Below are 53,253 nucleotides of genomic sequence, written 5' to 3'. Positions count from 1 at the left end.
CGCGTCGGGCGCCGCCCGGTCGATCCACGCGAGGATCGCGTCGGTCGCGGCATCCGCTGCCTCGAGCGCACGATCGGCATCCTCGCCGAGGAAGGGGAACCACGCGTGCCCGTACCCCGTGAAGATCGGTGCGCGAAGCGACGCGATCGCGGGCTCGAGCGGCAGGTACGGCGCGAGCCCGAAGAGGTCGCCCTCGTTCGAGTTGTACCCGTGCAGCAGCAGCAGCAACGGCCGTCCCTCGCGGTCGGTTTCCGACGCCGACCAGAGCACCGCCTCGTCGTCGACTCGCACCTCGGCCATTGATCCTCCGCTCCGGACGGGGAGACGGATGCCACGAGCCGGCGAGTCCCGCACGCCCGTGTTCGAGCGTACCCGTCGATTCCGTGGCGCAGGCCGCGCGGTGGGGCAGAATCGAGGCATGAGCGTTCGCACCCCCGACCCGGATTGGAATCCCGACGACGAGCCCGTCGTGCGGCCGCCGGCGAACCCGGGATGGCTGAGCGATCTCGAGCTGGCCGAGATCCGCGGGCGGCTGCCGCTGCTCTACGTCGAGGCGGTGCCCGTGCGCGTCGACGGGGTCGGGCAGGTCACCGAGGTCGGCGTGCTCCTGCGCGCGAACGCCGTGGGCGAGATGACCCGCACGGTCGTCTCGGGCCGCGTCTTGTACGGCGAGACGCTTCGTGACGCGCTGTTCCGCCACCTCGAGAAGGACCTCGGGCCTATGGCGTTCCCGCTGCTGCCCGCGAGTCCGGTGCCGTTCACGGTGGCCGAATACTTCCCGCTGCCCGGCCTCTCGCCGTTCACCGACGAGCGCCAGCACGCCGTGTCGCTGGCCTACGTCGTGCCGGTGACGGGCACGTGCGAGCCGCGACAGGATGCACTCGAGGTGACCTGGATGACCCCCCTCGAGGCGGTCTCCGAGGGCGTCGCCGCCGAGATGGAGGGCGGCCGGGGCGTGCTGCTCAAGCAGGCGCTCGCCTCGGTCGGAGCGCTCCGCTAGCCGCCGAGCCATTCAGTGCCGGATGTCTCCGTTCCCGCGCAGTGTTCCCGGCGCAACGGGCACACCGGGTGGGAACGGAAACATCCGGTGACGCCGGCGCAGCTCGAGCGCCCGACGGCCGAGCCTCAGGCCAGCCCGAGGGTGTCGAGGAACAGGCGAGCGATCCGCTCGTCGTCGATCTCGAGTGCGACCTCGACGTTGGTCCACTCGCCGGGATGCGCCTGCACCATGCTCTCACCGCGCGACGGCTCGCGGAGGTCGACGAGCGTCTGGCCGCGCCCGTAGCCGGCGAGCTCGACGCGCACCGGCCGCACCTCGGTGCGCAGCGCCAGCGGATCGACGAGCGAGCACGCGGCGCCCGCATCGCCGATGAGACCTGTGTACCGGGCGCGTTCGTCCTCGGAGAGCACGACGCGGTGACCGAGGAGCGAACCGACCACCCGGCCGAGCGGGTCGTCGCCGTGCTGGAGGGCCACGGCCACCTCGCGGTCGACGGCGACCCGGTTGAAGACGTCGAGCCCGTACATGTAGGTCGGCACGTTCGAGTCGAGCACGATCGCCGCGGCCTCGGGGTCGTGCCACACGTTGAACTCGGCCACTGCCGTGGCGTTGCCCACGCTCGCAGAGCCGCCCATGAAGACGATGCGCTCGAGGTTGCCGACGACCTCGGGGTAGGTGCGCAGCAGCAGGGCGAGGTTGGTCTGCGGCGCGAGCGCCACGAGCGTCACGGGCGTGGGATGATCGAGGATGAGCCGGCGCATGAGCTCCACCGCCCCGGTCGAGGTGGTCCGGCGCCGGGTGGGCGGAAGCACCAGGTCGCCGAGGCCCGTCCGCCCGTGCACCTGTCTGGCCGCGCGCGGCGGTTCCAGTAGCGGCCTCACGGCACCGGCGGCGACAGGGAGGTCGGGTGCGTCCACCACGTCGAGGATGCGCAGCGTGTTGTCGACGACCTGCGCCAGCGGGGCGTTGCCCGAGACGCACGAGATGCCGAGCACGTCGACGCCCGGATGTCGCACCGCGAACAGGACGGCCAGGGCGTCGTCGACGCCGGTGTCGACATCGAGCACTATCGGGATGGACATCGAACCCTCACCGGACCAGGCGGACCTCGAGGATCTCCTCGCCGAGGAACTGCTGCAGCTGCTCGGCGCCGTCGGCGACGAATCGGTTGCGCTTGTAGAAGGCGTGGGCCCGGGGGTTGTCCTTCGCGACCCAGAGGTAGCCGGGGCGGTCGCCGCAGGCGGCGTCGAAGAGCTTCTGGCCGATGCCGGTGCCGTGATACGCGTCGAGCAGGTAGATGAAGTAGAGCTCCCGCTCGCGTGGCGGATTCTCGTCGCGCGCAGGTCCCGAGCCGACGAACCCGACGATCTCGCCGTCGACGAGCGCAGCGAACTGGTTGTACTCCTCGCCCCTGGCGGCCATGTGGGTCCAGAGCTCGGCCATGCGGCGAGGGGAGAGGTTCTCGAAGGCGGCTGCACTGATCAGGTGGTCGTAGGTCTCGTGCCAGCAGGTGGCGTGCACTCGGCCCAGGGCCTCCACATCCGAGTCTCGGATGGGACGGACGACGACGTCGGCAACAACTTCGGTGCTCATGTTTCGAGGCTAAGCCAGCACGCGCGCGACGCGAAATCGAGCGGCTCAGTGGCAGAACTCGCCGGGTTCGGTGTCAGCACGGTGCTTCCGCAGACCGGCCCGGCCATACGTTGATCAAGCCCGAGATCGCGAACGGGTTCGGCGAGCTGCGGCGCCACGGCGGTCGTCCTGATCGGGACGGCGGGGACGCCTCCCGGCCCCCGTCGTCATCGCGGGTGCGACGGCCTCGCGATCACCGACAACCCGTGGTCACTGGCGCGGGCACCCTCAAGGTGTGGCGCGGCGACACCACGAACGAGCTCAGCGCCAAGGTGCTGGGCTCGTCGGAGTGCCTCGACCTCGCGGCAACGTGAAGCCCCGCCGTCGACCATCGGGTCGGCGGCGGGGCCTCGTCGTGCCGGCGGATGCCGGCGGGGACTGCGGGCGGGCGTCAGCCCTGTGCGCGGCGGTTGTTGCGGGTGTTGCGCGACGGCGAGACGAGGCTGCCGACGCGGAGCGGCTGCTTCGCGGTGGAGCGAGCGGATGCCCCGCGCTGCGCGCCCGAGCTCTGGGCACCGCGGCTGTGGCCGGCGCCCTGCTTCGGGGCATGCGCCTTCGCCTCGGCCGGACGGCCCGAGCGGTCGCGACGCGGCGTCGCAGGCGCGACGTCCGCCTGACCGCCGCCGCCGCCGCGCCCGGCGCGCTTGCGCTGCGCGTTCGCGCCCTGCGACCGGCCGCCGCCCTGCTGCTGCGCCGCGGCCCTCGGCTGGGGCTTCACGTAGGGGGCGACCTCGCCGACGAGCGCCGCCACGGCGGGCGACGCGGCGGTCACCCGCTGCGGCGTCACGGTGATGGCGGCCTTGCGCAGGAGGGTCTTCAGGTCCTGCTTCTGCGCGGGCAGGCAGATCGTGACGACGTCGCCCTCGCTGCCGGCGCGGGCGGTGCGGCCCGAGCGGTGCAGGTACGCCTTATGCTCCATGGGCGGGTCGACGTGGATGACGAGCTCGACGTTGTCGACGTGCACGCCGCGGGCCGCGACATCCGTGGCCACCAGAACCTTGACCGAGCCGTCGCCGAACGCGGCGAGGTTGCGGTCGCGCTGCGGCTGCGACAGGTTGCCGTGCAGGTCGACCGCGGGGATGCCCTGCTCGGTCAGCTTCTTCGCGAGCTTCTTCGCGTGGTGCTTGGTGCGCATGAAGAGGATGCGGCGGCCGGTGCCCGAGGCGAGGGTGCGCACGAGCTCGTTCTTCTGGTCGTCGTCGTCGATCTCGAAGACGTGGTGCGTCATGGCGGCGACGGGCGAGTTCGCCTCGTCGACCGAGTGCCGCACCTCGTTCTGCAGGTAGCGCTTCACCAGCTTGTCCACGCCGTTGTCGAGCGTGGCCGAGAACAGCATGCGCTGACCGCCCTGCGGGGTCTTGTCCATGATGCGCGTGACGACCGGCAGGAAGCCGAGGTCGGCCATGTGGTCGGCCTCGTCGAGCACCGTGATCTCGATCGCGTCGAGGTGCAGGTGACCCTGCTTCATGAGGTCCTCGAGACGGCCCGGGGTGGCCACGACGATATCGACGCCGGCGCGGAGCGCAGCGACCTGACGCGTCTGGTTGATGCCGCCGAAGATCGTGGTGACCGTGAGGCCGTACGCCTTCGCGAACGGCTCGAACGTCTGCATGATCTGCGTCGCGAGCTCGCGCGTCGGGGCGAGCACGAGGCCGAGCGGGCGGCCCGGGCGACGCCTGCCGCCCGCGAGCGAGGTGCCGAGGCGGGCGACCATGGGCAGCGCGAACGCGATGGTCTTGCCCGAGCCGGTCTTGCCGCGGCCGAGCACGTCGCGTCCGGCGAGCGTGTCGGGCAGCGTGTCGACCTGGATCGGGAACGCGGTGGTCTTGCCGTCGGCGGCGAGGGCCGCGACGAGGGGTGCGGGCACGCCGAGCGCGCCGAAGGTGATGTCGGTCATGTTGCCTTTCAGGCAGGAACCCGTCGCTGGTCTGGGCAGGCGCGAGGCGCTGCCCGTCAGGCCCGGCGGTGGGAAGTGGCGAAGACGCCGGTCGGCGAATCCGTTCGCCGTATGGAGTCATCGGGCGCCCTCGTGAGAGGCCCTGCCCGGAAGCGTTCTACGACGCAGGCGGCGCGTCCATCGCGCTCGCCATCACCCACTGTAGCGGATGCCCCTGACAGAACGCCGTCAGCGCGGCATCCGCTCGCCCACCGGGATCTCGTCGCGCAGCGTGTTGCCCGCCTGCGCGAGCGGGCACGACCACGACGGGTCGTACGCGCACGAGGGGTTGTAGGCGAAGTTGAAGTCGATGACGAGCGAGTCGATGAGCACACCCGGACCGAGGTCGGCGCCCTTCACGGTGTCGAGCAGGTACCGCCCGCCGCCGTACGTGCCGCCGGGTCTGCCGGCGAGCCCGTCCTTCACCGGAAGGAACAGCCCGCCGCCGTACCCCGTGAGGCGCCACACGTCGAGCGTGCCGAGGCCCGGCACCCGGACGGTGCCGACGAGCGAGAACGGGATGGGGCCGTCGGTGGCGCTGTCGACCGTGATGCGCACCGGCTCGTCGGCACGCCGCACCTCGAGCTCGAACCGCCAGTCGGGGTCGTAGCGTGGGACGGTGAGTCCCGTGAATCTTGCCCGGTCGTCGGGGAGGAGCGGCGACTGCGGATGCCCCGCGAACAGCTCGTCGCGCCCAGATGCCCAGAGTTCGTGGCCGGCGGCCGGGTCGTGCACGCTCAGCTGGCGCACCCCCGAGTAGAGGCCGAACACCCGTCGGCGCCAGTCCGCGAGCTGGAGCGACCCGATCGAGTCGCTCACGCGGCCACCGTCCGGGTGGAGGCCGCGGCATCCGCGGTGCCCGGCGGGTCGTACGACCAGCCGGCGGCGAGCTGTCGCAGCCGCATGCCACGCCACTGCCAGAACGCCCAGGTCGGATACCACGCCACGACGTCGAGCGCGCCCGCGTGCGCAAGCAGCTGGTCGCGGTACAACGTGCGCCCGCCGGGCAACGGCGACACGGCCATGCGATGGTCCCAGCGATCGAAGAGCGTGAGCGGCCCGGTGAGCACGCCGCCCGCGTCGCGCAGCATGCGCACGCCGGTGGGCAGGCCGCCGGGGTAGCTCACGTCGACGAGCTCCTCGCCGGCCGGGAAGCGGCGGAACGCGAGGGCACGCACCCGGTGCCGTCCCTCGGGCCAGACGGTCGGCAGGCCCTCGTCCTCGAGCGAGGAGAAGTCGAGCCACGGGGCCACGACCTCGCGCAGCACGGCCGGACCCCGGAGGGCCCGCCATGCGGCATCCGGCGTGCAATCGAGCGTGAGTTTCAGGATGACCCGCATGTGCCGAGAGTAGGACGACCGGATGTCCCTGCCAAGCGCGTCCGGCGGATTCACGTGCGATGACACCCAGCCGGGTCGCACGCACACGGCCTAGACTCGCGCTCATGGCCGAAGGACTCTGGTGGCTGCCATCGTTCCTCGTGTTCGGCGCGGCCTTCGTCGCCCTCGCCGGCGGCGTCGTGGGAATCCGCCGGCTGGGAGCGCGCCGCGAACGGGCCGCAATCGAGTCGGGCCGCGAGCTCGAGGTGCGCGCGAAGGGACTCATCGTGCAGGCCGACACCGCCGTGCGCGACGCCGACGGCGAGGTGGCGTTCGCCGAGGCACAGTTCGGCGCCGCCGTGGCGCGCGACGTGCGCGACGCGCTCGAGACGGCACGGTCCCGGCTGCGCGAGGTGTTCCTGCTGCAGCAGCGTCTCGACGATGCCGGCCCCAGCACGGCCGCCGAGCGGCACCGATGGTCGGCGCGCATCGTCGACCTGTGCGAGTCGGCGCTCGCCGAGATCGGGCGGGCGGATGCCGCGCTCGGCGCGCGTCGTCGGGCGGAGCGCGCGGCGGGCGAGGGCGTGCCGGCCCTCAGGGAGGATGCCGCACGACTCGGCCGACGTCGCGACCAGGCCGCGGCGGCGCTCGAGCGGCTCGCCATGCGATTCGCGCCCGCCGCGCTCGCGGCCGCGCACGGGGCATCCGCACGCCTGGACGCGTCGCTCGCCGCGGCGTCGGCGTCGCTCGACGAGGCCGAGCGGCGGCTCGCGAACTCCGAACCCGCTGCCGAACTGCTGGCCATGGCCGCCGACGGTCTCGCGCGCGCCGAACGCGACCTCGCCGACATCGAGGGCGTCGAGCTGGTGCTCGCGACGGCGCAGGCCGACGCCGCCGCGTCGGCCGCATCGCTCGACGCCGAGCTCGAGGCGGCTCGTCGGGAGCGCGACGGGCAGGAGGATGCCGCGGCGCAGTCGGTGCTCGGCGGGGCGATCGGCGAGGCCTCGGCGGTGCTCGCCGCGCGTGCGGGGCAGGCGGGCGATCCGTTCGCCGATCGCGATCGCCTGCGTGCGGCCCGTGATCGGCTGGAGGTCGCCCGGGCCACGGCACGGAACGCGCAGGGCCGGCTCGACGGGGCGCGCGGCGCTCTCGGCGGGGCCATCGCCATCGCCGAGAGCCAGCTGAGGGTGGCGCAGGCGGCCATCGAACGCGGCGGTCGTCGGATCGGCGCGGATGCCCGCACACGCCTCGTCGAGGCCGAGCGCCATCTCGTGATCGCCCGACAGGAGCCCGACCCCGTGGCGGCGCTCGACGCCGCACGCCGGGCCGCGTCGCGCGCGAGCGACGCCGAGGCGCTCGCGATGTACGACGCCGGGGGCGGCGGTGGCCGTTAGCGACGCGATTCGTCACGAACGGATGCCTCGGCTGCCTGCCGTGTCGTGGCGGCGCTAGCCTGTCGCGGTGAGCGATTCGACGACGCCCTTCGGACAGGCGAAGTACCAGGTGAGGTTCGACCGGGGCGCCGCGGGTGCCGAGCGCGTCGTGCCCGGCGCGCACGTGGCCGTGCTCGTCGACGCGCTCTCATTCACGACGACGGTCGTGGTCGCCGCCGAGCATGGCTTCGCGACGCCCGTGGACGGCGCCGACACCGCTGCGCCGGGGGCATCCGCCGCGGTGCGGGCCGCGCTCGCGGCGGGCGACGACCCCCTCGTACTGGCGGCATCGCTTCGCAACCGCACGGCGGTCGCCGAGCGGATCCTCGCCCTCCAGGAGGAGCGGGGCGAGCGGATGCTCGTCGCGATCGTCGCCGCGGGCGGCCCCGACCGCCCCGCCATCGAGGACCAGCTCACGGCGGGCGCCGTCGTGGACGCACTCGTCGGCCTGGGCATCGATCACACCTCGCCCGAGGCGGCCGTCGCATCCGCGGCGTTCGAGGGACTGCGGCGCGCCTTCGTGCACCTGATCGGCGCCTCAGGTTCGGGCGTCGAGCTCACGGCGCGGGGTCGCAGGGACGAGCTGCGCCTCGCCACCCGGCTCGACGTCACTCGGGTCGTGCCCGAGCTGCACGACGGCGTGTTCCGCGCGTAGCGCGCGCCCGACTGCAGCACGCCCGGGCCGGCGGCTCAGGCCGCGGTCTCGACCGCCCGTCGGGCGCGGGCGCGGTGCGCGCGCACCTTGGCGCGATTGCCGCAGCGCTGCATCGAGCACCACCGCCTGGTCGCGGCGCGCGAGGTGTCGAGGTAGACGATCTCGCAGTCGCTGCCGCTGCACTCGCGGATGCGTCCGTGATTGGCGGGATCGAACAGGTCCACGGCGTCGCGCGCGATCGTGGAGAGCGCCTGCGCGACGGTCTGCACCGATCGCCCGGCCTGGCGCGAGCCGTCGGCGAGCACCGGGGGGATGTCTGGGGTCGCGGCGTAGAGGTTGACGAGGTCGATGTCGCTCGTGCGGAGGGTCTCGCCGTGGGCGGACGCCTGCGCCATGCGGCCGATGGCGTCGCGCAACGAGATCGCGTCGAACAGGTCGCGCGAGCGGGCGCTGCCGATCGCGACCGGGAAGCGATCGTGCAGCCACGACGTGAGGTCGTCGGGGGCATGCAGCCGCTCCCACGCGGGGTTGCCGCCGATGGCGCCGGTGTACGCGAAGTCGAGGGCGAACGAACCCGAGTCGAACCACCAGCGCACGCCTTCGGGGGAGGTGAACCACTGTCCGACGGGGATGGACACGGTGGAGACGGGCATGCAACCATCCTAGCCGGTTACGCGTGCCCTCCGCGCGATCCGACCGATCGCATGCGCCCAACGGCACGCCCGGTTGGGCGCGGTGGCAGCGGGTCAGCCTGCGGCCGCGCTCGCGGCCCGCTGCCGCACAGTGGCCGTGATCTCGCGATGGCGCCAGACGATGAGGTTCGCCCGGTCGAAGCCGCGCCGGCAGAGGCCGCAACTGAGGGGACGATTGGGTTCACGGTACCGGAAATGCTCGTGGCCCGCGGGGCACCGGCCGACCCAGGGCGCGAGCTCGTGCGCTACTTCGCCGTCGTGCGTGCGCTCGCCCACGTAGCCGAGGTCGGCCGCGATGTTCGCCCACCTCGGGCCGTGCCCCGCCCGGGGGCCGGCCACGGCGTGCGCGACCTCGTGCAGCAGGATCTGGTGGATCTCGTCGTCGTCGTACCGCGCCGCCAGGTAGCGCGACACCGAGATGCGCCTGGCCGTGTAGTTGCAGAGCCCGGCGCGCTTCTTGGCGTTGTCGAATCCGAAGCTCCAGACCTCGGCGTCGAGGTGCAGCACGATGAGGGCATCGGCCCACCGTCGAACCCGCTCCAGATCCGCCATGGGATGAGAATAGACCCGCCCGCCGACACGCGGGAGGCGGCCGTGGCCCCCGAATGGGGGAGCATTCGGCTAGGTCGGCGCGAGCCGCACGCGGTAGAGCCGGTCGTCGTCGCGCCCCGGCGATCCGCGCCCGTCGGTGTCATTCGAGACGAACCACAGCTCCCCGTCGGGCCCGGCGACCACGTCGCGCAGACGCCCGAGCTCGCCGGCGAACCACGCCGTCGCCGTGAGCTCGCCGCCGCCTGTCGCGGGCGCGATCGACCACAGCCGCTCCCCGCGGAGGGCGGCGAGGAACAGCGTGTCGCCCACGACGGCGAGTCCGCTCGGGCTCGCCTCGGCGGTGGACCACTGCAGCACCGGGTCGACGAACCGCGCGTCGCCGGCCTGGCCCTCCACGATCGGCCAGCCGTAGTTCGCCCCGCGCTCGATGCGGTTGAGCTCGTCCCACGTGTTCTGCCCGAACTCTGCCGCCCACATGCCGCCCCGCGCATCCCACGCGATGCCCTGGGGATTGCGGTGCCCGAACGACCACGTGAAGTTGCCGAACGGGTTGCCGGGCGCGGGCTGCCCCTCGGGCGTCATCCGCAGGATCTTGCCCGAGAGCGAGGCGACGTCCTGCGCGGCGTCCCGGTTGCCGGCGTCGCCCGCCGTCGCGTAGAGGAACCCGTCGGGCCCGAACGCGATCCGCCCGCCGTCGTGGTTGCCCGCCTTCGGGATGCCCGTGAGCACGTCCTCGGGTGCGCCGAGCGCGAGCGAGCCCGGTGCGCCCGTGAGCGGCATCCGCACGATGCGGTTGTCGGATGCCGCGGTGAAGTACGCGTACACGTACGCGGGGTGCTCGCCGTCGCCGGCGCGGAACGCGAGCCCGAGCAGCCCGCCCTCGCCCGCATGGGCGACGCCCGGCACGGTGGCCGCGACGCGGAGCGAGCCGTCGCCGCGCACCTCCACGATGTCGGCGGTGTCGCGCTCGCTCACGAGCACGCCACCAGTGGGCAGCCGCAGTATCGACCACGGCGCATCCAGCCCCGATGCGATCGTCTCGGGCTCGCCCGACGGCTGCAGCACGGGAGGCGGTGGCACGGGCGACGCGGGAGGCGGGGTGGCGGGGGTGCCCGCTGCGGGAAGCGGCAGGGGAGTCGGCGTGGGCAGGGGCGCTCCGGTGCAGGCGGCGAGGGCGAGGGCTGCGGCGATGGCCACGACGGATGCCGCCCGCCGGCCGCGCGCGCGGCGTCGCACCGTGCACGTGCCCGTCGCGTGCGGCATCCGATCCTCCCGTCCTCAGTGTGCGCCGGACGGCGGCAGAATGGGAACATGAGGCCCGCGATCGATCTGAACAGCGACCTCGGCGAGTCGTTCGGCGCGTGGCGCGTCGGCGACGACGAGGCCATGTTCCGGCTCGTGACGAGTGCGAACATCGCGTGCGGGTACCACGCCGGCGACCCCGTCACCATGGCCGCGAGCGCTCGCCTCGCGGTGATGCACGGCGTCGTGCTCGGCGCGCATCCGGGGTATCGCGACCGGGTCGGCTTCGGACGCCGGGCGCTCGAAACGAGCCCCGCCGAGATCGCCGCGGAGTTCCTCGCCCAGCTCGGCGTGCTCGACGGCATCGCGCGCGGCAGCGGCATCCGGGTGCGCTACGTGAAGGCGCACGGTGCGCTCTACCATCGGCTCGCCGCCGACGAGCAGGCCGCGCACGCCTTCGCCGAGGCGCTCGCCCGCTACGACGCGTCGCTGCCCATCCTCGGCCCGCCGTTCAGTGCGCTCGAGCGGGCGGCGGATGCCACGGGCCTCCGCTACGCGCGTGAGGCGTTCGTCGACCGCGGGTACGTCGCCGACGGCTCGCTCGTGCCGCGCGGCGAGCCCGGGGCCGTCGTCGACGACCCGACGGCCGCGTCCGACCGTGCGCTCGAGCTCGCCGAGACGGGCGGCATCACCGTCGACGACGGCAGCCGCCTCGAGCTCGCACCCGACTCGCTCTGCATGCACGGCGACACCCCCGGAGCCGTCGAACTCGCCCGCGCCGTGCGCGCCGCGCTCGAGGCGGCCGGCGTCGAGCTCCGGTCGTTCGCATGAGCCGGCGGCTGCTGCCGAGCGGCGACTCGGCGCTGCTCATCGAGTGCGACAGCCTCGAGGAGGTGCTGGCACTGCACGACGCGCTCGCCGCAGATCCGCGGCCGGGCGTCGTGGAACTCGTGCCGGCCGCGCGCACCATCCTCGTGGCGATCGATCCCGCGGTGATCCCGCTCGAGTCAGCCGCGACGTGGGTGCGCCGCATCCCCGCCGAGGCCGGCTTGCGCTCAGCGGGCGCCGCCGCGGAACCCGTGACGATCCCCGTCGCCTACGACGGCGACGACCTGGCCGCGACGGCCGCGCTCCTCGCGGTCTCGACCGAGGCGCTCGTCGCCCGCCACGTCGCCGCCGAGTGGCGCGTGGCGTTCGTGGGCTTCGCGCCCGGATTCGGCTACCTGGTGAGCGACGACTGGCCCTTCGAGGTGCCGCGCCTCAGCGCTCCGCGCACTCACGTGCCGCCCGGAGCCGTCGCGCTCGCGGGCGCGTTCGGCGGCGTGTACCCCCGGCAGAGTCCGGGCGGGTGGCGGCTCATCGGCCGAACCACTGCCGAGCTCTGGAACCCCGAATCCGATCCGCCGGCACTGCTCGCGCCCGGCCGACGGGTGCGGTTCGAGGCGGTCGGCGCCGGATGACCCGCCTCGTCGTCGAGCAGCCGGGCGCGCTCGCCCTCGTGGAGGACCTCGGGCGACCGGGGTTCGCGCGGCTCGGCGTCGCGGCATCCGGCGCCCTCGACCGGAGCGCCCTCGCGCTGGCGAACCGGCTCGTCGGCAACCCCGACGGCGCCGCGGCGCTCGAGCTGCTCGTCGGCGGGTTCCGTGCCCGGTTCGATGGCGGCGGCTGGTTCGCCGTGACGGGTGCGTGGGGGAGCGTCCGCCTCGACGGGCGAGTGATCGCGCCGTACACCGCGGCCCGCGCCCGCGAGGGCTCGGTGCTCGAGGTGGGACTCGCCGAGCGGGGCATCCGGTACCTGCTCGCCGTGCGCGGCGGGTTCGACGTGCCGCCGGTGCTCGGCTCGCGCTCCCGCGACACCCTCGCCGGCATCGGCCCCGAGCCCGTGCGGGCGGGCGACGTGCTCGAGATCGGTGCGGAGCCCGCGGCATCCGTGCCGGTCGTCGACGTGGACGTCGCCTTCCCGCCGCCCGCGAGCACCGTGACGCTCGCGCTCCGGCCGGGCCCCAGGGCCGACTGGTTCACGGATGCCGCGCGGCAGGCGCTCTTCGACGCGGAGTGGCGCATCTCGGAGCAGGCCGACCGCATCGGGGCCCGGCTCGTGGGGCCGGCTCTCGAGCGTCGGCAGCAGGGTGAGCTTCCGAGCGAGGCGACGGTGCCGGGCTCGATCCAGGTCGCGGGTGGTGGGCAGCCGACGATCCTGCTCGCCGATCGCCCCGTGACGGGCGGGTATCCCGTGATCGCGATCGTGGCGCCGGGCTCGCTCGACGCCGTCGCGCAGCTCCGCCCGGGGCAGGCGGTGCGGTTCCGGCACGCGTGAGCCTTGCCGCGGACGCCCCGCTCGCCGGGTTCGCCCCGCCCGCTGAATTCGTCGAAGCGTGCGCCCCCGGTCGCCGCGGCTCGCCGGGTCAGCGCGGCTCGCCGACCCTGATGAGCCCCGACTCGTACGCGAACACCGCGATCTGCACCCGGTCGCGGGCGCCGAGCTTCGTCAGCAGCCGGGAGACGTACGACTTCACCGTGGCCTCGCCGAGGTGGAGGCGGCCCGCGATCTCGGCATTCGAACGCCCCCGGGCGATGAGTCGCGCGACCTCGGTCTCCCGCTTGGTGAGCTCGGCGAGCAGCCGGCCGAGGGCCTCCTCCGTCGGTTGGTGGGCCACGTAGCGGTCGATCATCCGGTTGATCACCGCGGGCGCGAGCATGGCATCGCCGGCCGCCACGACGCGCACGGCGTTCACCAGTCCGGTCGGCGAGATGTCTTTCAAGAGAAACCCGGATGCCCCGGCGCGGATCGCGCCGTACACGTGCTCGTCGAGGTCGAAGGTCGTCAGCGCGATCACGCGAGGCGCCGGGTCGAGCGTCGCGATCAGGCGGCGCGTCGCCTCGATGCCGTCGAGCCGCGGCATCCGCACGTCTATCAGAACGACGTCGGGCCGGGTCGCGGTGGCACGCTCGACCGCCTCGAGCCCGTCGGCGGCCTCGCCCACGACGTCGAATCCTGCGCGCTCGAGGATGAGCCGGAACCCGGCGCGCACGAGATCCTGATCGTCGACGACGAGCACGCGGATCGCGGCATTCGGTGTCTCATCGGCGATGGGGTCGGTGGGAGTCATGCCGCCGCCCGCGGGATCACGGCGCGAACGCGGAATCCATCGACGGATGCCGCGGCCTCGAGCCGCCCGCCGTAGACCGCGGTGCGCTCCCGCATGCCGATCAGACCGTGGCCGGAATGCCCGCCGTCAGCGTGCCCGACGGCCGCGCGCGTCCTGGTGATCCCATCGGCCGCGAGTGCCGTGCCGTCATCGTCGACCTCGATCGTGAGCGTCTCCGGCACCGCACCGCACCGCCACGCGTGCGCGGCGGGCATCGGAGTGCTTGCGCACGTTCGTGAGGGCTTCCTGCACGATGCGGTAGGCAGTCAGCCCGAGCCCGGGCGGCACGTCATGCGGAGTGCCCGACACCTCGAAGTCCACCTCGAGACCGGTGGCCTCCGCGGCCGCGACCAGTTCGCCGATCGCGGTGATGCCGGGCTGCGGTGCGAGACCGTCTGCGGCATCCGACTCCCGAAGGAGCGAGACGACGCGGCGGACCTCGTCGAGCGAATTCGCGCCCGCCACCCGGATCGCGGCGAGCGCCCGGCGCACGTACTCGGGGTCGTCGTCGACGACCTGCTCGGCGGCTCCTGCCTGCACGACCATCACGCTCACCGAGTGCGCGAGGACGTCGTGCAACTCGCGTGCGATCCGCGTTCGTTCCTCCGCAACGGCCGCGCGGGCTTGCTCGCGCGACTCGGTCTCGGCAGCGTTCGCCCTCATCGCTGCTGCCACGGCGCGTGCCTCCGAGGTGCGAAGTCCCCAGCCTGCGGCGAACGCGATGACGCACACCGTCCAGTGGAAGGCGATCTCGTCAACGCTCTGGAGCACCGGCAGGAAGAAGTCGGCAAAGAGGAGAGCGACGGCTGCGGCGCCGGCGCCGATCCAGGGCAGGCGGCCGCGACCGTGCCTCGCGAGGCTGTACAGGGCGACGATGAACGGAACGAGCTGCCCCCAGAAGAGCGACTGCATCTGCCCGAGTGTGAGCACGCCCATGGCGAGCCACACGGCGAACACACCGGGCAGGAGCCACGTGTGCAACCGTCGTTGCGAGAGCAGCCCCGCGGCGAGCACGATGCCGAACGAGCTCACCACCGGCGACCCGTCGCCCATCACCGACTCGACGAACCCGAAGGCCTCGGCGATGCCGGCCGCGGCGAGCGCGAGCGCGAGCGCGGCGTCTTGCACTCCGTGCCAGAACCGTCGGCGCTCCATGGCCTCAACGAAGCGGGCGCCGGCGACGGTGCGCGTCATCCCACGGTCGACGGTGGAATCGCCCGTGGTCGATGCCATGCCGACGGAAGGCGCCGACATCGCGACCCCGGGCCGATCCGCCCACCCGGAGCGTGCTCCTAGTGTGGCGGCACGCCCGGCAGAAGGCCGGTGTCATCAACCGAAGGAGTCCTGATGTTCCGCCTCGCCTCATTCCATCGCCTCACCACGGCCATCTGCCTCGCGCTGTGGGCCGTGCTGTCGGTCGTGTTCGTCCTTACCGCGCCGCCGCTGGACGGCTCAGGTGATGCCGCCGCGGTCGCCGCGAGCGCCGCCCTTTCGGCATATGCATTCCTCGGAGCGCAGGCCGCTCTCGTCATCGGCATCATCGGAGTGGCGCACCTGCTGCGCAACCGCACGCCGGTGCTCGCGCCGATCGCGGCGGCACTGACCGTGCTCGGCGCGTTCGGCCATGCGGCATACGCCGGCATCTCGCTCGTGCTCGCCGGCGGGGCCGAGGGTGCGCCGGTCGCCGTCGAGGCCGCCGTGCAGGGACCTGCCACCGCGCTCTCGATGGTGAGCCTCGTCGGCACCGTCGTCGGCGTCATCCTCCTGGCGATCGCCCTCTTCCGTGCGAAGCTCGGCGTGGCCTGGATCGGCATCGTGCTCATCGGCTGGGTCGTCGTCGAGTTCCTCCTGAGCGGTATCGGCCTCTGGGCGATGCTCGGATCCGCGGCGCTCCTCCTCATCGGCTACGGCGCGCTCGCCGTGGTGGTGTTCCGCAGCGACCTGCGCGATTGGATGACGGCGAAGGAGGCGGATGTCGCCGCGCAGCGCGCCGACGAGCCCGCGAACGCGGACGTCTGACGTCGCCGCTGAGCTCGTCCCGGTCGCCGATTCCGCTCCGGTCGCTGAGCCTGTCGATGCGGCCGGGGCCCAGGCGTCAAGCGCCGGGCTTCGTCATGAACACCGAGCGCGACGGCGGCGGGGAGGGGACGGCCGTGGCATCGGTCACCACCGGTGCGTTCGCCGTGAACCGGCGCAGCTCATCACCGACGACGAGCTTCGCCGGTGCGGGGTCGCTCGCGAGGCGCCGCGGCATGCCGGCGAACGGCAGCTCGTGGTGGGAGGCGTACACGACGACGTTGCCGAAGCGCCGGCCCTTCAACATCGACGGGTCGGCGGCGATGGCGACATGCTCGAAGACGTGCGCGAGGGTCGCTACCTGCGACCTCGCGAACGCGAGCCCTGCGCCATCGGCGACGTTCACCGCGACGATGCCGCCGGGCGCGAGTCGGGGAGCGACAAGTCCGTAGAACTCGACCGAGGTCACATGCGCGGGCGTGCGCGCGCCCGAGAAGACGTCGACCACCACGATGTCGACGGCGCCGTCGAGCCCGTGCGGCAGCTTCTGCAGCACCTCGCGCGCGTCGCCGTGCCGCACGCGCACCTGGGCGCCGCGCGGCAGTGGCAGGTGCTCGCGCACGAGGTCCACGAGCTCGGACTCGAGCTCGATCACCTGCTGCCGCGAGCCCGGCCGGGTCGCGGCGACGTACCGCGGCAGCGTGAGCGCCCCGCCGCCGAGGTGCACAGCCGTGATCGGCTCGCCCTCGGGCTTCACGAGGTCGATCGCGTGCCCGATGCGGCGCACGTACTCGAAGCCGAGCCAGTCGGGCCGGTCGAGCTCGACATGCGACTGCGGCGTGCCGTCGACGTAGAGCGTCCACGAACCGGGCACCTGCCGGGACTCCTCGAGCCGGGCGAGGTGGCCGCTCACGGCGAGGGGGCGTTCGAGGTCTGACACGGATGCCACGCTACCCGCGGTTCGCCGCGGGCTGGGCGACGCGGCATTCGGTCGCCCTCGGCGCAACCGGAGGCCCAGGACGATTCCGGCCCCGGCTCAGCACACGCCCCAGAGCGCGGCGTCGAGCCGGTCGCGGGTGAGGGCGGCCACGGGGAACGGCCCCGCCGCGTTCATGCGCTCCTCGAGACCCGGGGACAGCCCGTCGGGCCCGGCCACGAGGATCGCGTTCCCCTCGTCTACGCCAGACAGCACCCCGGGGTCGGCGGCGACGAGGAGCTCCGCACCCGGGTCGGCGCGGGCGAGGGCGCGAGCCTGTGCACGCAGCCGGGTGAGGCCGGGCGCATCGGCCACGTTCACGACGACGAGGCCGCGGGGAGCGAGGAGCCCGAGGCATCCGGCCATGAACGGCACCTCGTCGACGAACGCCGGCGCGTCGAGCCGGGAGTAGAGGTCGACCACCACGACGTCGACCGGCGGCCGGGCAGCGAGCGCGGCGACCGCGTCGCGGGCGTCGGCGATGAGCACCTCGATTCCGGATGCCGCGGGCAGTGGCAGTCGTGCGAGCACCGTGTCGATCAGCTCGGCATCGTGGTCGACCACCACCTGCGCCGATCCCGGGCGGGTGGCGGCGACGTAGCGAGGGAGCGTCAGCGCCCCGCCGCCGAGGTGAACGACGCCGATCGGATGCCCCGGCGGACGCACCGCGTCGAGCACGTGACCGATGCGCCGCACGTACTCGAAGAACAGCCGCCGCGGCTCCGTCGGGTCGACGTGCGACTGGGCGGTGCCGTCGACGAGCAGCGTGAGTCCCGGCGATGAGAACACCTCGGGCTCGAACGAGACGCGGGGCTCGGTCATGCCTGCATCGTGCCACGAAGGCCGCGGGACGCGGCATCCGTCGACCGAAAACTGGGCTTATACCCGAGATTCGCGAAGAGGTCAAGAATCGACTGGACATGTCGCGCACTGCGGCATATAGTTAACCTTTGCGCTCCCAGACCCACCATGCCTTCATATTGCGGTCGGCCTTGCGTGCCGGGGGATTTTCCCTCGAGCATCCGCAAACGTCTGAGGGGTACCACTCTCCGCTACCGACAGTGAACCGGCCCGACGGGGCCGATGGAGGTTATTCACTTGGCTGCTGCGCGTAACGCGACCATGCCCACCCCCAAGAACGGACGCGGTGCAAGCCGCCTCTCGTTCGCAAAGGTCACCGACACCCTCACGGTACCCGATCTGCTCGCCCTCCAGACGGAGAGCTTCGACTGGCTGGTCGGCAACGACGCGTGGAAGGCGCGCGTCGAGGCTGCGGTCGAGGCAGGCCGGCAGGACCTGCCCGAGACCACCGGCCTCGAGGAGATCTTCGAGGAGATCTCCCCCATCGAGGACCTCGGCGAGACCATGCAGCTCTCGTTCACGAACCCCGAGCTCGAGCCGCCGAAGTACACGATCGATGAGTGCAAGGAGAAGGGCAAGACCTACTCCGCTCCGCTGTACGTCAACGCGGAGTTCATGAATCACCTCACGGGTGAGATCAAGACCCAGACCGTCTTCATGGGCGACTTCCCCCTGATGACCCCGAAGGGCACCTTCGTCATCAACGGCACCGAGCGCGTCGTCGTGTCGCAGCTCGTGCGTTCGCCCGGCGTCTACTTCGAGCGCACCCCCGAGAAGACGAGCGACAAGGACATCTACTCCGCGCGCGTCATCCCGAGCCGCGGTGCCTGGCTCGAGTTCGAGATCGACAAGCGCGACCAGGTCGGCGTGCGCATCGACCGCAAGCGCAAGCAGTCGGTGACCGTCTTCCTGAAGGCCCTCGGCCTCACGAGCGAGGAGATCCTCGAGGAGTTCGCCGGCTACGAGTCGATCGCCCTCACCCTGGAGAAGGACAACATCCTCACCAAGGAGGAGGCGCTCAAGGACATCTACCGCAAGCTCCGTCCGGGCGAGCAGGTGGCCGCCGAGGCCGCGCGTGCGCTCCTCGACAACTTCTACTTCAACCCGAAGCGTTACGACCTCGCCAAGGTCGGCCGGTACAAGATCAACAACAAGCTCGGCCTCGAGGCGCCGCTCACCGACTCGGTGCTCACGGTGCAGGATATCGTGGCCACGATCAAGTACCTCGTCGCGCTGCACGACGAGCGCACCACGCTCCCGGGTCGCCGTGGTGGCAAGGACGTCGAGATCCGTCTCGACGTCGACGACATCGACAACTTCGGCAACCGTCGCATCCGCGCGGTGGGCGAGCTCATCCAGAACCAGGTGCGCACCGGCCTCAGCCGCATGGAGCGCGTCGTGCGCGAGCGCATGACGACGCAGGACATCGAGGCGATCACGCCGCAGACGCTGATCAACGTGCGACCCGTCGTCGCCGCGATCAAGGAGTTCTTCGGCACCTCGCAGCTGTCGCAGTTCATGGACCAGAACAACCCGCTCGCGGGCCTGACCCACAAGCGCCGCCTCTCGGCGCTCGGCCCGGGCGGCCTCTCTCGCGACCGCGCGGGCGTCGAGGTCCGAGACGTGCACCCCTCGCACTACGGCCGCATGTGCCCGATCGAGACGCCGGAAGGCCCGAACATCGGCCTCATCGGCTCGCTCGCGTCGTTCGCGCGCATCAACTCGTTCGGCTTCATCGAGACGCCGTACCGCCGGGTCGTGAGCGGCAAGGTCACCGAGCAGATCGACTACCTCACGGCGATGGAGGAGGACGACTACATCGTCGCCCAGGCCAACGCGCCGCTGAAGGCCGACGGCCACTTCCAGGAGGAGCGCGTCCTCGCCCGCAAGAAGGGCGGCGAGGTCGACCTGTTCCCCGCCGACGAGATCGGGTACATGGATGTCTCGCCGCGCCAGATGGTGTCGGTCGCGACCTCGCTCATCCCGTTCCTCGAGCACGACGATGCGAACCGCGCCCTCATGGGCGCGAACATGCAGCGCCAGGCCGTGCCGCTGCTGCGCAGCGACTCGCCGTTCGTCGGCACCGGCATGGAGGGCTACGCGGCCGTCGACGCCGGTGACGTCATCACCGCCGACAAGGCCGGTGTCGTCGCCGAGGTCTCGGCCGACTCCGTGACCATCCAGCTCGACGAGGGCGGCACGCAGACGTACTACCTGCGCAAGTTCGACCGCTCGAACCAGGGCACGTCGTACAACAACCGCGTCATCGTCTCGGCGGGCGACCGCATCGAGGCCGGCGAGGTCGTCGCCGACGGTCCCGCGACCGACAACGGCGAGCTCGCGCTCGGCAAGAACCTGCTCGTCGCGTTCATGCCGTGGGAGGGCCACAACTTCGAGGACGCGATCATCCTCAGCCAGAACCTCGTGAAGGACGACGTGCTCTCGTCGATCCACATCGAGGAGTACGAGGTGGATGCGCGCGACACGAAGCTCGGCAAGGAGGAGATCACGCGTGATCTCCCGAACGTCAGTCCCGACCTGCTCGCCGACCTCGACGAGCGCGGCATCATCCGCATCGGCGCCGAGGTGCGACCCGGCGACATCCTCGTCGGCAAGGTCACGCCGAAGGGCGAGACCGAGCTCTCGGCCGAGGAGCGCCTGCTCCGCGCCATCTTCAACGAGAAGAGCCGCGAGGTGCGCGACACGTCGCTGAAGGTGCCCCACGGTGAGCAGGGCACGATCATCGGCGTCAAGGTGTTCGACGCGCAGGACGGCGACGACGAGCTCGGCTCGGGCGTCAACCAGCGCGTGGTCGTCTACATCGCCCAGAAGCGCAAGATCACCGAGGGCGACAAGCTCGCCGGCCGCCACGGCAACAAGGGCGTCATCTCGAAGATCCTGCCGGTCGAGGACATGCCGTTCCTCGCCGACGGCACCCCGGTCGACGTCATCCTCAACCCGCTCGGCATCCCGGGCCGCATGAACTTCGGTCAGGTGCTGGAGACCCACCTCGGGTGGGTCGCCAAGCAGGGCTGGAAGGTCGAGGGCAACCCGTCGTGGGCCAAGAAGCTCCCGAAGGACGCGCACGAGGCCGCTCCGGGCACCAAGGTCGCGACCCCGGTGTTCGACGGCGCCCTCGAGGAGGAGATCGCGGGTCTGCTCGACTCGACGCTGCCCAACCGCGACGGCGAGCGACTGATCGACTCGAGCGGCAAGACGCAGCTCTACGACGGTCGTTCGGGTGAGCCCTTCCCGTACCCGGTCTCGGTCGGCTACATGTACATCCTGAAGCTGCACCACCTCGTCGACGACAAGATCCACGCGCGCTCCACGGGCCCGTACTCGATGATCACGCAGCAGCCGCTCGGTGGAAAGGCCCAGTTCGGCGGCCAGCGCTTCGGCGAGATGGAGGTGTGGGCCCTCGAGGCCTACGGCGCCGCCTACGCGCTGCAGGAGCTCCTCACGATCAAGTCCGACGACATCCTCGGTCGCGTCAAGGTGTACGAGGCCATCGTCAAGGGCGAGAACATCCAGGAGCCCGGCATCCCGGAGTCCTTCAAGGTGCTCATGAAGGAGATGCAGTCGCTCTGCCTGAACGTCGAGGTCCTCTCGGCCGACGGCACGGCGGTGAGCCTGCGCGACACCGATGACGAGGCCTTCCGCGCGGCGGAGGAGCTCGGCATCAACATCTCCGCGCGCTTCGAGTCGTCGAACATCGACGAGATCTGAACCCGGCCAGAACGACGACTGAGACTTTTCTAGGAGAGAAATTGCTCGACGCAACCACTTTTGACGAGCTTCGCATCGGTCTGGCCACCGCCGACGACATCCGTCGTTGGTCCTACGGCGAGGTCAAGAAGCCCGAGACCATCAACTACCGCACGCTCAAGCCCGAGAAGGACGGCCTCTTCGGCGAGCAGATCTTCGGGCCCAGCCGCGACTGGGAGTGCGCCTGCGGCAAGTACAAGCGCGTGCGCTTCAAGGGCATCGTCTGCGAGCGCTGCGGTGTCGAGGTCACCAAGTCCTCGGTGCGCCGTGAGCGGATGGGCCACATCGAGCTCGCCGCCCCCGTCACGCACATCTGGTACTTCAAGGGCGTGCCCTCGCGCCTCGGGTACCTGCTCGACATGGCGCCGAAGGACCTCGAGAAGGTCATCTACTTCGCCGCCTACATGGTGATCGACGTCGACGAGGAGGGCCGTCACGCCGACATGCCCGGCCTCGAGAACGAGCTCCGCCTCGAGATCAAGACGATCGGCGACCAGCGCGACGCGCGCATCGCCGAGCTCATGGCGCGCAAGGAGGCCGAGCTCGCCGGGCTCGAGGCCGAGGGCGCCAAGAGCGACCAGCGCAAGCGCGCCGAGGCCGCCGCCGACAAGGAGATGGCCGGCGTGCGCAAGAGCGCCGACGAGCAGATCGCGCACCTCGAGCGCGTGTGGGAGGACTTCCGCACCCTCAAGGTCGGTGACCTGAAGCCCGAGGACTCGGTGTTCCACGAGCTGCAGGACCGCTTCGGCATGTACTTCGAGGCCTACATGGGCGCCGAGGCCATCAAGAAGCGGCTCGAGGCCTTCGACCTGGCCGCCGAGGCCGACGACCTGCGCCTGCAGATCGCCGAGGGCAAGGGCCAGAAGAAGATCCGCGCGATCAAGCGCCTGCGCGTCGTCAGCTCCTTCCTGCAGACCGGCAACTCGCCGGCCGCGATGGTGCTCGACGTCGTGCCGGTGATCCCGCCCGAGCTCCGCCCGATGGTGCAGCTCGACGGCGGCCGGTTCGCGACCTCCGACCTCAACGACCTCTACCGTCGTGTGATCAACCGCAACAACCGCCTGCGGCGCCTCCTCGACCTCGGTGCGCCCGAGATCATCGTGAACAACGAGAAGCGGATGCTGCAGGAGGCGGTCGACGCGCTGTTCGACAACGGTCGTCGTGGTCGCCCGGTCACCGGTACCGGCAACCGCGCCCTGAAGTCCCTGAGCGACATGCTCAAGGGCAAGCAGGGTCGCTTCCGCCAGAACCTGCTCGGCAAGCGCGTCGACTACTCGGGCCGTTCGGTCATCGTGGTCGGCCCGCAGCTGAAGCTGCACCAGTGCGGCCTGCCCAAGCAGATGGCGCTCGAGCTCTTCAAGCCGTTCGTCATCAAGCGCCTCATCGACCTGAGCCACGCGCAGAACATCAAGGCCGCCAAGCGCATGGTCGAGCGTTCGCGTCCGCAGGTGTGGGACGTGCTCGAGGAGATCATCCGCGAGCGCCCCGTGCTGCTGAACCGCGCGCCCACCCTGCACCGCCTCGGCATCCAAGCGTTCGAGCCGCAGCTCGTCGAGGGCAAGGCCATCCAGCTCCACCCGCTCGTCTGCGCCGCGTTCAACGCGGACTTCGACGGCGATCAGATGGCCGTGCACCTGCCGCTGTCGGTCGAGGCGCAGGCCGAGGCCCGCATCCTCATGCTCGCGTCGAACAACATCCTGAAGCCGTCGGACGGCCGTCCGGTGACCCTGCCCTCGCAGGACATGATCATCGGACTGCACCACCTGACGACGCAGAAGGACGGCGCCGCCGGTGAGGGTCGCGCGTTCTCGTCGATCGCCGAGGCGATCCTCGCGTTCGACCAGAACCGTCCGGGCGAGATCGCACTCGACCTCGGTGCGAAGGTGAAGATCCGCCTCGAGGGGCTGCACTTCGCGGAGGGCGGCGAGCCCGAGGGCTTCGAGGCGGGCAAGCCGTACCTGCTCGAGACCACGCTCGGTCGCGCGCTCTTCAACGAGGCGCTGCCCGAGGACTACCCGTACTTCAACGCGCAGGCCGGCAAGGGCCAGATCTCGCAGATCGTCAACGACCTCGCCGAGCGCTACCCGAAGACGGAGGTCGCCGCGACCCTCGACCGCATCAAGGACGCCGGCTTCCGCTGGGCGACCCGCTCGGGCGTGACCGTCGCGCTCTCCGACATCGTGACGCCGCCGAACAAGGGCGAGATCGTCTCGAAGTACGAGAAGCAGGCGGCCAAGGTGCAGTCGCAGTTCGAGAAGGGTCTCACGACCGACCTCGAGCGTCGCCAGGAGCTCATCCAGATCTGGACCAAGGCCACCGACGAGGTCGCCAAGGCCATGCAGGAGAACTTCCCGACCGACAACACCATCAACCGCATGGTCACGTCGGGCGCTCGTGGCAACTGGCTGCAGGTGCGCAACATCGCCGGCATGCGAGGCCTCGTGAACAACCCGAAGGGTGAGATCATCCCGCGCCCGATCATCTCCTCGTACCGCGAGGGCCTGTCGGTGGCGGAGTACTTCATCGCGACGCACGGTGCCCGCAAGGGCCTGGCCGACACGGCCCTGCGCACGGCGGACTCGGGCTACCTCACGCGTCGTCTCGTGGACGTCTCGCAGGATGTCATCATCCGCGAGGACGACTGCGGCACGAACAAGGGCCTCGACCTGCCGATCGCGACGACGGATGCCTCGGGCAAGCTCGTGCGCGACCCGAACGTCGAGAACTCGGTGTTCGCCCGTTCCCTCGCGGCCGACGCGGTCGACGCGAAGGGCGAGGTCGTGGCGGAGGCCGGATCCGATGTGGGCGACGTGCTCATCAACGAGCTCATCGCGGCGGGCGTCGAGACGATCAAGGTCCGCTCGGTGCTCACCTGCGAGTCCGCGGTCGGCGTGTGCGCGAAGTGCTACGGCCGTTCGCTCGCGACCGGCAAGCTCGTGGACATCGGCGAGGCCGTGGGCATCATCGCGGCCCAGTCGATCGGCGAGCCCGGCACGCAGCTCACGATGCGTACCTTCCACACCGGTGGCTCGGCCTCGGCCGACGACATCACGCAGGGTCTTCCCCGCGTGCAGGAGCTTTTCGAGGCCCGCACCCCCAAGGGTGCGTCGCCCATCGTGGAGGCCGCCGGTCGCATCACGATCGACGAGACCGAGCGACAGCGCAAGGTCATCCTCACGCCCGACAACGGCGACGAGCCGATCGCGTACAACGTGCTCAAGCGTTCGACGCTGCTCGTCGAGGACGGCCAGCACGTCGAGCTCGGCCAGCAGCTGATCGTCGGCACCGTCGACCCGAAGGAGGTCCTCCGGGTCAAGGGCGTGCGCGAGGTGCAGAAGCACCTGGTGGACGGCGTGCAGGACGTGTATCGCTCGCAGGGCGTGCCGATCCACGACAAGCACATCGAGGTCATCGTGCGCCAGATGCTGCGCAAGGTCACCGTCGTCGACCACGGCGACACCGACCTGCTCCCGGGCGAACTCGTCGATCGGTCGAAGTACAACGAGATCAACCGCGCCACGCTCACCGAGGGCAGGAAGACGGCCTCGGCCCGCCAGGAGGTCATGGGCATCACCAAGGCCTCCCTGGCGACCGAGTCGTGGCTGTCGGCCGCGTCCTTCCAGGAGACGACCCGCGTGCTCACGCAGGCCGCCATGGAGGGCAAGTCCGACCCGCTCGTCGGCCTCAAGGAGAACGTGATCATCGGCAAGCTGATCCCCGCCGGCACCGGACTGCAGAGGTACCGGAACGTCGCGGTCGAGGCCACGGAGGAGGCGAAGGCGGAGCGGTACCCGAACCGCATTTTCGCCGACGACGCGGCGTTCGCCGAGGGCGACCTCAGCTTCGTCGACTTCGACGCGTTCTCGAGCGACGACTTCACCCCCGGCAACTACAGCTGAGTCGCCCGCGGCGGCCGACGCTCGCGAGGGCAACCCGAACTCGGGCCGCCCTCGCGAGGACAGACCGCCGCGACACGACCGAAGGGCCCCGGAGCGATCCGGGGCCTTTCGGCGTCTCCGGGGCATCCGGATGCCACGTGGCCGCCCGCAACCGTGCGCGAAGCGCCGCGCGGCTGCCCGGAATGGCTTGCCGGCGTTGTTACAGTGGCCACAATCGCGGGTGCGACGGCGCCCGGAAGGAGCGCGACATGAGCAGCACGACTCCCGGATCCGAGCCGGAGCGCCCGCACGACGCGGGCGGGCTCGAGCCGCACGCGGACGAGCACGAGGCCGATCTCGCCGACCGGGGCCTGTCGTCGCCCGCCGCCGAGCCGGCGGCGCCGGTCGATGCGGCGCCTCCGGTCGATGCATCCGCCGCCGACGCATCCGAACCCGGCGCGTCCGAACCGGTGCCGGAAACCATGGAGGAGCCGCTCGACTCGCCCGACGCCACCGCCCGGCTCGACGCCGCCGTCGAACGGGCGAACGCCACGCCCGAGGCATCCGACATCCACGACGCCGGCGGGTCGGGCGACGCGGTGCCCGAGCCGGTGCCGGCCGACTCCGTGCGTCGTGAGACATACGTGCCGGCCGCCTCCGTCGCGGCCCCAGGCATCGCGGCGGGATCCGCCACCCTCGCGCCGGAGCCCGAGACCACCCCTGCGGTCCCGGCTCCCGCCCCGCAGACCATCTACGTGCAGGCGCCGACACCGCCCAAGCCCCGGGGCAACCGCGGATTCGGCGTGCTCGTGGCCCTCGTCGGCACCGTCGTCTTCGCGCTCCTCTACGCGGGCGTCGCGTACCTGCTCCTGCTCGGACGCGGCGACGCCGCCGAGGCGACGGACGCGTTCGTGGAGTTCCTCGCGAGCCCGGTGTTCTGGGTGCCGATCCTCGCGTTCTTCGTGGGCTTCGCGCTGCTCGCCGCGATCGTGAACCGTGGCGCGTGGTGGGCCTACGCCGTGTTCGGCCTGCTCGTCGGCGTGCTCGTGTACTTCGCCTACGTGGGTGGTGCCGTGCTCACGGTGCAGGCGTGGCGGCTCGCGGTCGGCGACGCGGCGGACTTCCTACGGCAGCGCTGGCTCGACCCCTTCGCGATCGTGGCGTTCGTCATCGCGCGCGAGATCCCGATCTGGCTCGGCGGCTGGATCGCGGCTCGTGGCCGCGCGGTCACCGAGCGCAACCGGGTGGCGCGCGAGGCGTACGACCGCGAGATCGCGGCCGGGCCGCAGCCGCGCTGAGCTCCGTCGGCGTGTCTCACCCGGTGCGGGTGAGACGCGCCGCAGCGCGGCCGTGCACACCCGAGGGGGTCGGCGCGTGGGTGCCGCCCGAGCTCGTGCCTACCGGCGCCGGGACGGTTCCCGTGGCCTCGGCGGCCTCGGCGGCTCCCACGACCGTGGCCGCACCGCCGGTGGCCGCACGGCCGGCCGCGGCGATCGACCGCTGCGCGACACCGACACGACCATGGCGCCGTGCCGCCGTGCGCGAATTCGCGATCACGCCCGTGCCCGGCGCACCGCGCCGCGATCGTGCTGCCCTCGAGCGACCCGGCGATCGCCGCCGGTCGGCTCAACTACGTGTTCGACGTCGACGGCGTGCGGTCGCGGTCAGCGGCACCGGCGACAGCGCGCGCGACGCCGGCTACATGGCGCCGTTCCTCGACGAACTGGTGCGCGGCATCCGGGTGGGGGCTTCGCATGACCGGCACGGTGACGGATGCCGCTCGCGTCGCCGCCGAACGGGCGCGCACGATGCCGCTCACCCCGGTCGACCCGCCGGCGGCCGTCATCCGGACGCTCGAGGATGCGGCGTTGTCGCGCATCGACGTGGAGGCGGCTCGCCGGCTCGTCGACCTCGGCCGCCGATTCGATCGCACCGTGAGTCGGCTCCGGCAGGAACTCGCCCGACGCCAGGATCACGCCGAGGAAGAGCCCGTGCCTCGCCCCGCGTGGGGCTGGGACGCGGTCGGGTTCCTGCTCGCGCTGATGGCGGCTCCCCTCCTGCTCGCCGGCGCGTCCGAGGGCGGCCACGGCGGCGCACGTGGTGGGCGCGCTGCGCGCCCCGCGGCGACGGGTCGAGCGTCGCCTCGTCGCGCCACCTGGTGCTGCCCGGGCGTAGTCTCGGAGGATGCAGGAGAACGGGCGGAGGGCCTGGCCGGTGGCCGGATTCGCCACGGCCCTCTACCTCGCATTGGTGGTGGCCGCCTACGGCTTCGTCAGCCTCCTCACCGACGCGGAGGTCATCTCTAGGGAGGACGCCGGCCGTCTCGTGGGACCTGCGATCGTGGGGGCATCGGCGCTCGCGGTGCTGCTGCACCTCGGCCGCGCGCTGCGTCGCCCCGAGCGCGTGCTCGCCGGCACCCTGCTGGCCGCGGTCTGGGCCTGGGTCGCCGCGGTCGTCGTCGCGGTCGTCGGCTACGCGATCGCGACGGGCACGGTGCTCGCCAGCCTCATCTTCGGCCTCGGGTTCGGCGGCGGCTGGTTCGGCCTGCTCCTCCCGGCGTGCGCGGCGCTCGTCGCATGGCTCGCCCTCCTCGTCGCCCGCGCCCAGTCGGGCGGCGTCGAGCGACCGCGATGGCCGTGGGAACGCGACGACGAGGAGTGACGGATGCCGCGCCGGCGCGCCAGTCCGTCCAAAGGTCGAGGAGGTCGAGAACGCCGCGCAGTATCGTGATCGCGTGGAGGGATCGATCGAGGCGCGCGTCAGCCACGAGGTCGACCGCTGGCTGGCCTGGCTGCCGAGGTGGCGGCCGGGCACCCATCGCGCGCGCGTGCGCCTCTGCACCCGCTGCTTCGGCTCGCCCATCCTCGCCGCCGCAGGCCTGGACGTGGACGTGCCGCACCCCGTCCAGCACGCGTTCTCGATGCGCATGAAGGGCGTCATCGACGTTGCCGTCGACGACTACACGGCGCGGAACCTCCCGATGCTGCACGCCGAGATCCGCCTCGCCGAGGAGCGCAAGGCCCGGCGCCCGTACCGCGCGGGGGAGGGGCTGGACCCCGAGTTCCTCGGGCTCGACCTCGATCCCGAGCCGGTGCCCGACCAACCCTTCCTGTTCACGCTGACGGGGCTCGAGGCGGATGCCGCCGCCGAGCACGACGAGCCCGCGCCCCGCCCGTTCACGTTCGAGGAGAAGGAGGCGCTGCGCGAGGAGGTGCGGCTCGCCGACGAGTTCGCGAAGCAGCTCGGCCGGCGCATCTGCGTCGAACTCTCCCAGCACCGCGAGCGCATCCGCAGCGCCGTGGTCGCGTACGTCGAACCGCAGGTGGAGGAGCTGCTGGCCGACCTCGACCGCGAACTCGACTCGCCGGGGTGGCCCGGCTAGGTGTTCTTCCTAATGACGTTGTGGACGCGTCCGAATCGGCCGGGGGCTCCTCTACCAGCGGTGGCCGAGACGCCATGGCTTCCGCCGTCGGAGAACACGGGCTCATGGCATCCATCGTCATTTGACCGCGAGGTTACGCCGCATTACCATTGATCGGGTGTGCGCGTTGACGCGTGCTTGAATCGTGCCTGCCGGAGCTTCGCCAGATGGCGACCAGCATGCCACGCCTCGAGCTCGTAGCAGGCGCACACTCGCAGGGCACCTCGTCGGTCGCCCCCACGGCATACCCACCACGCAACAGGCGCTGCGGTTCTGCAGTGCCGGTGGGTCGTGATGTGAAATCCATCAACGCTGTCACCGTGCAGCACAAACAAGGAGAAGCAGTGCCAACCATTCAGCAGTTGGTCCGCAAGGGTCGCTCGCCGAAGGTCACCAAGACCAAGGCTCCCGCCCTGAAGGCCAACCCCCAGCAGCGCGGCGTGTGCACGCGTGTGTACACCACCACCCCGAAGAAGCCGAACTCCGCGCTCCGCAAGGTGGCACGTGTGAAGCTCTCGAACGGCACCGAAGTTACGGCCTACATCCCCGGTGAGGGCCACAACCTGCAGGAGCACTCGATGGTGCTCGTCCGCGGCGGTCGCGTGAAGGACCTTCCCGGTGTGCGCTACAAGATCATCCGCGGCGCGCTCGACACGCAGGCCGTGAAGAACCGCAAGCAGGCTCGTAGCCGCTACGGCGCGAAGATGGAGAAGAAGTAATGCCTCGCAAGGGACCCGCTCCGAAGCGCCCCGTCGTCGCCGACCCCGTGTACGGCTCGCCGGTCGTCAGCCAGCTCGTCAACAAGATCCTGATCGACGGCAAGAAGGACCTCGCGCAGCGCATCGTGTACGAGGCGCTCGAGAACGTCGCCACGAAGTCCGGCCAGGACGCCGTCGCCACCCTGAAGAAGGCGCTCGACAACGTGCGTCCCACCCTCGAGGTGCGCTCGCGGCGCGTCGGCGGTTCGACCTACCAGGTCCCCGTCGAGGTGAAGCCGCACCGCGCCAACACCCTCGCCCTGCGCTGGCTCACGAGCTACGCCAAGGCTCGTCGCGAGAAGACGATGACCGAGCGTCTCACCAACGAGATCCTCGACGCGTCGAACGGCCTCGGTGCCGCGGTCAAGCGCCGTGAGGACACCCACAAGATGGCCGAGTCGAACCGCGCCTTCGCCCACTACCGCTGGTAGTCGATGGGCGGATGCCGCCGCTGAGGCGGTCCCTGAGCCCGCCGAAGGGCGGCATCCGTCCACTCCCCCTTCCACTCCTGACTTCCCCGGAGGAACCCCCGTGGCACAAGACGTGCTCACCGACCTGAGCAAGGTCCGCAACATCGGCATCATGGCGCACATCGATGCCGGCAAGACCACCACCACCGAGCGCATCCTGTTCTACACGGGCGTGAACCACAAGATCGGCGAGACCCACGACGGCGCCTCGACGACCGACTGGATGGAGCAGGAGAAGGAGCGCGGCATCACGATCACGTCGGCCGCCGTGACCTGCTTCTGGAACAAGAACCAGATCAACATCATCGACACCCCCGGTCACGTCGACTTCACGGTCGAGGTCGAGCGCTCGCTCCGCGTGCTCGACGGCGCCGTCGCCGTCTTCGACGGCAAGGAGGGCGTCGAGCCCCAGTCCGAGACCGTGTGGCGCCAGGCCGACAAGTACAACGTGCCGCGCATCTGCTTCGTCAACAAGATGGACAAGCTCGGCGCGGACTTCTACTTCACCGTGGACACGATCATCAAGCGCCTCGGCGCGAAGCCGCTCGTGCTCCAGCTGCCGATCGGTTCGGAGAGCGAATTCGTCGGCGTCGTCGACCTCATCGAGATGCGGGCCCTCGTGTGGCCCGGCGACGCCAAGGGCGACGTGACGATGGGTGCGAAGTACGAGGTGCAGGAGATCCCCGCCGACCTCAAGGAGAAGGCGGAGGAGTACCGCCACGTGCTGCTCGAGACCGTCGCCGAGACCGACGACGCGCTGCTCGAGAAGTACTTCGGCGGCGAGGAGCTCACGGTCGCCGAGATCAAGGGCGCGATCCGCAAGCTCACCGTCAACTCCGAGATCTACCCCGTGCTCTGCGGCTCGGCATTCAAGAACCGCGGCGTGCAGCCCATGCTCGACGCGGTCATCGACTTCCTGCCATCGCCGCTCGACGTGCCGGCAGTCGAGGGTCGCAACCCTCGCAACGAGGACGAGATCATCGAGCGTCACCCCGACGCCAACGACCCCTTCGCGGCACTCGCGTTCAAGGTCGCGGTGCACCCGTTCTTCGGTCGGCTCACCTACATCCGCGTGTACTCGGGTCACCTCGACTCCGGTGGCCAGGTCATCAACTCGACCAAGGGCAAGAAGGAGCGCATCGGGAAGATCTTCCAGATGCACGCCAACAAGGAGAACCCGGTCGACTCGGTCACCGCGGGCAACATCTACGCGGTCATCGGACTGAAGGACACGACCACGGGCGACACCCTGTGCGACCCCGACAAACAGGTCGTCCTCGAGTCGATGACGTTCCCGGCCCCGGTCATCGAGGTCGCCATCGAGCCGAAGACCAAGGCCGACCAGGAGAAGCTCGGCACGGCGATCCAGAAGCTCGCCGAGGAGGACCCCACCTTCCGCACCGAGCTCAACCAGGAGACCGGCCAGACGGTCATCAAGGGCATGGGCGAGCTGCACCTCGACATCCTCGTCGACCGCATGAAGCGGGAGTTCAAGGTCGAGGCGAACGTCGGCAAGCCCCAGGTGGCCTACCGCGAGACGATCAAGCGCGCGGTCGAGAAGCACGACTACACCCACAAGAAGCAGACGGGTGGTTCGGGCCAGTTCGCGAAGATCCAGTTCGCGCTCGAGCCCCTCGAGATCACGGCCGACAAGACGTACGAGTTCGAGAACAAGGTCACGGGTGGCCGCGTTCCGCGCGAGTACATCCCCTCGGTCGACGCCGGCTTCCAGGACGCCATGCAGTACGGCATCCTGGCCGGCTACCCGATGGTCGGCGTCAAGGGCATCCTGCTCGACGGCGCAGCCCACGACGTCGACTCCTCGGAGATGGCGTTCAAGATCGCCGGCTCGATGGGCTTCAAGGAGGCCGCTCGGAAGGCGAACCCGGTTCTGCTCGAGCCGCTCATGTCCGTCGAGGTGCGCACCCCTGAGGAGTACATGGGTGACGTCATCGGCGACCTGAACTCGCGTCGCGGTCAGATCCAGTCGATGGAGGACGCCGCCGGCGTGAAGGTCGTGCGTGCGCACGTCCCGCTCTCGGAGATGTTCGGCTACATCGGCGACCTGCGGTCGAAGACCTCGGGCCGGGCCGTGTACTCGATGGAGTTCGAGAGCTACGCGGAGGTCCCGAAGGCTGTCGCCGACGAGATCGTCCAGAAGAACAAGGGCGAGTAGCCCTCCGACGCACGAGCCAACCGGTTCGCGTAACATGTCAACACAACCCCGTAGCACACCGGTCGCAATCCAGCGCCCGGGGTTCCTACACGAGTCCTGAGGAGGACCCACAGTGGCTAAGGCCAAGTTCGAGCGGACCAAGCCGCACGTCAACATCGGTACGATCGGTCACGTCGACCACGGCAAGACGACGCTCACCGCAGCGATCTCGAAGGTCCTGGCAGACAAGTACCCGTCGGCCACGAACGTGCAGCGCGACTTCGCATCGATCGACTCGGCTCCCGAGGAGCGCCAGCGCGGCATCACGATCAATATCTCGCACGTCGAGTACGAGACGCCGAAGCGCCACTACGCGCACGTCGACGCCCCGGGTCACGCCGACTACATCAAGAACATGATCACCGGTGCTGCCCAGATGGACGGCGCGATCCTCGTGGTCGCGGCGACCGACGGCCCGATGGCCCAGACGCGTGAGCACGTCCTGCTCGCCAAGCAGGTCGGCGTGCCCTACCTGCTCGTCGCGCTGAACAAGGCCGACATGGTCGACGACGAGGAGATCCTGGAGCTCGTCGAGCTCGAGGTCCGCGAGCTGCTCTCGAGCCAGGGCTTCGACGGCGACAACGCGCCGGTCGTGCGCGTCTCGGGCCTCAAGGCCCTCGAGGGCGACGAGAAGTGGGTCCAGTCGGTTCTCGACCTGATGGACGCCGTCGACGAGTCGATCCCCGACCCGGTGCGCGACAAGGACAAGCCGTTCCTCATGCCCATCGAGGACGTCTTCACCATCACCGGTCGCGGCACGGTCGTCACGGGTCGCGCCGAGCGCGGCACGCTGAAGATCAACTCCGAGGTCGAGATCGTCGGCATCCGTCCGACGCAGAAGACCACGGTCACGGGTATCGAGATGTTCCACAAGCAGCTCGACGAGGCGTGGGCCGGCGAGAACTGCGGTCTCCTGCTCCGTGGCACCAAGCGTGAGGACGTCGAGCGCGGCCAGGTCGTCGTGGCCCCGGGCTCGGTCACCCCGCACACCATCTTCGAGGGCACGGCGTACATCCTCTCGAAGGAGGAGGGCGGCCGCCACAACCCGTTCTACGCGAACTACCGTCCGCAGTTCTACTTCCGCACCACCGACGTCACCGGCGTCATCACGCTGCCCGAGGGCACCGAGATGGTCATGCCCGGCGACACCACCGACATGACGGTCGAGCTCATCCAGCCGATCGCCATGGAGGAGGGCCTCGGCTTCGCCATCCGCGAGGGCGGTCGCACCGTCGGCGCCGGCACGGTCACGAAGATCATCAAGTAGCACCAGTCCCGCCGGATCCGTCCGGAACGGGAACCGGCAGGGGTCGGGCCTTCGGGCCCGGCCCCTTCGTCGTGTCCCGGGCATCGCCCCCGCACTCTGCGCCAGTTGTGCGCGGTCCGCGCCATCCCGCCTGGCGCAGACCCCGCGCAAGTGGCGCGGGGTCAGCGCGGGCTGCTGCGCAACGGATCTTCCGCCGCCGCGCAGGGGTCGTCCGTGCGCCCCGAGATCCAGGCGCTGCGTGCGGTCGCGATCGGATGCGTGCTCCTCTATCACTTCTGGCCCGCGGCGCTGCCCGTCGGCCTCGTCGGTGTCGACGTCTTCTTCGTCGTCTCGGGCTTCCTCATCACCGGGCTGCTGGTTCGCGACGCAGAGCGCCACGGTCGCGTGCGCCTGAGGCAGTTCTACGTCCTGCGCGCCCGCCGCATCCTGCCCGCAGCCATGGTGGTGCTCTCGGCCTGCGCGGTGGCCACGCTCCTCTTCGTGCCGCTCGCGGAGTGGCGTCCGTTCCTCCAGCAGACCCTCTCGAGCGCCCTCTACGTCGAGAACCGGCACCTCGCCCGCGACTCCCAGATCCCGGCCAGCGCCGATCTGGAGTCCACGCCGGTGCAGCATTCCTGGTCAGTTGTCGGTGGAGGAGCAGTTCTACCTGATCTGGCCGCTCCTCATCATCGGCGCGCTCTGGCTGGCCACTCGCTCAGGGCGTCGCCGCGTCCAGTCGCTCGCCGCCGTACTCGTCGTGATGACGGTGGCGTCCTTCCTGTACGGAACGCTCCGCACCATGCACGACCACAACCTGGCCTACTTCTCGACGCTCGCGCGCGGGTGGGAGTTCGGCGTGGGCGGGATACTGGCGCTCCTGTCCACGCTCCATGGCGAGCGGCTGCGCCGAACCCGCGCGGCAGCCGGCTGGGCGGGGCTCGCCGCGATCGCGATCGCGACGCTCATGTTCACCGACGTTGACCGGTTCCCCGGCACCATCGCGCTGCTGCCGGTGCTCGGCACGGCGGCGATCATCTGGGCCGGGATGCCGCGGGCGGCCCTCTCCCTCGCCCCGGTCGCCGCGCTCCCGCTCGTGCAGTGGTTCGGTGGCATCTCATACTCCCTCTACCTGGCACTGGCCGATCGTCATGTTCACGCCGTACATCACGGGCCGGCCGAGTCAGGCGCCCGTCATGGTGCTGCTGCTCGTACTGTCGATCGCGGTGGCGGATGCCTTGCCGGATACGCCGTGGAGGAGCCGCGCGGGCACCTGTGCCACCACCGTGGCGACGGCTGAGTCTCGACGCCGTCGATCATGGCGTCGAGTTCGATGCAAGTCTCCACACTGCGGGCCACGATGCATCCGCGCCGGATCGCCTTGTCCATGAGGTCGATGAGCGTCGCCCGGTCGTCGGGCTCGAGGTGCGAGAGATCGACGAGAAGCTCCTCGTCGATGCGGCGGTAGCGATTCTCGTCGCGATCCGACCGGTCGTGCGCCCAGACGGTCATCGCGAAGTCGTCGCCGAGCCGGCGGGCGACCACCCGGTCGGCGCATGCCGGCGCAGCCGATGAGCGCCAGTTTCAGCAGCTCGCCGGCGTGAAGCAGCCCTCGGCGTCGGCTGGGCCGATGCGCACCGTCGAGCCGCGCTCGTTCCGGCCCTCGTGGGTGCGCGTGCCGGTGCGGACGACCGAGACGCTGCCCGGTCCGATCCGCTCGCTGACGCAGTGCGCGCGCTCGGCCGTCGGCTCGTCGGGCATGGATCCCCCTGTCGTCGTCACCCTCCGATTCCATCACGCGGGACGTCGCAGCGCTGCTCGGGCTGCGACGTTCCTGCGAGCCGGGGCGGGCGCGACACGCCCGGGTTGCACGGAGCCGCCGACTGTGGCAGACTCGTTGAGTTCAACCTTTGGAACGGCGTGCCCTGCTGCGTGCCGTTCCAATCACTGCCAGGCAGTGCATAGCCACCGGAAGCCCTCTCCACCAAGGTCGGGAGCCCCACGGGTCAGGCTAGGCCGCGGGCAGCAGAACGCACAACCGACCACCACTTCGAGCATGGGCCTGTGCCTGCAAGAACACAGCCACGCCCGTTTCGCGAGGGCGACACGCCCGAGCGCGGGGGTCGGGAGGTTCATGGGTCGAGCGTGCCGAGGCCACCGCGCGAGCGGGGTGGTTTCGACAGGCTCGATCACGGCCTTTGACAGAAGAACAGTGGTGCTTCACACGAAGTGGCTACGCGGCGTCCGATGCCCTCGGAAGGGGTAAGACGCCTTGACAGAGAGAGAGTTCGAGATGGCGGGACAGAAGATCCGCATTCGACTGAAGTCGTACGACCACGAGGTCATCGACAGCTCGGCGCGCAAGATCGTCGACACGGTCACCCGCGCGGGTGCCACGGTCGTCGGCCCCGTGCCGCTTCCGACGGAGAAGAACGTGGTGTGCGTCATCCGTTCGCCCCACAAGTACAAGGACAGCCGCGAGCACTTCGAGATGCGCACCCACAAGCGTCTCATCGACATCGTGGACCCGACGCCCAAGGCCGTCGACTCGCTCATGCGTCTCGACCTCCCCGCCGACGTCAACATCGAGATCAAGCTCTGAGGTAACCCATGTCCACCGCTACCAAGAACGTGAAGGGTCTGCTCGGCACCAAGCTCGGCATGACCCAGGTGTGGGATGAGAACAACAAGCTCGTCCCCGTCACCGTCATCGAGATCGCGCCCAACGTCGTGACCCAGCTGCGCACCCCCGAGAAGGACGGCTACACGGCCATCCAGATCGCGGCCGGCGCCATCGACCCGCGCAAGGTCAACCAGCCCGCGTCGGGCCACTTCAAGGCCGCCGGCGTCACCCCGCGCCGTCACCTCGCCGAGGTGCGCACCGCGGACGCCTCGAGCTACACGCTCGGCCAGGAGCTCACGGTCGACGGCACCTTCGAGGCCGGCCAGCTGGTCGACGTCGTCGGCACGTCGAAGGGCAAGGGCTTCGCCGGTGTCATGAAGCGCCACAACTTCAAGGGCGTCTCCGCCTCGCACGGTGCCCACCGCAACCACCGCAAGCCCGGCTCGATCGGTGCGTCGTCGACTCCGAGCCGTGTCTTCAAGGGCATGCGCATGGCAGGTCGCATGGGTGGCGAGCGCGTGACCGTACTGAACCTCCGCGTGCACGCCGTCGACGCCGAGAAGGGACTCCTGCTCGTCAAGGGCGCGGTTCCCGGTGCGCGCGGCCGTCTCGTTTTCGTCCGCAACGCAGTGAAGGGGGCGTAGTCCATGGCTACCGCGACCAACACCATCGAAACCCTCGACGTCACCGGCAAGAAGTCGGGCACGATCGAGCTCCCCGCCGAGCTCTTCGACGTGCAGACCAACGTGCCGCTGATCCACCAGGTCGTCGTCGCCCAGCTCGCCGCCGCGCGCCAGGGCACCCACAAGACCAAGACCCGCGGCGAGGTCTCCGGCGCCGGCCGCAAGCCCTTCAAGCAGAAGGGCACGGGCCGCGCCCGCCAGGGTTCGATCCGCGCGCCGCAGATGACCGGCGGTGGCATCGTCCACGGCCCGCAGCCGCGTGACTACTCGCAACGCACCCCCAAGAAGATGATCGCCGCGGCCCTGCTCGGCGCGCTCTCCGACCGCGCTCGCGGAGGCCGCATCCACGCGGTCGAGTCGTTCGTCAGCGGCGAAGTCGCGAAGACCAAGGACGCGGTCGCGCTGCTCGCCGGCATCGCGCCGTCGAAGCACCGGCTCGTCGTGCTCACGCGCGACGACGAGCTCTCGGAGCGTGCGGTGCGCAACATCCCGACCGTGCACGTGCTGCCGGTCGACCAGCTGAACGCCTACGACGTGCTCGTCTCAGACGACATCGTCTTCAGCACTGCCGCGCTCGAGGCGTTCATCGCCGCGAAGCAGTCGAAGAAGGAAGAGGTCTCCGCATGAGCGCCGTCCACGACAAGGACCCGCGCGACATCATCATCGCGCCCGTCGTCTCGGAGAAGAGCTACGGCCTGATCGACGAGGGCAAGTACACGTTCATCGTGGACCCCCGCTCGAGCAAGACCGAGATCAAGCTCGCGATCGAGAAGATCTTCAACGTCCAGGTGGCGTCGATCAACACCCTCAACCGTCAGGGCAAGACGCGTCGCACCCGCTTCGGGATCGGCAAGCGCAAGGACACCAAGCGCGCGATCGTCACACTCAAGTCCGGCTCGATCGACATCTTCACGGCTGTCGGCTAGGGAGCAGAGGAACCTCACTATGGCTATTCGCAAGTACAAGCCCACGACCCCCGGTCGTCGCGGTTCGTCGGTCGCCGACTTCGCTGAGATCACGCGCTCGACGCCCGAGAAGTCGTTGCTCCGCCCGCTGTCGAAGACCGGTGGCCGCAACAACCAGGGCCGCATCACGACCCGTCACATCGGTGGTGGCCACAAGCGCCAGTACCGCGTGATCGACTTCCGTCGCAACGACAAGGACGGCGTGCCCGCCAAGGTCGCGCACATCGAATACGACCCGAACCGCACCGCTCGCATCGCGCTGCTCCACTTCGTGGACGGCACCAAGCGCTATATCCTGGCGCCGAACAAGCTGCAGCAGGGCGACGCGATCGAGTCGGGCCCGAACGCCGACATCAAGCCCGGCAACAACCTGCCGCTGCGCAACATCCCCACGGGTACCGTCGTGCACGCCATCGAGCTCCGCCCCGGCGGCGGCGCGAAGCTGGCGCGCTCGGCCGGTGCGTCCGTCCGCCTCGTGGCGAAGGACGGCCCCTACGCGCAGCTCCGCCTGCCCTCGGGCGAGATCCGCAACGTCGACGCGCGCTGCCGCGCGACCGTCGGCGAGGTCGGCAACGCCGAGCAGTCGAACATCAACTGGGGCAAGGCCGGCCGCAAGCGCTGGAAGGGCGTGCGCCCGACCGTGCGCGGTGTCGCGATGAATCCGGTCGACCACCCGCACGGTGGTGGCGAGGGCAAGACCTCGGGTGGTCGTCACCCGGTCAGCCCGTGGGGCCAGTCCGAAGGCCGTACCCGTCGCCCCAACCGGGAAAGCGACAAGCTCATCGTTCGCCGGCGCACCGTCGGCAAGAAGCGCAAGTAGGAGTTGTAGAAGATGCCGCGCAGTCTCAAGAAGGGCCCCTTCGTCGATGACCACCTGCTTCGCAAGGTCGTCACGCAGAACGAGTCCGGTTCCAAGAACGTCATCAAGACCTGGTCGCGCCGATCGATGATCGTCCCGGCGATGCTGGGTCACACGATCGCCGTGCACGACGGTCGCAAGCACATCCCGGTGTTCGTCACCGAGACCATGGTGGGTCACAAGCTCGGAGAGTTCGCCCCCACCCGCACCTTCCGTGGACACGTGAAGGACGACAAGAAGGGCCGTCGCCGCTGACGCGGTGACGTGAAGGAGGAGAAGAAATGGTGGAGTCGATCGCACGTGTGCGACACATCCGCGTCACCCCCCAGAAGGCTCGCCGCGTCGTCAATCTGATCCGCGGCAAGCAGGCACAGGAGGCGCTCGCCATCCTGAAGTTCGCGCCCCAGGGCGCGAGCGAGCCGGTGTACAAGCTCGTCGCCTCGGCCATCGCGAACGCTCGCGTCAAGGCCGACGCCACGAACACCTACCTGGACGAGCAGGACCTCTACATCAGCCGTGCATTCGTCGACGAGGGCACCACCCTCAAGCGATTCCAGCCGCGCGCGCAGGGTCGTGCCTTCCGCATCAACAAGCGAACGAGCCACATCACCGTCGTGCTCGCCACGCCCGAGGAGGGTACGAAGTAATGGGTCAGAAGGTCAACCCGTACGGCTTCCGTCTCGGCATCACCACCGACCACGTGTCGCGGTGGTTCTCCGACTCGACGAAGCCCGGACAGCGATACGCCGACTACCTCGCCGAGGACGTCAAGATCCGTCGCCTGCTCCAGACGTCGCTCGACCGCGCGGGGGTCTCGCGCATCGAGATCGAGCGCACCCGTGACCGCGTCCGAGTGGACATCCACACGGCGCGTCCCGGCATCGTGATCGGCCGCCGCGGCGCCGAGGCCGAGCGCATCCGCGCCGACCTCGAGAAGCTCACCGGCAAGCAGATCCAGCTCAACATCCTCGAGGTGAAGAACCCCGAGGCCGACGCCCAGCTGGTCGCTCAGGGCATCGCCGAGCAGCTCTCCGCCCGCGTGGCGTTCCGCCGCGCGATGCGCAAGGGCCTGCAGGGTGCGCAGCGCGCCGGCGCCAAGGGCGTTCGCATCCAGGTCTCCGGCCGCCTCGGCGGCGCCGAGATGAGCCGCTCGGAGTTCTACCGCGAAGGCCGTGTGCCCCTGCACACGCTCCGCGCGAACATCGACTACGGCTTCTACGAGGCGAAGACCACGTTCGGCCGCATCGGCGTGAAGGTCTGGATCTACAAGGGCGACATCACCAACAAGGAACTCGCCCGCGAGCAGGCTTCGCAGAAGCCCTCGCGCGGTGACCGCAGTGACCGCCCCCGTCGTGCGCCCAGGGCGCAGGAGCCGGTGGCAGCAGGAGTTGAGGCATAACCATGTTGATTCCCCGTCGAGTCAAGTACCGCAAGCAGCACCACCCCGGTCGTTCGGGTCACGCCACCGGCGGCACGAAGGTCACCTTCGGCGAGTTCGGCATCCAGGCCCTGACCCCCGCTTACGTGACGAACCGTCAGATCGAGTCCGCTCGTATCGCGATGACGCGTCACATCAAGCGCGGCGGCAAGGTGTGGATCAACATCTATCCCGACCGACCGCTCACGAAGAAGCCGGCCGAGACCCGAATGGGTTCCGGCAAGGGCTCGCCCGAGTGGTGGGTCGCCAACGTCAAGCCGGGTCGCGTCCTCTTCGAGGTCTCGGGCGTCTCCGAGGAGCTCGCTCGTGAGGCCATGACCCGTGCCATCCACAAGCTGCCCCTCAAGGCACGCATCATCAAGCGCGAGGAGGGCGACGCATAATGGCCGTCGGAACGAAGGAGCTCGCGCCGAGCGAGCTCGACACCTTTGAAGACGAGCGACTCGTCGACGAGCTGAAGAAGGCCAAGGAGGAGCTGTTCAACCTGCGCTTCCAGGCCGCAACGGGTCAGCTCGAGAGCCACGGCCGCCTGCGTGCCGTCAAGCGCGACATCGCCCGCATCTACACGGTCATCCGTGAGCGCGAGCTCGGCATCCGGGCCACGCCCGCGCCGGTCGAGGCGAAGGCGGCGCCCGAGAAGAAGACCAAGAAGGCCAAGGCCGAGGCATCCGCTGATGCCGCAGCCGAGGCAGAGACGAAGGAGGCCTGAACATGGCTGAGACCGAGAAGGCCACGGCCGAGGTCGCCGAGACGGCCTCGCACCGCCCGTACCGCAAGGTGCGCCGCGGCTATGTCGTGAGCGACAAGATGCAGAAGACCATCGTCGTCGAGGTCGAGGATCGCGTGAAGCACCCGCTGTACGGCAAGGTCATCCGCCGCACCTCGAAGGTCACGGCGCACGACGAGCAGAACACCGCGGGTATCGGCGACCTCGTCGTCATCACCGAGACCCGGCCCCTCAGCGCCACCAAGCGCTGGCGCCTCGTCGAGATCGTCGAGAAGGCCAAGTAAGCCACGCGCTTGCTTGAGAGAAGGAGTTCGAAGTGCTTCAGCAGGAATCACGACTCAAGGTGGCCGACAACACCGGCGCCAAGGAGCTGCTCACGATCCGCGTGCTCGGGGGTTCCAAGCGCCGCTATGCCGGCCTCGGTGACACCATCGTCGCGACCGTCAAGGACGCGATCCCCGGCGGCAACGTCAAGAAGGGCGAAGTCGTCAAGGCCGTCATCGTCCGCACGGTCAAGGAGACGCGTCGCCCGGACGGCTCGTACATCAAGTTCGACGAGAACGCCGCGGTGATCCTCAAGAACGACGGCGACCCCCGTGGCACCCGCATCTTCGGACCGGTCGGCCGCGAGCTGCGCGACCGGAAGTTCATGAAGATCATCTCGCTGGCACCGGAGGTGCTGTAACCATGGCCAACATCAAGAAGGGCGACCTCGTCCAGGTCATCTCCGGCCGCAGCCAGGCCCGCGGCGGAGACCGCGGCAAGCAGGGCAAGGTCATCGAGGTGCTCGTCGCCGAGAACCGCGTCGTGGTCGAGGGCGTGAACTTCGTCACGAAGCACGTACGCGTCGGCCAGACGCAGCGCGGCTCGAAGACGGGCGGCATCGAGACGCACGAGGCGCCGATCCACGTGTCGAACGTCGCGCTCGTCGACCCCGAGACGAAGAAGCCGACCCGCGTCGGCTTCCGTACCGAGACCGTGACGAAGGACGGCGTCTCCAAGACCGTCCGCGTCCGCTACGCCAAGAAGTCAGGTAAGGACCTGTAATGACCGATACGGCAACGCAGGCTGGCGCTGTGCCCACCAAAGCAGCCCAGCCGCGACTGAAGACCAAGTACCGGACCGAGATCGCGAATGCCCTCACCGAGGAGCACGGCTACACCAACGTGCACCAGGTTCCGGGACTCGTGAAGATCGTCGTGAACATGGGCGTCGGCGAGGCGGCCCGCGATGGCAAGGTCATCGACGGTGCGATCGCGGACCTCACCAGGATCACCGGGCAGAAGCCGCAGGTCACCAAGGCCCGCAAGTCCATCGCGCAGTTCAAGCTGCGCGAGGGCCAGCCCATCGGCGCGCACGTGACCCTGCGCGGCGACCGCATGTGGGAGTTCCTCGACCGCCTGCTCTCGCTCGCGCTGCCCCGCATCCGCGACTTCCGGGGCCTGTCGGACCAGCAGTTCGACGGCACCGGCAACTACACCTTCGGCCTCGTGGAGCAGTCGGTGTTCCACGAGATCGACCAGGACAAGATCGACCGCGTCCGCGGCATGGACATCACCGTGGTGACCACCGCCAAGAACGACGACGAGGGCCGCGCGCTGCTCAAGCAGCTGGGCTTCCCGTTCCGGTCGAACACGTCCGGCAATTGAGCCCCGGATGCCGCGGGCGACGAGTTCGCGGCATCCGACCCGGGTCCTGGCATCCGCCAGGTCCCAGCCACCACAGGTCATCACTCGTGTAACGGGTGCTGAAACCTGGTGAACGTAAGGAACCATTCGTCATGACGATGACCGACCCGGTCGCTGACATGCTGACCCGCCTGCGCAACGCGAACTCGGCGCACCACGACTCCGTGTCGATGCCGCACTCCAAGCTCAAGGCGCACATCGCCGAGATCCTCAAGAACGAGGGCTACATCGCGAGCTTCGAGGTGACCGACGCGCGCGTGGGCAAGATGCTCACACTGCAGCTCAAGTTCGGCCCCAATCGCGAGCGCTCGATCGCGGGCATCAAGCGCGTTTCGAAGCCCGGCCTCCGCGTCTACGCGAAGTCCACCGAGCTGCCCAAGGTGCTCGGCGGCCTCGGCGTCGCGATCCTGTCCACCTCCAGCGGTCTGCTCACCGACCGTCAGGCCGAGAAGAAGGGTGTGGGTGGGGAAGTCCTCGCCTACGTGTGGTAGTTCCATGTCACGAATCGGACGACTCCCCATCGACATCCCCGCCGGTGTCGACGTCACGGTCGACGGCTCCGCCGTCACCGTCAAGGGCCCGAAGGGTGAGCTCTCGCTCACCGTCGCGTCGCCCATCGAGGTGAAGATGGAGGACGGCCAGGTCCTCGTCACCCGCCCCGACGACGAGCGCGAGTCGCGCTCGCTGCACGGGCTCACCCGCTCGCTCATCGCGAACCAGATCATCGGCGTGACGCAGGGGTACTCCAAGGCCCTCGAGATCGTCGGCACCGGGTACCGCGTCGCCCAGAAGGGCTCCGCGATCGAGTTCGCCCTCGGCTTCTCGCACCCGGTCACGGTCGAGCCGCCGGCCGGCATCACGTTGTCCGTCGAGGGCAACAACAAGGTCACGGTCGCGGGCATCGACAAGCAGGCCGTGGGCGAGGCCGCCGCCAACATCCGCAAGATCAAGAAGCCCGAGCCGTACAAGGGCAAGGGCATCCGCTACGCCGGCGAAGTCGTTCGTCGCAAGGCCGGAAAGTCAGGTAAGTAATCATGGCTGTGAAGACCAAGACGGCTGCGCGCACGCGCCGCCACGCCCGCCTTCGCAAGAAGATCGTCGGCACCGTCGAGCGCCCGCGCCTCGTCGTCACGCGTTCGGCCCGTCACGTCTTCGTGCAGGTGGTCGACGACGCCGTGGGCCGCACCCTGGCGTCCGCCTCCACCATGGAGGCCGACCTCCGCGCGTTCGATGGTGACAAGACCGCCAAGGCCAGGAAGGTCGGCGAGCTCGTTGCCGAACGTGCGAAGCAGGCCGGCATCGAGTCGGTCGTCTTCGACCGCGGCGGCAACAAGTACGCCGGTCGCGTCGCCGCCATCGCCGATGGCGCGCGAGAGGCGGGGCTGAGCCTGTGACCGACAACAAGAAGGAGAACGAGGTGGCTGCAGTGGCAGAGGCACCCGTGGAGACCGCCGCCGCGAGCGAGTCTCCCCAGAACGAGCCGCGCGAGGCCCGTCGTGGCAGCCGCGACCGTGGCCCGAGCCGCGACCGCGGTGGCCGTGACGCCGAGAAGAGCCAGTTCCTCGAGCGCGTCGTGACCATCAACCGCGTTTCCAAGGTCGTCAAGGGCGGCCGTCGCTTCAGCTTCACGGCGCTCGTCGTCGTGGGTGACGGCAACGGCCTCGTCGGCGTCGGCTACGGCAAGGCGCGCGAGGTCCCGACCGCGATCTCGAAGGGCGTCGAGGAGGCGAAGAAGAACTTCTTCCGCGTTCCCCGCGTGGGCGCGACCATCCCGCACCCCGTCCAGGGTGAGGCGGCCGCGGGCGTCGTCCTGCTCCGCCCGGCGTCGCCCGGTACCGGTGTCATCGCCGGCGGTCCGGTCCGTGCCGTGCTCGAGTGCGCCGGCATCCACGACGTCCTGAGCAAGTCGCTCGGCTCGTCGAACACCATCAACATCGTGCACGCCACGGTGGAGGCCCTCAAGGAGCTCGAGGAGCCGCGTGCGGTCGCCGCGCGCCGTGGCCTCGACTACGACGAGGTCGCCCCCGCCCGTCTGCTGCGTGCCGAGGCCCAGGCGGCCGAGGCTGCCGCAGCAGCGAAGGCGGGTGCCTGATGGCGAAGCTCAAGGTGACCCAGATCAAGTCCAAGGTGAGCGAGAAGCAGAACCAGCGCGACACGCTGCGCAGCCTCGGACTGAAGCGCATCGGCGATTCGGTCGTTCGTGACGACACCCCGCAGAACCGCGGCTACGTCAAGACCGTCGCCCACCTCGTGAAGGTTGAGGAGATCGACTAATGGCAGAGAACGAGAAGGCCGCCGGGGCCGCCGAGCCCGAGAAGGCTCCGGCGAAGAAGGCGCCGGCCAAGGCCGCCGCCGCGAAGGCGCCCGCCAAGGCCGCCGCGGCGAAGGCGCCGGCCAAGACCGCCGCGGCCAAGGCCGACGACGCGAAGGCCGAGAAGGCCCCCGCGAAGAAGGCTGCCGCCAAGGACGCCGTCGAGGCCAAGCGCGAGCCGGTGCTGAAGGTGCACCACCTGCGCCCCGCGCCCGGTGCCAAGAAGGACAAGACCCGCGTCGGACGCGGTGAGGGTTCGAAGGGCAAGACCGCCGGTCGCGGCACCAAGGGTTCGAAGGCCCGCAACAACATCCGCCCCGGCTTCGAGGGTGGCCAGCTTCCATACCACATGCGTGCGCCGAAGCTGCGCGGCTTCAAGAACCCGTTCCGCGTCGAGTACCAGGTGGTCAACCTGGCGAAGCTCGCCGAGCTCTACCCGAAGGGCGGCGACGTCACCGTCGCCGACCTCGTCGAGAAGGGTGCCGTCCGCAAGAACGAGCGCGTGAAGGTGCTCGGCAACGGCGACATCCAGGTGAAGCTCAATGTCGCGGTCGACAAGGTCTCCGGCTCCGCCGAGCAGAAGATCGTCGCCGCAGGCGGCTCGGTCAAGTAGGCCGAAGCCCACCGGATCGCCCGAGCCTGTCGGGACCTCGCGTATGATTCACGGGGGTCTCGACAGGCTCGAGTCGCATCCTGCCCCATTCGGCAACAGCGCAACACGCTCCCACACGGAGTGACAGGAGGACGAGTGTTCAACGCCATCGGGCGGATCTTCCGCACGCCGGATCTTCGCCGCAAGATCGGGTTCACGCTGGGCATCGTGGCCCTGTTCCGGCTCGGGTCCTTCATCCCGGCGCCCTTCGTGGACTTCGGGAACGTGCAGGCGTGTCTCGCGGCGAGCCAGGGGGCATCCGGCCTCTACGAGCTCGTCAACCTGTTCTCGGGCGGCGCGCTCCTCCAGCTCTCGATCTTCGCGCTCGGCATCATGCCGTACATCACGGCTTCGATCATCGTGCAGCTGCTGCGCGTCGTGATCCCGCACTTCGAGACCCTCTACAAGGAGGGCCAAGCCGGCCAGGCGCGACTCACCCAGTACACGCGCTACCTCACGATCGCGCTCGGCGTGCTGCAGTCGACGACGCTCATCACCGTCGCCAGGTCGGGCGCGCTGTTCCCCTCGGGCGCCCCCGAGTGCTCGCAGCTCATCACGAACGACGCCTGGTACGCGGTCCTGCTCATGGTCATCACCATGACCGCCGGCACGGGCCTCATCATGTGGCTCGGCGAGCTGATCACCGAGCGCGGCATCGGCAACGGCATGTCGCTGCTCATCTTCACGTCGATCGCGGCGACCTTCCCCGGCTCGCTCTGGGCGATCGGCGTGGCCCGCGGCTGGGACATCTTCGCGCTCGTGCTCGCCGTCGGCCTGCTCATCGTCGTGGCGGTCGTCTTCGTCGAGCAGTCGCAGCGACGCATCCCCGTGCAGTACGCCAAGCGCATGGTCGGCCGGCGCACGTACGGCGGCAACAACACCTACATCCCCATCAAGGTGAACATGGCCGGCGTCGTGCCCGTCATCTTCGCCTCGTCGCTCCTGTACCTGCCCGCACTCATCGCGCAGTTCAACCAGCCGGCGGCCGGCGAGGAGCCGCAGCCGTGGGTCGTCTGGATCACGAACTACCTCACTCAGGGCGACCACCCGCTCTACATGCTGCTGTACTTCCTCCTCATCATCGGGTTCACGTACTTCTACGTCGCCATCACGTTCAACCCCGACGAGGTCGCCGAGAACATGAAGAAGTACGGCGGCTTCATCCCGGGCATCCGGGCCGGGCGCCCGACGGCGGAGTACCTCGACTACGTGCTCACGCGCGTGACCCTGCCGGGCTCGCTCTACCTGGGCCTCGTCGCGCTCATCCCGCTGATCGCCCTCGGACTGGTCGGGGCCAACGCGAACTTCCCGTTCGGCGGCGCGTCGATCCTCATCATCGTGGGCGTCGGCCTCGAGACCGTGAAGCAGATCGACGCACAACTCCAGCAACGGCACTACGAAGGGCTCCTCCGATGACCGTTCGACAGGCTCACGGCGCCGCGGCATCCGCCTCGGCACGTCTCCTGATCGTGGGCCCCCAGGGCTCCGGCAAGGGAACGCAGGGCGTGCTCGTCGCGAAGGCGTTCGGCGTGCCGCAGGTGGCCACGGGCGACATCTTCCGCGAGAACGTGTCGAACGGCACGGAGCTCGGCAAGAAGGTCCAGGCCATCATCGAGTCGGGCGACCTGGTCCCCGACGAGCTCACGAGCGAACTCGTCCGCGACCGCCTCGAGCAGCCCGATGCCGCGCGCGGCTTCCTGCTCGACGGGTATCCCCGCAACCTGGGCCAGGTCGGCGACCTCGACGCCTTCCTCGAGCCCCGCGGGGAGGCCCTCGACGCCGTGATCGAGCTCGTGGTGCCCCGCGAGGAGAGCATCGCGCGCATCACCCAGCGGGCGGCACAGCAAGGGCGCAGCGACGACACCGAAGAGGTCATCGCGAACCGCCTCGACATCTACGAGCGGGAGACCGCGCCGATCCTCGACGTCTATCGAGCGCGGGGCATCGTCGACGAGGTCGACGGCGTCGGCACCCTCGAGGAGGTCACCGACCGCATCTTCGCCGCCCTCGCGAAGCGAGACCTGACCGCGGACGCGCACGACGGCGGCAACGGCGCGGCGGCCTGACGCCCCGTGTTCCGTCGGTCGCTGTACAAGTCTCCGGCCGAGCTCCGCTCGATGCTCGTGGCGGGCTCGGCGACCGCGGCGGCGCTCACCGAGGTCCGGCGAAAGGTCGCGCCGGGCGCCACTCCGCTGGAGCTCGATGCCGCCGCCGAACGTGTCATCCGGCGCCTCGGGGGTCGTCCGAACTTCCAGCTGGTACCCGGCTATCGGCACACGCTCTGCGTCTCCGTCAACGATGACGTCGTGCACGGCATCCCGGGCGAACGGCCGTTCCGGGCGGGAGATATCGTCTCGGTCGACGGCGGCGCCGACGTCGACGGCTGGAACGGCGACGCGGCGTTCACGGTCGTGATCCCCGACCCAGCACGTCCCGAGGTCGTGGCGGCCAGGGAGAGGCTGTCGAAGGTCACCGAGCAGTCGCTGTGGCACGGCATCGCCGCCCTCGCGACGGCCCGCCACCTCAACGAGGTGGGTGCGGCCATCGAGGACCACGTGCTCGGTGAGGGGGACGCCTCGACGGGCTCAGGGCAACGGTACGGCATCCTCACCGACTACGTCGGTCACGGCATCGGACGCGAGATGCACGAGGAACCGCCGGTCTTCAATTACCGCGTCGACCGCCGCGGTGCCGCCGTGCGACCCGGACTCGTGGTCGCGATCGAGCCCATGATCGTCGCGGGTGCCGTCGAGACCTTCGTGCGCGACGACGACTGGACGGTGACGACCGCCGACGGCGCGGATGCCGCGCACTGGGAGCATACGGTCGCCGTGCACGACGACGGCATCTGGGTGCTCACCGCACCCGACGGCGGCGCCGCCGGGCTCGCTCCACTCGGCGTGGATCCGGTGCCGATCCCCTAGGACGGGCTCGACGCGCTCAGCTCAGGACCCGTGCGGTTCCATGAGCCGCGCGAGCTCGGCGAGCAGGCCGGGATAGTCCTCCGCCCCCTGCACCAGCCGCTGCACGTTCTCGCGCTCCGAGAACGCCTCCACGAACTGGTCGAAGACCTCCTGGAATTCGGCCCGTCCGCTCTCCGCGAACGCGATGAGGGCGACCACGTGCACGTGCGCACCGCCCCAGTCCACGGGCGTGTCGTCGACGGCGATGGCGATGGCCGTACGCCGGGCGGACATGGTCATCGCGTGCGGCACGGCGAGGTGCTCGGTGAAGGCCGTCGACGAGAGCCGTTCCCGCTCGAGGGCTCCCTCGACGTACGCCTGGTCGATGACGCCCGACGAGATCATGCGGTCGCCGAGGTGCCGGATGACCCCTTCCCGGTCGAGGCCCCGCATGCCGCGCACGAACAGCTCGGGCGCGATGTACCGGGAGAGCGAGGCGGCCAGCCGCATCCGCCGTCGGGCACTACGCACGCGCGACACCTCGGCCCGGAAGCGCTCGAGATCGTCCTCCGTAGGGAACGGCGAGACGATGACGAGGCGCCCGACGGGGGCCGTGGGCGCGAGCACCGCCACCACGAGGTCGGCCGACCCCACGTCGTCGCCGGCCACCACCTCCACGTCGTCGTCGACCGCGGCGCGCACCCGCTCGGCGAGGGCGGTGTGCACGTCATGGTAGGCGGGCGCCGAGACGGCCACCCGCACCACCTCGCCGCGGGAACGGCGCCGGTCGAGGTAGGCGCCCACGTGCACGGCGATGTAGGCGATCTCGTCGTCGATCACGGCGATGCCCTCGGAGCGGGCGAGCTCGCTCGCGATGTACACCGCGAGCTCGTAGATGAGCGGGTAGGCGGCCTTGATCGACGTCGTGAGCGGATTGCGCGAGAAGGGCGGCCCGGAAGCCCGCGATCTCGGGGAACGCGGCACGCAGCTCGTCGAGCTCGAGCATGCCCCGCGCCGACTCGTCGCGGAGGAGCGCGCCGAGGAGCCTCCGTCGCGCCGACTCGGGTCCCTCCAGGGTGATGCGGGACCCTGGCGCACGAGCCGGAGCCCGGTGCCCTCGAGCCGGGCGCGCACGCGGGCGAGGTCCGCCTCAAACGTCGAATCGCTCGCATGGTTCGCCGCGGCCGGCTCGTAGACGTCGAGGCCGTCGGCGGCATCGATGAGCGAGCGGATGACGCGGGCTGCGCGCACCCCGGGCGTGACTCCACGACCGTGCCGCCGGCGTTCGCCTGCGCGGTGTAGTTGCGGATGGTGCGCGTCGTCACCCCGAGTCGCTCGGCGAGCTCCGACGCCGTCGTCCACATCTCGGCAGGGCCGAGCGCGTCGACGAGTCGCTGCCATCTCTCGGCCACTGCAGCTCCCGGTTCCGCCGGCGCACCGCGACGCCGTGCGCTGCAGCCAGTCAATCACCACGGCCCGCGTCGTGGCCCCTTCCGCAGTCCGTTTTCCGGGGGTGTTGAAACGAATCGGGTGGAGCGGCGGCGGGCGGCGCGGGCAGAATTGAGTCGATCGCGGTTGGACGCCGCGGCCGAACGATCGACGAGGACCGGGCGATGGCCGGGCGAGGAGGCGTGGTGGTGCGCATCATCGTGGTCTGCGGGGCGGGCGCCTCGAGCACCTTCGTCGCGCACCGGATCCGCAGGGCCGCAGCGGCCCGTGGCGTCGACGTGCGCGCGACCCCCACGAGCGAGTCCGGGCTCGAGCAGGCGCTCGCGAATGCGGACGTGCTCCTCGTCGGACCGCACCTCGGCGACCGCGTCGGCCTCCTGCGCGAACGCGCGGCGGCGGCATCCGCGCTGATCGTGATCCTTCCCGAGGGCGCGGCCGCCGCGGCCGACGGGGAGGACGCCCTCGACCTGGCTCTCGAGTTCGGCGGGGCCGGATCATGACGCCGCGCGCGCCGCGCGCCGCGGTGGTCACCGATAGGCCCGCGGGCTATGGTGAGCGAGGGAACGGAAGCCAGCGACGGAGACCGGAATCATGGTGGAACGCACAGTTCGAATCGGATCCACGCACGGCCTGCACGCTCGGCCGGCGAAGCTCTTCACCCAGGCCGTGGCCGCCTCGGGTACCCGGGTCATGGTGCAGACGACCGGTGGTCCGGCCGTCAACGCGGCCAGCATCCTGGCCGTCATCGCGCAGGGGATCGACCATGGCGACGAGCGGGCCGTGCTCGACGAGCTCGTCGAGCTGCTCAGCACCGACCACGACGAGTAGCGCCTGGCATCCGCCCATGCAATCGGACCTGGAGGGCGAATGATGGAGATCACAGGCACGGGCATCGGACAGGGCGTCGCCGTCGGACCGGTCGTACGCATGGCCGAACGACTGCCGGAACCGGTCGACCGGCCGAGTCACCTCGATCCCGAGCGCGAGGGCGAGCGGGCGAGGGGGTCGCTGTCGGTCGTCGCGGCGGAGCTCGCCAACCGCGGCGCGAAGGCGGGCGGCGCGGCGAAGGACGTGCTCGAGGCGCAGGCGATGATGGCCGAGGACCCGAGCATCATCGACGAGGTGACGAAGCTGCTCGCGACCGGCAAGACCGCCGAGCGCGCGGTGTACGAGGCGTTCGCGGCGTACCGCGACCTGCTCGTGGGCATGGGCGGGTACATGGGGGAGCGGGCCGCCGACCTCGACGACATCTCCCAGCGCGTCATCGCGCACCTCCTCAAGCTGCCGGCGCCCGGCGTTCCGAACCCCGGGCACCCCTTCGTGCTCGTAGCCCGCGACCTCGCGCCCGCCGACACCGCGATGCTCGACCTCGACCAGGTGCTGGGGCTGGTCACCGTCGGCGGCGGCCCGACCTCGCACACCGCGATCCTCGCCCGCGAGAAGGCGATCGTCGCCGTCGTGGGGGCGGCGGATGCCACGGCCCTGGCCGACGGCGACACCGTCGTCGTCGACGCGGCGGCCGGCCTCGTCGTCTCCACGCCCACGCCCGAGCAGCTCGCCGACGCGAACGCGCGGATCGCGGAGCGTGCGGCGTTGCAGGCCGCGCCGGTGACGCCCGGCGCCCTCGCCGACGGCACGCCCGTGCCGCTCCTCGTGAACCTCGGCTCGGCCGAGGGCGCCGTGGAGGCGCTGCGGCTCGGTGCCGAGGGCGTCGGCCTCTTCCGAACCGAGTTCCTCTTCCTCGACCACAACACGGCCCCGAGCGTGCGCGACCAGCAGGAGCACTACACGAAGCTCCTCAGGGCCTTCGCGGGCAAGAAGGTCGTCGTGCGCGTCCTCGACGCGGGCGCCGACAAGCCGCTGTCGTTCCTCAACGCCGCACACGAGGAGAACCCCGCACTCGGACTCCGCGGCATCCGTGCACTGCGCCATTCCGAGGTCATCCTGCGCGAGCAGCTCACGGCCCTCGCCGCAGCGGATGCCGCGACCGACGCCGAGGTGTGGGTCATGGCGCCCATGGTGGCGACCGTCGAGGAGGCCCGCTACTTCTCGGCCCTCGCGAAGGAGCTCGGCATGCGGGTGGCGGGCGTCATGGTGGAGACGCCGTCGGCCGCGCTCATCGCCGACCGCGTGCTCGCCGCGTGCGACTTCGCGTCGATCGGCACGAACGACCTCACCCAGTACACGATGGCCGCCGACCGACTGCTCGGCACCGTCGCGAACCTGCAGGACCCGTGGCATCCTGCCGTGCTCCGCCTGGTCGGCGACGTCGGCGCGGCCGGAGCCGAACTCGGCAAGCCCGTCGGCATCTGCGGCGAGGCCGCCGCCGATCCGCTGCTCGCCGTCGTGCTCGTGGGCCTCGGCGCCACGAGCCTGTCGATGTCGCCATCGGCACTCGCAGATGTCCGCGCCTCCCTCGCGCGGTACAGCCCGGATGACGCGAAGGCGCTCGCCCGGGCAGCCCTGGCCGCTGAGGGAGCGGCCGAAGCCAAGCGGGCGGCCGAGGCCGCCGCATCCGAGATCACCGCGTCGCGGGCCACCGCGTCGTGAACACGAGAGGGGCAACACCGTGACAACGACGTCTGGGGGAGCGAAGCGGCCGGGGGAGCACGCGTCGCCGTCCGGAGGTTCGGTACCTTCCTCAGCGGGAATGAAGAAGGCGGTGAAGATGCCCCACGGGCCTGGACGATGAAGCGACTCGACGCGCTCTGGGACGGCAAGATCCGCGCCGGGTTCGGGATGCTCGTCAACATGTGCGAGCGGTCCGAGGCATCATGAACGTGCTGTCGGCCGCGGTGAACTGGCTCGTGGAGACGAACCTGCTGCCGCTCACCAGCATCATCATCGAGCCCGCCAAGGTGCTCTTCCTCAACAACGCGATCAACCACGGCGTGCTCACGCCGCTGGGGCTCAGCGAGGCGGCGGAGGAGGGGTCGTCGATCCTGTTCCTGCTCGAGGCGAACCCCGGACCGGGCGTCGGCCAACTGCTGGCCTTCACGTTCTTCGGCATCGGCGCAGCACGCGCGTCGGCGCCCGGCGCAGCGGTCATCCAGTTCTTCGGCGGCATCCACGAGGTCTACTTCCCGTTCGCGCTCATGAAGCCGGTCCTCATCGTCGCCCTGATCGCCGGCGGCATGACGGGCGTCACCACGAACATGCTCCTCGGCGGCGCGCTGCGGGCACCGGCTGCTCCGGGCAGCATCATCGCGGTGATCGCACAGACGGCGCCTGGGGCGTATGTCGCGGTGATCCTGTCGGTGATCCTGTCGGCCACGGTCACGTTCGTCATCGCCGCGGTCATCCTGCGGGCCACCCGTGGTCGCGACCTCGCGGCCGAGGCCGACCAGTTCGCGGCGGCGGTGGCGCAGACCGAGGCCAACAAGGGCAAGTCCTCGGCGGCCATGGACGCGCTGCGCGCCGAGACCGCGGGCGAGGACGAGGCCGAGGATGCGCTCGACCGGCTCGAGACCGAGGCCGAGACGGCCGGACGGCTCCAGGGCGGCATCGTCCCGACGCATCCCGTGCACAACGTCGTCTTCGCCTGCGACGCCGGCATGGGCACGTCGGCGATGGGCGCGAGCGTGCTGCGCAACAAGATCAAGAAGGCGGGCATCGAGGATGTCACGGTGACCAACTAGTGTCGTGCGCCTGAAATTCTCTGGTTAAGTTGTAGAATGGGGTATGCCGAGAACGGGACGCCCGAAGGCCGAGTTGATTCTGAGTGATGAGGAGCGGGAGC

The 53,253-nt window shown here is 70.2% G+C and carries 61 protein-coding genes and 3 pseudogenes (1 of these 64 only partly in view); 45 read left to right on the top strand and 19 right to left on the bottom strand.

Annotated features, from left to right (window positions below; all coding sequences use genetic code 11):
• A protein-coding gene (locus IEX31_RS14400) for an alpha/beta hydrolase (RefSeq protein WP_188744115.1) crosses the window boundary here: on the bottom strand, positions 1-300 show its 5' portion. The gene continues 348 nt to the left of window position 1, outside the view; only the first 300 of its 648 coding nucleotides appear in the window; its start codon is at positions 298-300; its stop codon lies beyond the left edge, outside the window.
• A 118-nt stretch (positions 301-418) separates the two neighbouring features.
• On the opposite strand from IEX31_RS14400, the gene IEX31_RS14395 reads away from it, so the two are divergent.
• Positions 419-1,000 (top strand): NUDIX hydrolase family protein, encoded by a 582-nt coding sequence (locus IEX31_RS14395; protein WP_188744114.1) that lies wholly within the window; start codon positions 419-421, stop codon positions 998-1,000.
• Between the two features lie 125 nt (positions 1,001-1,125).
• Here the strand turns inward: IEX31_RS14395 and IEX31_RS14390 are convergent, their stop codons facing one another.
• The 5 genes from IEX31_RS14390 to IEX31_RS18990 form a co-directional block, all read right to left on the bottom strand.
• Positions 1,126-2,082, bottom strand: a complete 957-nt coding sequence (locus tag IEX31_RS14390; protein ID WP_188744113.1) for a nucleoside hydrolase — start codon at positions 2,080-2,082, stop codon at positions 1,126-1,128.
• Between the two features lie 7 nt (positions 2,083-2,089).
• On the bottom strand, positions 2,090-2,593 hold the full coding sequence (locus IEX31_RS14385; RefSeq protein WP_188744112.1) for a GNAT family N-acetyltransferase: 504 nt from the start codon (positions 2,591-2,593) through the stop codon (positions 2,090-2,092).
• A 430-nt stretch (positions 2,594-3,023) separates the two neighbouring features.
• The gene (locus IEX31_RS14380) at positions 3,024-4,529 is read right to left on the bottom strand and encodes a DEAD/DEAH box helicase (RefSeq protein ID WP_188744111.1); all 1,506 of its coding nucleotides are present in this window, start codon (positions 4,527-4,529) and stop codon (positions 3,024-3,026) included.
• Between the two features lie 228 nt (positions 4,530-4,757).
• Positions 4,758-5,387 carry a DUF1684 domain-containing protein gene (locus IEX31_RS18995; RefSeq protein WP_229662380.1) on the bottom strand — a complete coding sequence of 210 codons (630 nt, stop codon included), beginning with the start codon at positions 5,385-5,387 and terminating at the stop codon, positions 4,758-4,760.
• Entirely contained in the window at positions 5,384-5,908 is a 525-nt protein-coding gene (locus IEX31_RS18990) for a hypothetical protein (protein ID WP_229662379.1), read from the bottom strand. Before IEX31_RS18990 ends, IEX31_RS18995 begins: the two co-directional genes overlap by 4 nt.
• 104 nt (positions 5,909-6,012) lie before the next feature.
• On the opposite strand from IEX31_RS18990, the gene IEX31_RS14370 reads away from it, so the two are divergent.
• Complete coding sequence (locus IEX31_RS14370; RefSeq protein WP_188744109.1) at positions 6,013-7,281, top strand: hypothetical protein; 1,269 nt, start codon at positions 6,013-6,015, stop codon at positions 7,279-7,281.
• 67 nt (positions 7,282-7,348) lie between these two features.
• Positions 7,349-7,975 carry a 2-phosphosulfolactate phosphatase gene (locus IEX31_RS14365; protein WP_188744108.1) on the top strand — a complete coding sequence of 209 codons (627 nt, stop codon included), beginning with the start codon at positions 7,349-7,351 and terminating at the stop codon, positions 7,973-7,975.
• 35 nt (positions 7,976-8,010) lie between these two features.
• On the opposite strand, the gene IEX31_RS14360 is transcribed toward IEX31_RS14365, so the two are convergent.
• The 3 genes from IEX31_RS14360 to IEX31_RS14350 form a co-directional block, all read right to left on the bottom strand.
• Entirely contained in the window at positions 8,011-8,628 is a 618-nt protein-coding gene (locus IEX31_RS14360) for a CGNR zinc finger domain-containing protein (RefSeq protein WP_188744107.1), read from the bottom strand.
• Positions 8,629-8,721: 93 nt separating this feature from the next.
• On the bottom strand, positions 8,722-9,219 hold the full coding sequence (locus IEX31_RS14355; RefSeq protein WP_188744106.1) for a SprT-like domain-containing protein: 498 nt from the start codon (positions 9,217-9,219) through the stop codon (positions 8,722-8,724).
• A gap of 69 nt (positions 9,220-9,288) precedes the next feature.
• A complete protein-coding gene (locus IEX31_RS14350; RefSeq protein ID WP_188744105.1) occupies positions 9,289-10,482 on the bottom strand; it encodes a PQQ-dependent sugar dehydrogenase in 1,194 nt (397 codons plus the stop codon).
• A gap of 48 nt (positions 10,483-10,530) precedes the next feature.
• Between IEX31_RS14350 and IEX31_RS14345 the strand changes: the two genes are divergently transcribed.
• From IEX31_RS14345 to IEX31_RS14335, 3 genes are read left to right on the top strand one after another with little or no spacing between them, the layout of a single operon-like run.
• Positions 10,531-11,292, top strand: coding sequence for a LamB/YcsF family protein (locus tag IEX31_RS14345; protein ID WP_229662378.1), 762 nt, complete (start codon positions 10,531-10,533; stop codon positions 11,290-11,292).
• Positions 11,289-11,921 carry a 5-oxoprolinase subunit B family protein gene (locus IEX31_RS14340; protein WP_188744104.1) on the top strand — a complete coding sequence of 211 codons (633 nt, stop codon included), beginning with the start codon at positions 11,289-11,291 and terminating at the stop codon, positions 11,919-11,921. Before IEX31_RS14345 ends, IEX31_RS14340 begins: the two co-directional genes overlap by 4 nt.
• Positions 11,918-12,778 (top strand): 5-oxoprolinase subunit C family protein, encoded by an 861-nt coding sequence (locus IEX31_RS14335; protein ID WP_188744103.1) that lies wholly within the window; start codon positions 11,918-11,920, stop codon positions 12,776-12,778. The genes IEX31_RS14340 and IEX31_RS14335 overlap by 4 nt, the downstream gene beginning before the upstream one ends.
• Before the next feature lie 88 nt (positions 12,779-12,866).
• Here IEX31_RS14335 and IEX31_RS14330 read toward each other — a convergent pair whose 3' ends face one another.
• The 3 genes from IEX31_RS14330 to IEX31_RS14320 are packed head-to-tail and all read right to left on the bottom strand — an operon-like array spanning position 12,867 to position 14,843.
• Entirely contained in the window at positions 12,867-13,571 is a 705-nt protein-coding gene (locus IEX31_RS14330; RefSeq protein ID WP_188744102.1) for a response regulator transcription factor, read from the bottom strand.
• Positions 13,568-13,792, bottom strand: coding sequence for a sensor histidine kinase (locus tag IEX31_RS14325; RefSeq protein ID WP_188744101.1), 225 nt, complete (start codon positions 13,790-13,792; stop codon positions 13,568-13,570). Before IEX31_RS14325 ends, IEX31_RS14330 begins: the two co-directional genes overlap by 4 nt.
• The gene (locus IEX31_RS14320) at positions 13,758-14,843 is read right to left on the bottom strand and encodes a sensor histidine kinase (protein WP_188744100.1); all 1,086 of its coding nucleotides are present in this window, start codon (positions 14,841-14,843) and stop codon (positions 13,758-13,760) included. Before IEX31_RS14320 ends, IEX31_RS14325 begins: the two co-directional genes overlap by 35 nt.
• A gap of 114 nt (positions 14,844-14,957) precedes the next feature.
• On the opposite strand from IEX31_RS14320, the gene IEX31_RS14315 reads away from it, so the two are divergent.
• Entirely contained in the window at positions 14,958-15,629 is a 672-nt protein-coding gene (locus tag IEX31_RS14315) for a hypothetical protein (protein ID WP_188744099.1), read from the top strand.
• A 76-nt stretch (positions 15,630-15,705) separates the two neighbouring features.
• Here the strand turns inward: IEX31_RS14315 and IEX31_RS14310 are convergent, their stop codons facing one another.
• Positions 15,706-16,566, bottom strand: coding sequence for a spermidine synthase (locus tag IEX31_RS14310; protein ID WP_188744098.1), 861 nt, complete (start codon positions 16,564-16,566; stop codon positions 15,706-15,708).
• 96 nt (positions 16,567-16,662) lie between these two features.
• Positions 16,663-17,424, bottom strand: a complete 762-nt coding sequence (locus tag IEX31_RS14305; protein WP_188744097.1) for a spermidine synthase — start codon at positions 17,422-17,424, stop codon at positions 16,663-16,665.
• A 276-nt stretch (positions 17,425-17,700) separates the two neighbouring features.
• On the opposite strand from IEX31_RS14305, the gene rpoB reads away from it, so the two are divergent.
• The 3 genes from rpoB (at position 17,701) to IEX31_RS14290 (ending at position 26,407) form a co-directional block, all read left to right on the top strand.
• A complete protein-coding gene (gene rpoB / locus IEX31_RS14300; RefSeq protein WP_188744096.1) occupies positions 17,701-21,192 on the top strand; it encodes a DNA-directed RNA polymerase subunit beta in 3,492 nt (1,163 codons plus the stop codon).
• A 41-nt stretch (positions 21,193-21,233) separates the two neighbouring features.
• The gene (locus IEX31_RS14295; RefSeq protein WP_188744095.1) at positions 21,234-25,130 is read left to right on the top strand and encodes a DNA-directed RNA polymerase subunit beta'; all 3,897 of its coding nucleotides are present in this window, start codon (positions 21,234-21,236) and stop codon (positions 25,128-25,130) included.
• A gap of 248 nt (positions 25,131-25,378) precedes the next feature.
• On the top strand, positions 25,379-26,407 hold the full coding sequence (locus IEX31_RS14290; RefSeq protein ID WP_188744094.1) for a hypothetical protein: 1,029 nt from the start codon (positions 25,379-25,381) through the stop codon (positions 26,405-26,407).
• 16 nt (positions 26,408-26,423) lie between these two features.
• Here the strand turns inward: IEX31_RS14290 and IEX31_RS14285 are convergent, their stop codons facing one another.
• Both IEX31_RS14285 and IEX31_RS14280 read right to left on the bottom strand, forming a co-directional pair.
• Positions 26,424-26,666: a hypothetical protein gene (locus IEX31_RS14285; RefSeq protein WP_188744093.1), complete on the bottom strand. Its 243-nt coding sequence runs from the start codon at positions 26,664-26,666 to the stop codon at positions 26,424-26,426.
• Positions 26,667-26,739: 73 nt separating this feature from the next.
• The gene (locus tag IEX31_RS14280) at positions 26,740-26,988 is read right to left on the bottom strand and encodes a hypothetical protein (protein ID WP_188744092.1); all 249 of its coding nucleotides are present in this window, start codon (positions 26,986-26,988) and stop codon (positions 26,740-26,742) included.
• A 305-nt stretch (positions 26,989-27,293) separates the two neighbouring features.
• Here IEX31_RS14280 and IEX31_RS14275 point away from each other — a divergent pair, with 305 nt between their 5' ends.
• The 8 genes and pseudogenes from IEX31_RS14275 to IEX31_RS18985 all read left to right on the top strand — a co-directional run bounded on the left by IEX31_RS14275 (position 27,294) and on the right by IEX31_RS18985 (position 34,516).
• Entirely contained in the window at positions 27,294-27,770 is a 477-nt protein-coding gene (locus tag IEX31_RS14275; RefSeq protein WP_188744091.1) for a DUF6121 family protein, read from the top strand.
• Between the two features lie 73 nt (positions 27,771-27,843).
• Complete coding sequence (locus IEX31_RS14270) at positions 27,844-28,491, top strand: spermidine/putrescine ABC transporter substrate-binding protein (RefSeq protein WP_188744090.1); 648 nt, start codon at positions 27,844-27,846, stop codon at positions 28,489-28,491.
• A 383-nt stretch (positions 28,492-28,874) separates the two neighbouring features.
• Positions 28,875-29,249, top strand: a complete 375-nt coding sequence (rpsL, locus tag IEX31_RS14265) for a 30S ribosomal protein S12 (protein WP_022889720.1) — start codon at positions 28,875-28,877, stop codon at positions 29,247-29,249.
• Entirely contained in the window at positions 29,249-29,719 is a 471-nt protein-coding gene (gene rpsG / locus IEX31_RS14260; RefSeq protein WP_056734916.1) for a 30S ribosomal protein S7, read from the top strand. Before rpsL ends, rpsG begins: the two co-directional genes overlap by 1 nt.
• A gap of 100 nt (positions 29,720-29,819) precedes the next feature.
• Positions 29,820-31,934: an elongation factor G gene (gene fusA / locus IEX31_RS14255; RefSeq protein ID WP_188744089.1), complete on the top strand. Its 2,115-nt coding sequence runs from the start codon at positions 29,820-29,822 to the stop codon at positions 31,932-31,934.
• 112 nt (positions 31,935-32,046) lie between these two features.
• Positions 32,047-33,240 (top strand): elongation factor Tu, encoded by a 1,194-nt coding sequence (tuf, locus tag IEX31_RS14250; protein WP_188744088.1) that lies wholly within the window; start codon positions 32,047-32,049, stop codon positions 33,238-33,240.
• Positions 33,241-33,390: 150 nt separating this feature from the next.
• Positions 33,391-33,804: pseudogene (locus IEX31_RS19635) on the top strand (acyltransferase family protein); the annotation flags it as partial.
• Between the two features lie 64 nt (positions 33,805-33,868).
• A complete protein-coding gene (locus IEX31_RS18985; RefSeq protein ID WP_344999852.1) occupies positions 33,869-34,516 on the top strand; it encodes an acyltransferase family protein in 648 nt (215 codons plus the stop codon).
• Positions 34,517-34,800: 284 nt separating this feature from the next.
• On the opposite strand, the gene IEX31_RS14235 is transcribed toward IEX31_RS18985, so the two are convergent.
• The gene (locus tag IEX31_RS14235) at positions 34,801-34,977 is read right to left on the bottom strand and encodes a hypothetical protein (RefSeq protein WP_188744085.1); all 177 of its coding nucleotides are present in this window, start codon (positions 34,975-34,977) and stop codon (positions 34,801-34,803) included.
• Positions 34,978-35,509: 532 nt separating this feature from the next.
• Between IEX31_RS14235 and rpsJ the strand changes: the two genes are divergently transcribed.
• The 23 genes from rpsJ (at position 35,510) to map (ending at position 48,086) form a co-directional block, all read left to right on the top strand.
• A complete protein-coding gene (gene rpsJ, locus IEX31_RS14230; RefSeq protein ID WP_030147986.1) occupies positions 35,510-35,818 on the top strand; it encodes a 30S ribosomal protein S10 in 309 nt (102 codons plus the stop codon).
• An 8-nt stretch (positions 35,819-35,826) separates the two neighbouring features.
• Complete coding sequence (gene rplC / locus IEX31_RS14225; protein ID WP_188744084.1) at positions 35,827-36,483, top strand: 50S ribosomal protein L3; 657 nt, start codon at positions 35,827-35,829, stop codon at positions 36,481-36,483.
• Positions 36,484-36,486: 3 nt separating this feature from the next.
• Entirely contained in the window at positions 36,487-37,149 is a 663-nt protein-coding gene (gene rplD, locus IEX31_RS14220) for a 50S ribosomal protein L4 (protein WP_188744083.1), read from the top strand.
• Positions 37,146-37,448, top strand: coding sequence for a 50S ribosomal protein L23 (gene rplW / locus IEX31_RS14215; RefSeq protein WP_188744082.1), 303 nt, complete (start codon positions 37,146-37,148; stop codon positions 37,446-37,448). The genes rplD and rplW overlap by 4 nt, the downstream gene beginning before the upstream one ends.
• Before the next feature lie 19 nt (positions 37,449-37,467).
• Entirely contained in the window at positions 37,468-38,307 is an 840-nt protein-coding gene (rplB, locus tag IEX31_RS14210; protein ID WP_188744081.1) for a 50S ribosomal protein L2, read from the top strand.
• Between the two features lie 12 nt (positions 38,308-38,319).
• Complete coding sequence (gene rpsS, locus IEX31_RS14205) at positions 38,320-38,601, top strand: 30S ribosomal protein S19 (protein ID WP_188744080.1); 282 nt, start codon at positions 38,320-38,322, stop codon at positions 38,599-38,601.
• 26 nt (positions 38,602-38,627) lie between these two features.
• A complete protein-coding gene (gene rplV, locus IEX31_RS14200) occupies positions 38,628-38,993 on the top strand; it encodes a 50S ribosomal protein L22 (RefSeq protein WP_127794246.1) in 366 nt (121 codons plus the stop codon).
• Positions 38,993-39,745 carry a 30S ribosomal protein S3 gene (rpsC, locus tag IEX31_RS14195; RefSeq protein ID WP_188744079.1) on the top strand — a complete coding sequence of 251 codons (753 nt, stop codon included), beginning with the start codon at positions 38,993-38,995 and terminating at the stop codon, positions 39,743-39,745. Before rplV ends, rpsC begins: the two co-directional genes overlap by 1 nt.
• Positions 39,746-39,747: 2 nt before the next feature.
• A complete protein-coding gene (gene rplP, locus IEX31_RS14190) occupies positions 39,748-40,167 on the top strand; it encodes a 50S ribosomal protein L16 (protein ID WP_056010870.1) in 420 nt (139 codons plus the stop codon).
• Positions 40,167-40,493, top strand: coding sequence for a 50S ribosomal protein L29 (gene rpmC / locus IEX31_RS14185; RefSeq protein ID WP_188744078.1), 327 nt, complete (start codon positions 40,167-40,169; stop codon positions 40,491-40,493). The genes rplP and rpmC overlap by 1 nt, the downstream gene beginning before the upstream one ends.
• A gap of 2 nt (positions 40,494-40,495) precedes the next feature.
• Positions 40,496-40,795 carry a 30S ribosomal protein S17 gene (rpsQ, locus tag IEX31_RS14180; RefSeq protein WP_188744077.1) on the top strand — a complete coding sequence of 100 codons (300 nt, stop codon included), beginning with the start codon at positions 40,496-40,498 and terminating at the stop codon, positions 40,793-40,795.
• 32 nt (positions 40,796-40,827) lie between these two features.
• Positions 40,828-41,196, top strand: coding sequence for a 50S ribosomal protein L14 (gene rplN, locus IEX31_RS14175; protein WP_188744076.1), 369 nt, complete (start codon positions 40,828-40,830; stop codon positions 41,194-41,196).
• A gap of 2 nt (positions 41,197-41,198) precedes the next feature.
• On the top strand, positions 41,199-41,558 hold the full coding sequence (gene rplX, locus IEX31_RS14170; protein WP_188744075.1) for a 50S ribosomal protein L24: 360 nt from the start codon (positions 41,199-41,201) through the stop codon (positions 41,556-41,558).
• On the top strand, positions 41,558-42,160 hold the full coding sequence (gene rplE, locus IEX31_RS14165; RefSeq protein ID WP_188744074.1) for a 50S ribosomal protein L5: 603 nt from the start codon (positions 41,558-41,560) through the stop codon (positions 42,158-42,160). The genes rplX and rplE overlap by 1 nt, the downstream gene beginning before the upstream one ends.
• A 131-nt stretch (positions 42,161-42,291) precedes the next feature.
• Positions 42,292-42,690, top strand: a complete 399-nt coding sequence (gene rpsH / locus IEX31_RS14160; protein ID WP_188744073.1) for a 30S ribosomal protein S8 — start codon at positions 42,292-42,294, stop codon at positions 42,688-42,690.
• A gap of 4 nt (positions 42,691-42,694) precedes the next feature.
• Positions 42,695-43,231, top strand: coding sequence for a 50S ribosomal protein L6 (gene rplF / locus IEX31_RS14155; protein WP_188744072.1), 537 nt, complete (start codon positions 42,695-42,697; stop codon positions 43,229-43,231).
• A gap of 2 nt (positions 43,232-43,233) precedes the next feature.
• Complete coding sequence (rplR, locus tag IEX31_RS14150) at positions 43,234-43,593, top strand: 50S ribosomal protein L18 (protein WP_188744071.1); 360 nt, start codon at positions 43,234-43,236, stop codon at positions 43,591-43,593.
• Entirely contained in the window at positions 43,590-44,291 is a 702-nt protein-coding gene (gene rpsE, locus IEX31_RS14145) for a 30S ribosomal protein S5 (protein WP_188744070.1), read from the top strand. The genes rplR and rpsE overlap by 4 nt, the downstream gene beginning before the upstream one ends.
• On the top strand, positions 44,291-44,473 hold the full coding sequence (rpmD, locus tag IEX31_RS14140) for a 50S ribosomal protein L30 (RefSeq protein WP_174240768.1): 183 nt from the start codon (positions 44,291-44,293) through the stop codon (positions 44,471-44,473). The genes rpsE and rpmD overlap by 1 nt, the downstream gene beginning before the upstream one ends.
• Entirely contained in the window at positions 44,473-45,123 is a 651-nt protein-coding gene (gene rplO, locus IEX31_RS14135) for a 50S ribosomal protein L15 (protein WP_229662376.1), read from the top strand. The genes rpmD and rplO overlap by 1 nt, the downstream gene beginning before the upstream one ends.
• Before the next feature lie 135 nt (positions 45,124-45,258).
• Entirely contained in the window at positions 45,259-46,578 is a 1,320-nt protein-coding gene (gene secY, locus IEX31_RS14130; RefSeq protein ID WP_188744069.1) for a preprotein translocase subunit SecY, read from the top strand.
• Positions 46,575-47,228, top strand: coding sequence for an adenylate kinase (locus IEX31_RS14125; protein WP_188744068.1), 654 nt, complete (start codon positions 46,575-46,577; stop codon positions 47,226-47,228). The genes secY and IEX31_RS14125 overlap by 4 nt, the downstream gene beginning before the upstream one ends.
• A 51-nt stretch (positions 47,229-47,279) precedes the next feature.
• Complete coding sequence (gene map, locus IEX31_RS14120; protein ID WP_229662382.1) at positions 47,280-48,086, top strand: type I methionyl aminopeptidase; 807 nt, start codon at positions 47,280-47,282, stop codon at positions 48,084-48,086.
• 21 nt (positions 48,087-48,107) lie between these two features.
• Here map and IEX31_RS14115 read toward each other — a convergent pair whose 3' ends face one another.
• Together IEX31_RS14115 and IEX31_RS18980 are read right to left on the bottom strand one after the other, a co-directional pair.
• Complete coding sequence (locus IEX31_RS14115) at positions 48,108-49,316, bottom strand: PTS sugar transporter subunit IIA (protein ID WP_229662375.1); 1,209 nt, start codon at positions 49,314-49,316, stop codon at positions 48,108-48,110.
• 50 nt (positions 49,317-49,366) lie between these two features.
• Positions 49,367-49,429 (bottom strand): annotated as a pseudogene (locus tag IEX31_RS18980) (HTH domain-containing protein); the annotation flags it as partial.
• 249 nt (positions 49,430-49,678) lie between these two features.
• Between IEX31_RS18980 and IEX31_RS14110 the strand changes: the two are divergent.
• The 4 genes and pseudogenes from IEX31_RS14110 to IEX31_RS14095 all read left to right on the top strand — a co-directional run.
• Entirely contained in the window at positions 49,679-50,014 is a 336-nt protein-coding gene (locus tag IEX31_RS14110) for a PTS IIB subunit (protein WP_229662374.1), read from the top strand.
• Positions 50,015-50,105: 91 nt separating this feature from the next.
• Positions 50,106-50,342 carry an HPr family phosphocarrier protein gene (locus tag IEX31_RS14105; RefSeq protein WP_188744066.1) on the top strand — a complete coding sequence of 79 codons (237 nt, stop codon included), beginning with the start codon at positions 50,106-50,108 and terminating at the stop codon, positions 50,340-50,342.
• 39 nt (positions 50,343-50,381) lie between these two features.
• Positions 50,382-52,064: a phosphoenolpyruvate--protein phosphotransferase gene (gene ptsP, locus IEX31_RS14100; RefSeq protein WP_188744065.1), complete on the top strand. Its 1,683-nt coding sequence runs from the start codon at positions 50,382-50,384 to the stop codon at positions 52,062-52,064.
• Between the two features lie 129 nt (positions 52,065-52,193).
• Positions 52,194-53,149, top strand: a pseudogene (locus IEX31_RS14095) (PTS sugar transporter subunit IIBC family protein); the annotation flags it as partial.
• Positions 53,150-53,253 lie beyond the last annotated feature (104 nt).

It is taken from the genome of Agromyces bauzanensis (assembly GCF_014645655.1).
Classification (GTDB): Bacteria; Actinomycetota; Actinomycetes; order Actinomycetales; family Microbacteriaceae; genus Agromyces; species Agromyces bauzanensis.
Note: the sequence above shows the minus strand (reverse complement) of the source record. Positions and strands in the feature narration are given on the sequence as shown.

Excerpts from the sequence above, each read along its gene's own strand:
- rplD (WP_188744083.1), top strand. The coding sequence starts at position 36,487 with ATGGCTACCGCGACCAACACCATCGAAACCCTCGACGTCACCGGCAAG.
- IEX31_RS14305 (WP_188744097.1), bottom strand. The coding sequence starts at position 17,424 with ATGACCGAGCCCCGCGTCTCGTTCGAGCCCGAGGTGTTCTCATCGCCG.
- rpsS (WP_188744080.1), top strand. The coding sequence starts at position 38,320 with ATGCCGCGCAGTCTCAAGAAGGGCCCCTTCGTCGATGACCACCTGCTT.
- rpsJ (WP_030147986.1), top strand. The coding sequence starts at position 35,510 with ATGGCGGGACAGAAGATCCGCATTCGACTGAAGTCGTACGACCACGAG.
- IEX31_RS14105 (WP_188744066.1), top strand. The coding sequence starts at position 50,106 with ATGGTGGAACGCACAGTTCGAATCGGATCCACGCACGGCCTGCACGCT.
- IEX31_RS14315 (WP_188744099.1), top strand. The coding sequence starts at position 14,958 with ATGTTCCGCCTCGCCTCATTCCATCGCCTCACCACGGCCATCTGCCTC.
- IEX31_RS14110 (WP_229662374.1), top strand. The coding sequence starts at position 49,679 with ATGGCCGGGCGAGGAGGCGTGGTGGTGCGCATCATCGTGGTCTGCGGG.
- rplW (WP_188744082.1), top strand. The coding sequence starts at position 37,146 with ATGAGCGCCGTCCACGACAAGGACCCGCGCGACATCATCATCGCGCCC.
- IEX31_RS14370 (WP_188744109.1), top strand. The coding sequence starts at position 6,013 with ATGGCCGAAGGACTCTGGTGGCTGCCATCGTTCCTCGTGTTCGGCGCG.
- IEX31_RS14320 (WP_188744100.1), bottom strand. The coding sequence starts at position 14,843 with ATGGCATCGACCACGGGCGATTCCACCGTCGACCGTGGGATGACGCGC.
- IEX31_RS14355 (WP_188744106.1), bottom strand. The coding sequence starts at position 9,219 with ATGGCGGATCTGGAGCGGGTTCGACGGTGGGCCGATGCCCTCATCGTG.
- IEX31_RS14125 (WP_188744068.1), top strand. The coding sequence starts at position 46,575 with ATGACCGTTCGACAGGCTCACGGCGCCGCGGCATCCGCCTCGGCACGT.
- rplC (WP_188744084.1), top strand. The coding sequence starts at position 35,827 with ATGTCCACCGCTACCAAGAACGTGAAGGGTCTGCTCGGCACCAAGCTC.
- IEX31_RS14275 (WP_188744091.1), top strand. The coding sequence starts at position 27,294 with ATGCAGGAGAACGGGCGGAGGGCCTGGCCGGTGGCCGGATTCGCCACG.
- rpmD (WP_174240768.1), top strand. The coding sequence starts at position 44,291 with ATGGCGAAGCTCAAGGTGACCCAGATCAAGTCCAAGGTGAGCGAGAAG.
- IEX31_RS14390 (WP_188744113.1), bottom strand. The coding sequence starts at position 2,082 with ATGTCCATCCCGATAGTGCTCGATGTCGACACCGGCGTCGACGACGCC.
- rpsH (WP_188744073.1), top strand. The coding sequence starts at position 42,292 with ATGACGATGACCGACCCGGTCGCTGACATGCTGACCCGCCTGCGCAAC.
- rpsG (WP_056734916.1), top strand. The coding sequence starts at position 29,249 with ATGCCTCGCAAGGGACCCGCTCCGAAGCGCCCCGTCGTCGCCGACCCC.
- IEX31_RS14290 (WP_188744094.1), top strand. The coding sequence starts at position 25,379 with ATGAGCAGCACGACTCCCGGATCCGAGCCGGAGCGCCCGCACGACGCG.
- rplR (WP_188744071.1), top strand. The coding sequence starts at position 43,234 with ATGGCTGTGAAGACCAAGACGGCTGCGCGCACGCGCCGCCACGCCCGC.
- IEX31_RS14280 (WP_188744092.1), bottom strand. The coding sequence starts at position 26,988 with ATGCGCGACAACGCCGCATCCTCGAGCGTCCGGATGACGGCCGCCGGC.
- IEX31_RS14385 (WP_188744112.1), bottom strand. The coding sequence starts at position 2,593 with ATGAGCACCGAAGTTGTTGCCGACGTCGTCGTCCGTCCCATCCGAGAC.
- rpmC (WP_188744078.1), top strand. The coding sequence starts at position 40,167 with ATGGCCGTCGGAACGAAGGAGCTCGCGCCGAGCGAGCTCGACACCTTT.
- IEX31_RS14330 (WP_188744102.1), bottom strand. The coding sequence starts at position 13,571 with ATGACTCCCACCGACCCCATCGCCGATGAGACACCGAATGCCGCGATC.
- IEX31_RS14380 (WP_188744111.1), bottom strand. The coding sequence starts at position 4,529 with ATGACCGACATCACCTTCGGCGCGCTCGGCGTGCCCGCACCCCTCGTC.
- IEX31_RS14235 (WP_188744085.1), bottom strand. The coding sequence starts at position 34,977 with ATGCCCGACGAGCCGACGGCCGAGCGCGCGCACTGCGTCAGCGAGCGG.
- IEX31_RS14395 (WP_188744114.1), top strand. The coding sequence starts at position 419 with ATGAGCGTTCGCACCCCCGACCCGGATTGGAATCCCGACGACGAGCCC.
- IEX31_RS14350 (WP_188744105.1), bottom strand. The coding sequence starts at position 10,482 with ATGCCGCACGCGACGGGCACGTGCACGGTGCGACGCCGCGCGCGCGGC.
- rplV (WP_127794246.1), top strand. The coding sequence starts at position 38,628 with ATGGTGGAGTCGATCGCACGTGTGCGACACATCCGCGTCACCCCCCAG.
- ptsP (WP_188744065.1), top strand. The coding sequence starts at position 50,382 with ATGATGGAGATCACAGGCACGGGCATCGGACAGGGCGTCGCCGTCGGA.
- rplB (WP_188744081.1), top strand. The coding sequence starts at position 37,468 with ATGGCTATTCGCAAGTACAAGCCCACGACCCCCGGTCGTCGCGGTTCG.
- IEX31_RS18990 (WP_229662379.1), bottom strand. The coding sequence starts at position 5,908 with ATGCGGGTCATCCTGAAACTCACGCTCGATTGCACGCCGGATGCCGCA.
- map (WP_229662382.1), top strand. The coding sequence starts at position 47,280 with ATGCTCGTGGCGGGCTCGGCGACCGCGGCGGCGCTCACCGAGGTCCGG.
- IEX31_RS14335 (WP_188744103.1), top strand. The coding sequence starts at position 11,918 with ATGACCCGCCTCGTCGTCGAGCAGCCGGGCGCGCTCGCCCTCGTGGAG.
- IEX31_RS14345 (WP_229662378.1), top strand. The coding sequence starts at position 10,531 with ATGAGGCCCGCGATCGATCTGAACAGCGACCTCGGCGAGTCGTTCGGC.
- rplX (WP_188744075.1), top strand. The coding sequence starts at position 41,199 with ATGGCCAACATCAAGAAGGGCGACCTCGTCCAGGTCATCTCCGGCCGC.
- IEX31_RS14360 (WP_188744107.1), bottom strand. The coding sequence starts at position 8,628 with ATGCCCGTCTCCACCGTGTCCATCCCCGTCGGACAGTGGTTCACCTCC.
- rplO (WP_229662376.1), top strand. The coding sequence starts at position 44,473 with ATGGCAGAGAACGAGAAGGCCGCCGGGGCCGCCGAGCCCGAGAAGGCT.
- rpsQ (WP_188744077.1), top strand. The coding sequence starts at position 40,496 with ATGGCTGAGACCGAGAAGGCCACGGCCGAGGTCGCCGAGACGGCCTCG.
- rplF (WP_188744072.1), top strand. The coding sequence starts at position 42,695 with ATGTCACGAATCGGACGACTCCCCATCGACATCCCCGCCGGTGTCGAC.
- rplE (WP_188744074.1), top strand. The coding sequence starts at position 41,558 with ATGACCGATACGGCAACGCAGGCTGGCGCTGTGCCCACCAAAGCAGCC.
- IEX31_RS14340 (WP_188744104.1), top strand. The coding sequence starts at position 11,289 with ATGAGCCGGCGGCTGCTGCCGAGCGGCGACTCGGCGCTGCTCATCGAG.
- rpsC (WP_188744079.1), top strand. The coding sequence starts at position 38,993 with ATGGGTCAGAAGGTCAACCCGTACGGCTTCCGTCTCGGCATCACCACC.
- rplP (WP_056010870.1), top strand. The coding sequence starts at position 39,748 with ATGTTGATTCCCCGTCGAGTCAAGTACCGCAAGCAGCACCACCCCGGT.